Source organism: Sphingopyxis granuli NBRC 100800 (assembly GCF_001591045.1).
In the GTDB taxonomy this organism is placed as follows: domain Bacteria; phylum Pseudomonadota; class Alphaproteobacteria; order Sphingomonadales; family Sphingomonadaceae; genus Sphingopyxis; species Sphingopyxis granuli.
This window is the reverse complement of the sequence record NZ_BCUA01000019.1, coordinates 1-54,709: the sequence shown is the minus strand read 5'-3', so window position 1 is coordinate 54,709 and position 54,709 is coordinate 1. Positions and strand designations below refer to the sequence as shown.

57 protein-coding genes (1 of these 57 cut by a window edge) are annotated in these 54,709 nt (G+C 68.0%); 27 read left to right on the top strand and 30 right to left on the bottom strand.

The annotated features are described in order from the left end of the window. The 4 genes from SGR02S_RS06995 to SGR02S_RS06980 all read right to left on the bottom strand — a co-directional run. A protein-coding gene (locus tag SGR02S_RS06995; protein ID WP_067107215.1) for a FecR family protein crosses the window boundary here: on the bottom strand, positions 1-46 show its beginning. Its footprint begins 1,034 nt before the window's first position; only the first 46 of its 1,080 coding nucleotides appear in the window; the start codon lies at positions 44-46; its stop codon lies beyond the left edge, outside the window. Continuing rightward, positions 46-588 (bottom strand): RNA polymerase sigma factor, encoded by a 543-nt coding sequence (locus tag SGR02S_RS06990; RefSeq protein WP_067107213.1) that lies wholly within the window; start codon positions 586-588, stop codon positions 46-48. Before SGR02S_RS06990 ends, SGR02S_RS06995 begins: the two co-directional genes overlap by 1 nt. Positions 589-663: 75 nt before the next feature. Beyond that, entirely contained in the window at positions 664-1,008 is a 345-nt protein-coding gene (locus SGR02S_RS06985; RefSeq protein WP_067107211.1) for an arsenate reductase, read from the bottom strand. 77 nt (positions 1,009-1,085) lie between these two features. Then, positions 1,086-1,760 (bottom strand): Crp/Fnr family transcriptional regulator, encoded by a 675-nt coding sequence (locus SGR02S_RS06980; protein WP_067107209.1) that lies wholly within the window; start codon positions 1,758-1,760, stop codon positions 1,086-1,088. 251 nt (positions 1,761-2,011) lie between these two features. Here SGR02S_RS06980 and SGR02S_RS06975 point away from each other — a divergent pair, with 251 nt between their 5' ends. After that, positions 2,012-3,385, top strand: a complete 1,374-nt coding sequence (locus SGR02S_RS06975; RefSeq protein ID WP_067107237.1) for a class II 3-deoxy-7-phosphoheptulonate synthase — start codon at positions 2,012-2,014, stop codon at positions 3,383-3,385. Positions 3,386-3,620: 235 nt separating this feature from the next. Here the strand turns inward: SGR02S_RS06975 and SGR02S_RS06970 are convergent, their stop codons facing one another. Then, on the bottom strand, positions 3,621-5,120 hold the full coding sequence (locus SGR02S_RS06970; protein WP_255211411.1) for a M28 family peptidase: 1,500 nt from the start codon (positions 5,118-5,120) through the stop codon (positions 3,621-3,623). A 290-nt stretch (positions 5,121-5,410) separates the two neighbouring features. Then, positions 5,411-6,217, bottom strand: coding sequence for an HpcH/HpaI aldolase/citrate lyase family protein (locus tag SGR02S_RS06965; protein ID WP_067107205.1), 807 nt, complete (start codon positions 6,215-6,217; stop codon positions 5,411-5,413). A 67-nt stretch (positions 6,218-6,284) separates the two neighbouring features. On the opposite strand from SGR02S_RS06965, the gene SGR02S_RS06960 reads away from it, so the two are divergent. Both SGR02S_RS06960 and SGR02S_RS06955 read left to right on the top strand, forming a co-directional pair. Continuing rightward, positions 6,285-7,196: an SPFH domain-containing protein gene (locus SGR02S_RS06960; protein WP_067107203.1), complete on the top strand. Its 912-nt coding sequence runs from the start codon at positions 6,285-6,287 to the stop codon at positions 7,194-7,196. 1 nt (position 7,197) lies between these two features. Beyond that, positions 7,198-7,644 carry an NfeD family protein gene (locus SGR02S_RS06955; RefSeq protein WP_067107200.1) on the top strand — a complete coding sequence of 149 codons (447 nt, stop codon included), beginning with the start codon at positions 7,198-7,200 and terminating at the stop codon, positions 7,642-7,644. 239 nt (positions 7,645-7,883) lie between these two features. Here SGR02S_RS06955 and SGR02S_RS06950 read toward each other — a convergent pair whose 3' ends face one another. Together SGR02S_RS06950 and SGR02S_RS06945 are read right to left on the bottom strand one after the other, a co-directional pair. Next, the gene (locus SGR02S_RS06950) at positions 7,884-8,414 is read right to left on the bottom strand and encodes a GNAT family N-acetyltransferase (RefSeq protein ID WP_067107235.1); all 531 of its coding nucleotides are present in this window, start codon (positions 8,412-8,414) and stop codon (positions 7,884-7,886) included. A 144-nt stretch (positions 8,415-8,558) separates the two neighbouring features. Beyond that, entirely contained in the window at positions 8,559-9,449 is an 891-nt protein-coding gene (locus SGR02S_RS06945) for a metal-dependent hydrolase (protein WP_067107197.1), read from the bottom strand. Between the two features lie 76 nt (positions 9,450-9,525). Here SGR02S_RS06945 and SGR02S_RS06940 point away from each other — a divergent pair, with 76 nt between their 5' ends. The 5 genes from SGR02S_RS06940 to sppA all read left to right on the top strand — a co-directional run bounded on the left by SGR02S_RS06940 (position 9,526) and on the right by sppA (position 15,827). Next, the gene (locus tag SGR02S_RS06940; RefSeq protein ID WP_067107232.1) at positions 9,526-10,134 is read left to right on the top strand and encodes a TetR/AcrR family transcriptional regulator; all 609 of its coding nucleotides are present in this window, start codon (positions 9,526-9,528) and stop codon (positions 10,132-10,134) included. Positions 10,135-10,202: 68 nt separating this feature from the next. Further along, positions 10,203-11,246 (top strand): GTPase ObgE, encoded by a 1,044-nt coding sequence (obgE, locus tag SGR02S_RS06935; RefSeq protein WP_067107194.1) that lies wholly within the window; start codon positions 10,203-10,205, stop codon positions 11,244-11,246. Between the two features lie 429 nt (positions 11,247-11,675). Further along, the gene (gene proB, locus SGR02S_RS06925) at positions 11,676-12,782 is read left to right on the top strand and encodes a glutamate 5-kinase (RefSeq protein ID WP_067107229.1); all 1,107 of its coding nucleotides are present in this window, start codon (positions 11,676-11,678) and stop codon (positions 12,780-12,782) included. Positions 12,783-12,822: 40 nt separating this feature from the next. Beyond that, on the top strand, positions 12,823-13,740 hold the full coding sequence (locus tag SGR02S_RS06920; protein WP_255211410.1) for an NAD-dependent epimerase/dehydratase family protein: 918 nt from the start codon (positions 12,823-12,825) through the stop codon (positions 13,738-13,740). Between the two features lie 107 nt (positions 13,741-13,847). Next, entirely contained in the window at positions 13,848-15,827 is a 1,980-nt protein-coding gene (gene sppA / locus SGR02S_RS06915; protein ID WP_156482996.1) for a signal peptide peptidase SppA, read from the top strand. Positions 15,828-15,834: 7 nt separating this feature from the next. Here sppA and SGR02S_RS06910 read toward each other — a convergent pair whose 3' ends face one another. The 9 genes from SGR02S_RS06910 to mdh all read right to left on the bottom strand — a co-directional run bounded on the left by SGR02S_RS06910 (position 15,835) and on the right by mdh (position 26,911). Further along, the gene (locus SGR02S_RS06910) at positions 15,835-16,737 is read right to left on the bottom strand and encodes an alpha/beta fold hydrolase (protein ID WP_067107188.1); all 903 of its coding nucleotides are present in this window, start codon (positions 16,735-16,737) and stop codon (positions 15,835-15,837) included. A gap of 56 nt (positions 16,738-16,793) precedes the next feature. Beyond that, the gene (locus SGR02S_RS06905) at positions 16,794-17,435 is read right to left on the bottom strand and encodes a trimeric intracellular cation channel family protein (protein WP_067107185.1); all 642 of its coding nucleotides are present in this window, start codon (positions 17,433-17,435) and stop codon (positions 16,794-16,796) included. Positions 17,436-17,448: 13 nt separating this feature from the next. Then, positions 17,449-18,813: an amidohydrolase gene (locus SGR02S_RS06900; RefSeq protein ID WP_241942588.1), complete on the bottom strand. Its 1,365-nt coding sequence runs from the start codon at positions 18,811-18,813 to the stop codon at positions 17,449-17,451. Between the two features lie 42 nt (positions 18,814-18,855). Beyond that, positions 18,856-20,253: a dihydrolipoyl dehydrogenase gene (gene lpdA, locus SGR02S_RS06895; protein ID WP_067107182.1), complete on the bottom strand. Its 1,398-nt coding sequence runs from the start codon at positions 20,251-20,253 to the stop codon at positions 18,856-18,858. 109 nt (positions 20,254-20,362) lie between these two features. Then, the gene (gene odhB / locus SGR02S_RS06890) at positions 20,363-21,592 is read right to left on the bottom strand and encodes a 2-oxoglutarate dehydrogenase complex dihydrolipoyllysine-residue succinyltransferase (RefSeq protein WP_067107179.1); all 1,230 of its coding nucleotides are present in this window, start codon (positions 21,590-21,592) and stop codon (positions 20,363-20,365) included. A gap of 81 nt (positions 21,593-21,673) precedes the next feature. After that, on the bottom strand, positions 21,674-24,493 hold the full coding sequence (locus tag SGR02S_RS06885; RefSeq protein ID WP_067107176.1) for a 2-oxoglutarate dehydrogenase E1 component: 2,820 nt from the start codon (positions 24,491-24,493) through the stop codon (positions 21,674-21,676). Between the two features lie 51 nt (positions 24,494-24,544). Further along, the gene (locus tag SGR02S_RS06880) at positions 24,545-24,835 is read right to left on the bottom strand and encodes a GIY-YIG nuclease family protein (RefSeq protein ID WP_067107173.1); all 291 of its coding nucleotides are present in this window, start codon (positions 24,833-24,835) and stop codon (positions 24,545-24,547) included. 105 nt (positions 24,836-24,940) lie between these two features. Then, the gene (gene sucD, locus SGR02S_RS06875) at positions 24,941-25,831 is read right to left on the bottom strand and encodes a succinate--CoA ligase subunit alpha (protein ID WP_067107169.1); all 891 of its coding nucleotides are present in this window, start codon (positions 25,829-25,831) and stop codon (positions 24,941-24,943) included. A gap of 117 nt (positions 25,832-25,948) precedes the next feature. Then, positions 25,949-26,911 carry a malate dehydrogenase gene (mdh, locus tag SGR02S_RS06870; protein ID WP_067107167.1) on the bottom strand — a complete coding sequence of 321 codons (963 nt, stop codon included), beginning with the start codon at positions 26,909-26,911 and terminating at the stop codon, positions 25,949-25,951. 402 nt (positions 26,912-27,313) lie between these two features. Between mdh and SGR02S_RS06865 the strand changes: the two genes are divergently transcribed. Then, positions 27,314-28,357 carry a polysaccharide deacetylase family protein gene (locus SGR02S_RS06865; protein ID WP_067107164.1) on the top strand — a complete coding sequence of 348 codons (1,044 nt, stop codon included), beginning with the start codon at positions 27,314-27,316 and terminating at the stop codon, positions 28,355-28,357. Here the strand turns inward: SGR02S_RS06865 and zapE are convergent. From zapE to SGR02S_RS06845, 4 genes are all read right to left on the bottom strand, one after another. Continuing rightward, complete coding sequence (gene zapE, locus SGR02S_RS06860; protein WP_067107161.1) at positions 28,307-29,449, bottom strand: cell division protein ZapE; 1,143 nt, start codon at positions 29,447-29,449, stop codon at positions 28,307-28,309. The two genes, SGR02S_RS06865 and zapE, sit on opposite strands and share 51 nt — an antisense overlap. 34 nt (positions 29,450-29,483) lie before the next feature. Further along, entirely contained in the window at positions 29,484-29,975 is a 492-nt protein-coding gene (locus SGR02S_RS06855) for a PaaI family thioesterase (protein ID WP_082737069.1), read from the bottom strand. A 46-nt stretch (positions 29,976-30,021) separates the two neighbouring features. Continuing rightward, positions 30,022-30,804 (bottom strand): succinate dehydrogenase iron-sulfur subunit, encoded by a 783-nt coding sequence (locus SGR02S_RS06850; protein WP_067107158.1) that lies wholly within the window; start codon positions 30,802-30,804, stop codon positions 30,022-30,024. A gap of 167 nt (positions 30,805-30,971) precedes the next feature. Beyond that, positions 30,972-31,742, bottom strand: coding sequence for a hypothetical protein (locus tag SGR02S_RS06845; RefSeq protein WP_067107155.1), 771 nt, complete (start codon positions 31,740-31,742; stop codon positions 30,972-30,974). Between the two features lie 135 nt (positions 31,743-31,877). Here SGR02S_RS06845 and SGR02S_RS06840 point away from each other — a divergent pair, with 135 nt between their 5' ends. The 5 genes from SGR02S_RS06840 to SGR02S_RS06820 all read left to right on the top strand — a co-directional run bounded on the left by SGR02S_RS06840 (position 31,878) and on the right by SGR02S_RS06820 (position 36,790). Continuing rightward, entirely contained in the window at positions 31,878-33,407 is a 1,530-nt protein-coding gene (locus SGR02S_RS06840; RefSeq protein WP_067107152.1) for a lipopolysaccharide biosynthesis protein, read from the top strand. Positions 33,408-33,419: 12 nt separating this feature from the next. Next, positions 33,420-34,112 (top strand): HAD family hydrolase, encoded by a 693-nt coding sequence (locus tag SGR02S_RS06835; RefSeq protein ID WP_067107149.1) that lies wholly within the window; start codon positions 33,420-33,422, stop codon positions 34,110-34,112. Between the two features lie 65 nt (positions 34,113-34,177). Next, on the top strand, positions 34,178-35,290 hold the full coding sequence (locus SGR02S_RS06830) for a glycosyltransferase (protein WP_067107146.1): 1,113 nt from the start codon (positions 34,178-34,180) through the stop codon (positions 35,288-35,290). After that, the gene (locus SGR02S_RS06825) at positions 35,283-36,365 is read left to right on the top strand and encodes a CDP-alcohol phosphatidyltransferase family protein (RefSeq protein WP_082797001.1); all 1,083 of its coding nucleotides are present in this window, start codon (positions 35,283-35,285) and stop codon (positions 36,363-36,365) included. The genes SGR02S_RS06830 and SGR02S_RS06825 overlap by 8 nt, the downstream gene beginning before the upstream one ends. Next, on the top strand, positions 36,362-36,790 hold the full coding sequence (locus tag SGR02S_RS06820; protein WP_067107141.1) for an HIT family protein: 429 nt from the start codon (positions 36,362-36,364) through the stop codon (positions 36,788-36,790). The genes SGR02S_RS06825 and SGR02S_RS06820 overlap by 4 nt, the downstream gene beginning before the upstream one ends. On the opposite strand, the gene SGR02S_RS06815 is transcribed toward SGR02S_RS06820, so the two are convergent. The 3 genes from SGR02S_RS06815 to SGR02S_RS06805 are packed head-to-tail and all read right to left on the bottom strand — an operon-like array spanning position 36,778 to position 39,306. Next, positions 36,778-37,542, bottom strand: a complete 765-nt coding sequence (locus SGR02S_RS06815; protein WP_067107138.1) for a phosphocholine cytidylyltransferase family protein — start codon at positions 37,540-37,542, stop codon at positions 36,778-36,780. The genes SGR02S_RS06820 and SGR02S_RS06815 overlap by 13 nt on opposite strands. Before the next feature lie 55 nt (positions 37,543-37,597). Further along, a complete protein-coding gene (locus SGR02S_RS06810) occupies positions 37,598-38,380 on the bottom strand; it encodes a nucleotidyltransferase family protein (RefSeq protein ID WP_067107135.1) in 783 nt (260 codons plus the stop codon). Further along, positions 38,377-39,306, bottom strand: a complete 930-nt coding sequence (locus tag SGR02S_RS06805; protein ID WP_067107132.1) for an alpha/beta hydrolase — start codon at positions 39,304-39,306, stop codon at positions 38,377-38,379. The genes SGR02S_RS06810 and SGR02S_RS06805 overlap by 4 nt, the downstream gene beginning before the upstream one ends. A gap of 113 nt (positions 39,307-39,419) precedes the next feature. On the opposite strand from SGR02S_RS06805, the gene SGR02S_RS06800 reads away from it, so the two are divergent. Genes SGR02S_RS06800 through SGR02S_RS06785 form a run of 4 tightly spaced genes read left to right on the top strand, consistent with a single transcriptional unit; the run spans position 39,420 to position 43,285 of the window. Further along, positions 39,420-40,250, top strand: a complete 831-nt coding sequence (locus tag SGR02S_RS06800) for a diacylglycerol/lipid kinase family protein (RefSeq protein ID WP_067107129.1) — start codon at positions 39,420-39,422, stop codon at positions 40,248-40,250. Next, on the top strand, positions 40,247-41,095 hold the full coding sequence (locus SGR02S_RS06795; protein ID WP_067107126.1) for a metallophosphoesterase family protein: 849 nt from the start codon (positions 40,247-40,249) through the stop codon (positions 41,093-41,095). The genes SGR02S_RS06800 and SGR02S_RS06795 overlap by 4 nt, the downstream gene beginning before the upstream one ends. A gap of 49 nt (positions 41,096-41,144) precedes the next feature. Then, positions 41,145-42,245 carry an Rv3169 family protein gene (locus SGR02S_RS06790; RefSeq protein WP_067107124.1) on the top strand — a complete coding sequence of 367 codons (1,101 nt, stop codon included), beginning with the start codon at positions 41,145-41,147 and terminating at the stop codon, positions 42,243-42,245. Beyond that, positions 42,242-43,285: a phosphotransferase family protein gene (locus SGR02S_RS06785; RefSeq protein ID WP_067107121.1), complete on the top strand. Its 1,044-nt coding sequence runs from the start codon at positions 42,242-42,244 to the stop codon at positions 43,283-43,285. Before SGR02S_RS06790 ends, SGR02S_RS06785 begins: the two co-directional genes overlap by 4 nt. A gap of 90 nt (positions 43,286-43,375) precedes the next feature. Here SGR02S_RS06785 and rpsI read toward each other — a convergent pair whose 3' ends face one another. The 4 genes from rpsI to SGR02S_RS06765 form a co-directional block, all read right to left on the bottom strand. After that, on the bottom strand, positions 43,376-43,873 hold the full coding sequence (gene rpsI, locus SGR02S_RS06780; protein WP_067107118.1) for a 30S ribosomal protein S9: 498 nt from the start codon (positions 43,871-43,873) through the stop codon (positions 43,376-43,378). Continuing rightward, positions 43,873-44,352: a 50S ribosomal protein L13 gene (rplM, locus tag SGR02S_RS06775; RefSeq protein ID WP_067107115.1), complete on the bottom strand. Its 480-nt coding sequence runs from the start codon at positions 44,350-44,352 to the stop codon at positions 43,873-43,875. The genes rpsI and rplM overlap by 1 nt, the downstream gene beginning before the upstream one ends. A gap of 174 nt (positions 44,353-44,526) precedes the next feature. Continuing rightward, positions 44,527-45,294: a hypothetical protein gene (locus SGR02S_RS06770; protein WP_067107112.1), complete on the bottom strand. Its 768-nt coding sequence runs from the start codon at positions 45,292-45,294 to the stop codon at positions 44,527-44,529. Then, complete coding sequence (locus SGR02S_RS06765; protein ID WP_067107108.1) at positions 45,291-46,319, bottom strand: COX15/CtaA family protein; 1,029 nt, start codon at positions 46,317-46,319, stop codon at positions 45,291-45,293. Before SGR02S_RS06765 ends, SGR02S_RS06770 begins: the two co-directional genes overlap by 4 nt. A gap of 451 nt (positions 46,320-46,770) precedes the next feature. Here SGR02S_RS06765 and SGR02S_RS06760 point away from each other — a divergent pair, with 451 nt between their 5' ends. The 6 genes from SGR02S_RS06760 to galU all read left to right on the top strand — a co-directional run bounded on the left by SGR02S_RS06760 (position 46,771) and on the right by galU (position 51,676). Beyond that, on the top strand, positions 46,771-47,769 hold the full coding sequence (locus SGR02S_RS06760; protein WP_067107105.1) for a M48 family metallopeptidase: 999 nt from the start codon (positions 46,771-46,773) through the stop codon (positions 47,767-47,769). A 56-nt stretch (positions 47,770-47,825) separates the two neighbouring features. Continuing rightward, on the top strand, positions 47,826-48,362 hold the full coding sequence (msrA, locus tag SGR02S_RS06755) for a peptide-methionine (S)-S-oxide reductase MsrA (RefSeq protein ID WP_067107219.1): 537 nt from the start codon (positions 47,826-47,828) through the stop codon (positions 48,360-48,362). Between the two features lie 186 nt (positions 48,363-48,548). Beyond that, on the top strand, positions 48,549-49,046 hold the full coding sequence (gene yfiR, locus SGR02S_RS06750; RefSeq protein WP_255211409.1) for a regulatory sequestration protein YfiR: 498 nt from the start codon (positions 48,549-48,551) through the stop codon (positions 49,044-49,046). Beyond that, positions 49,043-50,242, top strand: coding sequence for a diguanylate cyclase DgcN/YfiN (dgcN, locus tag SGR02S_RS06745; RefSeq protein WP_067107099.1), 1,200 nt, complete (start codon positions 49,043-49,045; stop codon positions 50,240-50,242). Before yfiR ends, dgcN begins: the two co-directional genes overlap by 4 nt. A gap of 16 nt (positions 50,243-50,258) precedes the next feature. Continuing rightward, entirely contained in the window at positions 50,259-50,759 is a 501-nt protein-coding gene (gene yfiB, locus SGR02S_RS06740; protein ID WP_067107096.1) for an outer membrane lipoprotein YfiB, read from the top strand. 53 nt (positions 50,760-50,812) lie between these two features. After that, positions 50,813-51,676 carry a UTP--glucose-1-phosphate uridylyltransferase GalU gene (gene galU / locus SGR02S_RS06735; protein WP_067107093.1) on the top strand — a complete coding sequence of 288 codons (864 nt, stop codon included), beginning with the start codon at positions 50,813-50,815 and terminating at the stop codon, positions 51,674-51,676. A gap of 34 nt (positions 51,677-51,710) precedes the next feature. On the opposite strand, the gene aqpZ is transcribed toward galU, so the two are convergent. After that, complete coding sequence (aqpZ, locus tag SGR02S_RS06730) at positions 51,711-52,436, bottom strand: aquaporin Z (protein ID WP_067107091.1); 726 nt, start codon at positions 52,434-52,436, stop codon at positions 51,711-51,713. A gap of 217 nt (positions 52,437-52,653) precedes the next feature. Between aqpZ and SGR02S_RS06725 the strand changes: the two genes are divergently transcribed. After that, entirely contained in the window at positions 52,654-52,959 is a 306-nt protein-coding gene (locus tag SGR02S_RS06725) for a hypothetical protein (RefSeq protein WP_067107089.1), read from the top strand. 43 nt (positions 52,960-53,002) lie between these two features. Here the strand turns inward: SGR02S_RS06725 and SGR02S_RS06720 are convergent, their stop codons facing one another. Continuing rightward, positions 53,003-53,674, bottom strand: coding sequence for a S24 family peptidase (locus SGR02S_RS06720; protein WP_067107086.1), 672 nt, complete (start codon positions 53,672-53,674; stop codon positions 53,003-53,005). Positions 53,675-53,809: 135 nt separating this feature from the next. On the opposite strand from SGR02S_RS06720, the gene SGR02S_RS06715 reads away from it, so the two are divergent. Together SGR02S_RS06715 and SGR02S_RS06710 are read left to right on the top strand one after the other, a co-directional pair. Beyond that, on the top strand, positions 53,810-54,073 hold the full coding sequence (locus SGR02S_RS06715) for a hypothetical protein (RefSeq protein ID WP_067107082.1): 264 nt from the start codon (positions 53,810-53,812) through the stop codon (positions 54,071-54,073). Then, on the top strand, positions 54,070-54,396 hold the full coding sequence (locus SGR02S_RS06710; RefSeq protein WP_255211408.1) for a hypothetical protein: 327 nt from the start codon (positions 54,070-54,072) through the stop codon (positions 54,394-54,396). Before SGR02S_RS06715 ends, SGR02S_RS06710 begins: the two co-directional genes overlap by 4 nt. The last annotated feature ends 313 nt before the right edge of the window (positions 54,397-54,709 follow it).

The window sequence follows — 54,709 nt, the reverse complement described above, 5'->3', positions numbered from 1 at the left end:
CGTCGGGCGCCAGTCCACGCAGGGTCGAGGTAGAGGGAGTCGTCATCACTCGAAGTCGATCCTTCGCATGATGTGGGTGATGGCGCGCTGCATATGCTTCTCCACCGCGCTCACGGATATTCCGAGCCGCTTCGCTATGTCATTCAGGCGCATGCCTTCGAGCCGTCTCAGCACAAATATCACCCGGGTCCGTTCCGGCAGTTCGAGCAGCACGGCGGTCGCCCGCGCAAGCTGTTGCCGATCCATCAGAACGTGCTCGGGCGAGAAATCCGCACCCCCATGCCGATTTTGATCGAATGGTTCGTGGGCGTCCGAATGGCGCGTCACTTTCTTGCGCAGATGATCGGTCAGGACGCTGCTGGCGGTCTCGAACACATAGGCGCTGAGATTCTGGCGTTCGAGTTCGGAGGCGCCGCCGCGCTTGATAAGGCGCTCGAACACCTCCTGCACCATGTCCTCCAGATCGGCGCGGTCGCGCGTGCGGCGGCCGAACCAGCTGAGCAGCGAGCGGCGGAAATCGCGGTCGAGCCGGTCGAGCGCCGCCCTGTCTTCCTCGCTATATTCGTATCGGCGCTGTCGTCTGACCATGTCCCTCACCCTCGCGCGCGAGGATGATTCACAATTTCCATGACCGCAAGACGGGTTGTGGGTGGACGAGGTCCGCTACAGCGCCCGCTCCCATTCGGCCGCGTCGAAGCCCAGCAATACCCCGCCATCATGGACCACGACCGGGCGCTTGATGGCCGAGGGATTCGCGATCATGATCGCTATCGCCTTCGCGGCGTCCAGATCGGCTTTCACCTCGTCGGGCAATTTCCGGAATGTGGTGCCGGACCGGTTGAGCAGCTTTTCCCAACCGAATCGGCGGGTCCAGTCCTCCAGCTGGTCGGCGTCGACGCCGCTTTTCTTGTAATCGTGAAACGCATAATCGACGCCGCGATCCGCAAGCCAGGCGCGAGCCTTCTTGACGGTGTCGCAGTTGGGAATCCCGAATAGGGTGACGGGCATTTTCACACCTTCAAATTTCAAATTGGAACAGCGCGTTATTCAGCCTGCAGCGTTTGCCATGAGCGCGCGGTTCCGGGTCATAGCGGCGTCCGGTCGGCAAGGCGAGTGTTCGCGCTCGCCAATTTGCCGCGCAGGGCGCGCGCGAAGCCCTCGTGCAACGCCGCCGCGATCCCCGGATTCGCCGCGAGATAGGATCGCAGCGCCTCGGCGGGCACGAACCACAGGCGGGCCCGGGTGGCCAGCGTCACCGTCCCCGTCGCATTCGCCCCATCGAGCACCGTCGCCTCGCCGATCAGCGCACCGTCGGACAGCAGGCCGACATCGGCGCCGTCGCGCTGGATCGCCGCTTCTCCCTCCGCCAGATAGAAGAGGCTGGGGACGGCCTCGTTCTCGCGGATCAGCACCTCGCCGCGGCGCGCCGAAATCCAGTGCCCCTGGTCGATCAGGCGCCGCGCCTCGACGGGACCAAGGCCGCCGAAATGCAACTGGCGCAACTGCTGCTCCTCGGGCGAGAAAGCGATTCGCGTGTCGCGGATCCAGCCGCGAAGGCCGAGACCCAGGTTGATGAGCGCGAGCAGCGCGAGGAGCAGGGCCACGCCGCTGGGGCCTCGCCCGAACAGCGCCATCGGCAGGGCGAGCAGCGCCGCCAGCGCGATTCCGATCCGCACATGATCGATGCGGACGGCAAAGCCTGTCGCGAGCAGCAACAACAGGGCGGCATAGCCGAACCAGGCGGAATCGAAGTGTGCCATAACCTTCGTTTCGCGTTGTGGTCCCGTCGAGACCCTTAGGTATGAAACGGTTACCAATTTCCGAACGGCGCGCGGCGGCGCGCCCCCGATCGCGCCTGCCGAAACCGCAGCAAATTACCAGTTTCCGCGGCGCAAGAAAAGCGCGGGTGCATAAATGGGCCGATGATGCTAATTTCCCGTCCTTGCTTCCCTGGCCCATCCGAGCCAAGGCGGCGCGCGAGATTCGATTTTGGAAGCAGAAGACGCAAAAGATGACGCAACCATGGCAACCGCATAGCTGGCGCTCGCACGAGGCGCGCCAGCTTCCGACCTACGCCGACGAGGCCGCGCTGGACGCGGCCGAGCGCGAGCTCGCGAGCTATCCGCCGCTGGTATTCGCGGGCGAGGCGCGGGCGCTGACGGACGAACTCGCGCGGGCGGTCGAAGGCAAGGCGTTCCTGCTGCAGGGCGGCGATTGCGCCGAAAGCTTCGCCGAATTCCATCCGAACAACATCCGCGACACCTTCCGCGTCCTGCTCCAGATGGCAGTCGTGCTGACCTTCGCATCGAAGGTGCCGGTGGTGAAAGTCGGCCGCATGGCGGGTCAGTTCGCCAAGCCGCGCTCGACCGATATGGAAGAGGTGAACGGCGTCGAGCTGCCGAGCTATCGCGGCGACATCATCAACGACATCGCGTTCGAGGCGGTGGGGCGCGAGCCCGACCCGCGGCGCATGGTCCGCGCCTACAGCCAGGCAGCGGCGACGCTCAACCTGCTGCGCGCCTTCGCGCACGGCGGCTATGCGAACCTGCATCAGGTCAACGCCTGGACGCACGATTTCATGGACCGCAGTCCATGGGCCAAGAAATATCAGGAAACCGCCGCGCGCATTTCCGAGGCGCTCGCTTTCATGGAGGCGTGCGGCGTGACGCCCGAAACGGTCCCGCAGATCAAGGGCACCAGCTTCTACACCAGCCACGAGGCGCTGCTGCTTCCCTATGAGCAGGCGCTCACCCGGCAGGACAGCCTGACCGGCGGCTGGTACGACACGTCGGCGCACATGCTGTGGGTCGGCGACCGCACCCGCTTCGAGGGGTCGGCGCATATCGAATATCTGCGCGGCATCGGCAATCCGGTCGGCATGAAATGCGGCCCGACGCTGGAGCCCGACGCGCTGCTGCGGCTGCTCGACACGCTCAACCCGAACCATGTGCCGGGGCGGATGACGCTGATCACCCGCTATGGTCACGACAAGATCGAAGCGCATCTGCCGAAGCTGGTGCGCGCGGTGAAGGAATCGGGTCACCCCGTCGTCTGGTCGTGCGACCCGATGCACGGCAATGTCATCAAGACTTCGACCGGCTACAAGACGCGCCCGTTCGAACGCATCCTGGCAGAGGTGCGCGGCTTCTTCGCCGTCCACCGCGCCGAGGGAACGCACGGCAGTGGCATCCACATCGAGATGACCGGCCAGAACGTCACCGAATGCACCGGCGGCGCGATGGACGTGACCCAGATGGACCTCGCCGACCGCTATCACACCCACTGCGACCCACGCCTCAACGCCGGGCAGTCGCTGGAACTGGCGTTCCTGCTGGCCGAGATGCTGAACCAGGAAATGGCCGACCGGGCGAAGCAGGCGGCCTGATAGATAAACGTCGCCCCGGCGAAAGCCGGGGCCACGCACGATCTCGCGCCCGTCAGCCAGCGGCCGCGGCTTTCGCAGGGCGATGGTTTTCGATTGTCCGGTGCGTCATTGTGAACGGAGCGAAGCAATCCATGGTAGTTTACGTCTACTCTGGATTGCCGCGCGGCTTTGCCGCTCGCAATGACGAGAGCGGCGTACGTTCAGTCAGCATCATCTCAGATCAAGACTCGATGCACTAATTCGTCCCCGGCCACCGCTTGGTATCGGCAAAGGCCCGCCCCAGCGCGACGTGCAGGTCGGCATCCTCGGCCGCGCCGCCCAGCGGCACCTTGTCCGAAAATTCGTCGCCGGGTCCGTGGTAGTCGCTTTCCAGAAACGCCTCCAGCAGCCCCATGTCCGAAAAGCTGCCCCCCACCATCAGCGACGGCACGCCCTTGGCACCGAGCGCCCAGCCGTCCTGCCGCTGGATGAAGGGGTCGGCCTCTCCATCGTCGTCGATCGTGCGGCCGAGCGCGGACGCGACCTCGCGCACCAGCGCGTCGTGGGCGGGGCGCCCGCGACCGATCGTCGCGACGGGCGTGCCGCGCGGCGAGACGGCGATAGTGTCGATGTTGAGCGCGACGGTGATGTCGGTCAGCGGCAGCACCGGATGATCGGCGAACCAGCGCGCGCCGAGCAGCCCCTTCTCCTCCGCCGTCGTCGCCATGAAATAGATGTCGCGGTCGGCGCGCGGTCCCTTGGCAAGCCGCCGGGCGACCGCGATCAGCACCGCGATGCCGCTCGCATTGTCGACCGCACCGTTGCAGATGCGGTCGGCCGCCCCTTCGGGCGCGCAGATGCCCAGATGATCCCAATGGCCGAGGAACAGCACCGCCTTGCCGTCGGGTTTTGCGCCCGGCAGCTTCGCGATGATATTATGGCTGTCGAAGCTGCGGACGGTCGCCGTCGCCGACAGGTCGGCCGTGACCGGCAGCGCCAGCCCGCGAAAGTCGGCCGCCCCGGCTGCCGCCCGCGCCGCCGCGCCATCCTCCCCCGCCTTGGCGAACAGGGCGTCGCTCGCCTCGAGCGACAGGAAGCCGCCAATCGGCGGGCCGGCCTTCGCGTCAGCGAGGCGCGTCGTCCGACTGCCCAGCGCATCGCGAAGCTGTGCCCAGGGCAGCGCGTCGGTCGCGATCACCAGCACCGCCGAGGCGCCCGCATCGGCGAGCAGCTGACGCCGTTCGCGATAGCGCGGCAGGTCGTCGCCGAACGGCGCATTGCCCATCAGCATCATCGCCAGCTTGCCGCGCACGTCGGCGTTGACCCGGCCTTCGCCGTCGACGCCATAGCCGACGAAGACCGCCGGCAGGTCCGACAGCGACGCCGCGGCATCGCGGCCGGTCAGGATGACGCCATCCTCCTCGATCGCAAAATCGCGCCCGCGCACCTTGAAATGCGCCTGGCTTCCCGTGGCCTGCGTCTCGACCAGCGGAACCGGCTGGAGCCAGGGGGTGGCGCTACCCTGCACCGGATTCAGCCCCGCCTTCGCCCACTCGCCGACGATATAGGCGATGGCGCGCGCTTCGCCTCCGGTCCCCGGCGCGCGCCCCTCGAAGGCGTCGCCCGACAGGGTGCGGATATGATTGGCAAGTTCGATCTCGGTGACCGGCGCATCGTCCCTGGCCTGGGCGGCGGGGACAGCAAGGGCGACAAGCGCCACGGCGGCAAGCGCGGCGCGGAATTTCGGCGTTTTCATGGATGCGCCGCATGGCATGCCCGCCCCGGGCAGGCAAGGCGCGTTCGTCGAACGACGAAAGGCATCGGCAGGTCATCTTGGCCGCAAAAACCTGCCTCCCCTCCCGCAAGCGGGAGGGGAGAACAGGTGGTCGCATGACAGGATTCACGCGGAGACACGGAGGTATGGAGAAATAGCCTTTTCCGCGCCGCAGCTATTTCTCTCAACCGCAGATTTCGAACCGAGGTCGCGGAATGAGGAAGCCTGTCGGCCTGAACCCTCCGCGATCTCTGCGCCTCTGCGCGAATCTCCTATCCGCGCCCCGCCCGCTCTAGCAACGCCCGTGCCGCAGCAACGTGCATGTCCTCGATCATCCGTCCTTCGTGTCGCTGCGCCCCGCCGGTCGCGGCTGCGACGAGCGCCTCGGCGGCGACGATCTCACGCGGCGACGGAGCGAAGGCGGCGTTGCACGGATCGACTTGTGTCGGGTGGATCAGCGTCTTGCCGTCGAAGCCGAGCCGCCGCCCGTCGGCCGCCTCGGCCGCAAAGCCCGCCGCATCGTCGATGGCGTTATAGACGCCGTCGAAGCACCAGCCGCCTTCGGCCCGCGCGGCGAGCACGATCGCCTGGATCGCGTGGCTCATTGCGCCGCGATCGGTCCCGTCGGGAAGCTTCAACTCGTGCGCGAGGTCGTTGAGCCCGGCGATCAGCCCGTGCGTCGCCGGGTCGGCGGCGATGTCGCGCGCGGCATAGATGGCGGCGGGCGTCTCGATCATCGCGAACAGCGGCAGGCCGAGTCCGCGCGCGAGAGCGAGATCGGAGGGTGCATCGACCTTGGGCAGCACCACCGCGTCGAGCGCCAGCCCGGCGAGCGCATCGAGATCGGCCGCCTGATGCGCGCTGCCGGTCCCGTTGATCCGCACCGCGACGCGCTTGCCGGGAAAGCCCGCGGCGACCGCGGCGCGCATCGCCTCGCGCGCTTCCGCCTTGCGGTCCGCCGGCACCGCATCCTCCAGGTCGACGATCAGCATGTCGGCGGCAAGCCCGCGCGCCTTTTCGAGCGCGCGCGCGTTGGAGGCGGGAACGTAGAGCAGCGAGCGGGGAGCAAAGTCGATCATGCGCTTTTCTGTGGCGCACCCGCGCCATTGCCGCAATAAGGGAAAGGATTTGCAGGAGGGACGACCGATGGAATTCGCACTCGCACTGGTGGTTCTGGCGCTGGTGTTCCTCGTCTGGGCGCTGACGCCCGTGCGGCAGGGCTATGCCTATACGATCGAGCGCTTCGGCCGCTACACGCACACCGCCCAGCCCGGGCTCAACTTCATCATGCCGATCTTCGACCGCGTCGGGCGCAAGGTGAACATGATGGAGCAGGTGCTCGACATTCCGGGGCAGGAAATCATCACCAAGGACAATGCGATGGTCGCGGTCGACGGCGTCGTCTTCTTCCAGGTGCTCGACGCCGCCAAGGCCGCCTATGAAGTCAGCGACCTCTACCTGTCGATCATGAACCTGACGACGACCAACCTGCGCACCGTGATGGGGTCGATGGACCTCGACGAGACGCTGTCGAAGCGCGACGAGATCAACACGCGGCTGCTGCATGTCGTCGACGACGCGACGACGCCCTGGGGGGTCAAGATCACCCGCGTCGAGATCAAGGACATCCGCCCGCCCGCAGACATCTCGAACGCGATGGCGCGGCAGATGAAGGCCGAGCGCGAAAAGCGCGCCGCGATCCTCGAGGCCGAGGGCCTGCGCGCGTCGGAGATTCTGCGCGCCGAGGGCGAGAAGCAGGGCCAGATCTTGCAGGCCGAAGGGCGCCGCGAAGCCGCCTTCCGCGACGCCGAGGCGCGCGAGCGCGAGGCGGAGGCAGAGGCGAAGGCGACGCAGATGGTGTCGGACGCGATCGCCAGCGGCAACGCGCAGGCGATCAACTATTTCGTCGCGCAGAAATATGTCGAGGCGGTCAGCCAGTTCGCGACCAGCCCGAACAGCAAGACGATCCTCTTCCCGGTCGAGGCGACGCAGCTGATCGGCACGCTCGGCGGCATTGGCGAACTGGCGCGCGACGCCATCGAACGCAAGGGCGCCTGACATGCCGGGCTGGCTGTCGCACATGGACCCGCATTGGGTGTGGCTGTCGCTCGGCGTGCTGCTTGCCGCGGCGGAGATCGTCGCGCCGGGCTTTTTCCTCATCTGGCTGGGTGCCGCGGCGATCGTCACCGGGGTCGTCGCCTGGATCGTGCCGATCTCGGTGCCGCTGCAGCTCGGCATCTTCGCGGTACTGTCGTTCATCGTGCTCTACACAGCGCGGCGCTGGCTGAAGGCCAACCCGATCGCGTCCGCCGATCCCCACCTCAACCAGCGCGCCGGGCGGCTGGTCGGCGAGGTACTGACCGTGACGCGGGCGATCGAGGACGGCCGCGGCCGCGCGAAGGTCGGCGACGGCGAATGGCCGGTCCATGGCCCCGACGCCGCCGAGGGCGCCAAGGTCCGCGTCGTCAGCGCCGATGGCGGCGTGCTGGTGGTGGAACCGGCCTGAAACCGCGTCGACGGCCTGCGATCTGCAGGAATTCCGGTTTCCGCATTATCCTTTTTCCGTCGTGCTGAATTTGTGTCAGCATTCGTGACCCCTGTTCCCCGGCGCAAGCCGGGGTCCTGATAGCTTGGCGCTGCCTCGCGTGGGCGCCGGCTTGCGCCGGGGAACGGCCCCTTGCCAGCATGAAGCAGGCGAAACCCGCTCTGGCTCGCTTCGCTACGCTCGCAATGACGAAAGCGGGGCTACCCCCCGCGCGGGCGGCTGTAGATCGCGACGACATGGCCCAGCGCGTCGCTGTCGCCGATCAGGCGGAAGCCGAGCTTCTCCGCCACCCGCTCCGACGCCTCGTTGCCGGGATCGATGATGCAGCGCACTTCGGCCGCGTCGAGCGTCGCGTCGGCCCAGCCGAGGACCGCGCGCATCGCCTCCGTCCCCAGGCCCATGCCCCAGTGGTCGGCGTCGAACGCCCAGCCCGCCTCCGGCTGCCCTTCCAGTTCGGCGATGCCGCGGCAGAAATAGGAGAGGCCGCCCTGCCCGACCAGCCGGTCGGTCGCCTTGTCGGCGAACACCCAATAGCCATAGCCGAGCACCGGCCACATCCCGGCAGAGCTCAGGAACTTGCCCCATGCGACATCGGGCGCACGCGGCTCGCCGCCGATGAAGCGCGTCACGCGCGGATCGGCCCACATCGCGATATGGACATCCTTGTCCGACAGGCGATGCTCGCGCAGGCGCAGGCGGTCGGTCTCGATGACGGGAGGAGCGCTGATCATGGGTGCGCCATGCCGCATCGCGCCGCGGACGGCAATCGCCGTCATGCAAGCCCGCGATTTCCGCGAAGGCAGCCGGACGACCGGGAGAGAGAAGACCGGTCCGGCCGCCTTCGCGAAACGCTCTGCTTGCGAAAGCCCGACGCTTCAGGCGGCCGCAGCCGCCGCAGGCGCCGCCGACGAATGTGCGGGCATCAGCGCGTCAGCATAAGCACCCTCATAGCGACCGATCAGCGCGCGATCGTCATGGTTCCAGGGGTGGAAGCCCGGCATGAAATAGGCGAGCCAGGGCCGAAAGCTCTTGCGCAGCACCCCCGGCTTGCCGAGCAGATACCACCAGATGCGCGCGGTCACCCGCCAGCCGGTCAGCCCGTCCTGCCGCAGCAATATCTTCATGCCGCGGACGCGCTTCGGCCAGAAGCGCGCCGTGACGACGAGCATCATCAGCGACTTCGCCTTCCAGCGCCGCCAGCGGCTCCAGTCCTTCGTCGCGTGAAGCCAGGTGTCGTAGGCGACGCCCTTGTGCTCGATCTCCTCGATCGCATGCCATTTCCACAGCGCGCCCCACTCGGGCTCGGCCCCCTGATACATGGCGGGATCCTTGAGCATGATCGCCGCGAGCATCGCGGTATAATGTTCGAGCGCGATCGTCGCCATCAGGTTGACGATCGGCGGTCGCTGCTTGATCAGTTCCATCACCGCGTCGACATCGGCCTCGAGTTCGGAGAGGTCGTAGCCCGCCTCCTCCGCCTTGCGGTTGAAGACGACATGCTCGCGGCTGTGGATCACTTCCTGCTGGGTGAAGGCGCGAATCTCGCGCGCCAGCTTGTCGGGCACGCCATCGCGGTGGGCTTTCACCGCCTCGATGAACATCGCCTCGCCCTTTGGAAAGGTCACCGACAGCGCGGTGTGGAAGGTCGAGGCGATCGGATCGCCGTTCAGCCACCAGCGCCCCTGCCGGTCGTCGCGACCGAAGCGCATGTCGCGCGGGGTGATCGCCAGATCATGCGGCGTGGGGGAGAGCGAAAGGCTGGACATATCTTCCTCACCGGCGAATAGGGGGTGAAGGCGCGGGGGCGCCTCAGGGGCAAGTATCTAGGAATTACTTACAGTGGTGTCAATAGCAAAGAAGCGACTGAGCCCGGAGGAGAGCCGGTCGGTCGCATTGGAAGCAGCCCGTCAGATATTGATCGAACTGGGGCCGCAGGCGGTGACGCTGAAGGCGGTGGCGGGACGCATCGACCGCACCCACGCCAATCTGCTCCACCATTTCGGCAGCGCGGCGGGCCTGCAAAAGGCCTTGGCCGCCTATCTGGCCGAAACGGTGTGTGACACGATCGCCGCCAAGATGACCGCCTCGCCGCCGGGTGAGCGCAACGTGCGCGAGATCGTCGACCTCGCCTTCGACGCCTTCGACAGCGGCGGCGCGGGGGCGCTGGCGACGTGGATGGCGGCAACCGGCAACGACGATTCGCTCGACCCGATCATCGCCGCGATCCATCGGCTGATCGACGGCATGGCCCCCGACGCGCACGAAAAGCGCCTGATGCACGAGGACACGCTGGCGCTGGTGCTGATGGCGATGGGCGACGCGCACCTTGGCGGCCCGATGGCCGAGGCGCTGGGCCTGCCGCGCGACACCGCGCGCGCGCTGGCGACCGAACTGATCGCTGGGCGGATCGGAACCTTCTGGGCCGAACAGGGCGGGAAGCCGGGCTGCTGACTATCGCCCGGCGCAAGCCGGGGCGACGATCCCTAGCCAAGTCCCCGCCTTCCCCGTAAAGGGCGGCGATGCATTTCCTCGATCAGGCCAAGATCTTCATCAAGTCGGGCGACGGCGGCCCCGGCGCCGTCAGCTTTCGGCGTGAGAAATATATCGAATATGGCGGCCCCGACGGCGGCAACGGCGGCAAGGGCGGCGACGTCGTGTTCGAGGCGGTCGCCGGGCTGAATACGCTGATCGACTTCCGCTATACCCAGCATTTCAAGGCGAGGCGCGGAACCCCCGGCGCGGGCCGCGACCGCACCGGCGCGGGCGGCGACGATCTGGTGATCGAGGTGCCGGTGGGCACGCAGATCCTCGCCGACGATGACGAACGGACGCTGCTCGCCGATCTGACCCGGGCGGGCGAGCGCGTCGTCTTCCTGCGCGGCGGCGACGGCGGGCGCGGCAATGCGAGCTACAAGAGTTCGACCAACCGCGCGCCGCGCCAGCATGGCCCCGGCTGGCCGGGCGAGGAGATGTGGGTGTGGCTGCGGCTGAAACTGCTCGCCGACGCGGGGCTTGTCGGCCTGCCCAACGCCGGCAAGTCGACCTTCATCAACGCGGTCACCAACGCGCAGGCCAAGGTCGGTGCCTATGCCTTCACCACGACGCGGCCGCAGCTCGGCGTGGTCAGCCACAAGGGCCGCGAATTCGTGATCGCCGATATTCCCGGCCTGATCGAGGGCGCCGCCGACGGCGCTGGGATCGGCGACCGCTTCCTCGGCCATATCGAACGCTGCCGCGTGCTGCTACACCTCGTCGACGCCAATGACGAGAATGTCGCGACCAGCTATCGCATCGTGCGCGACGAACTAGAGGCCTATGGCGCCGGGCTGACCGACAAGCCGGTGATCGTCGCACTCAACAAGGTCGACACGCTAGACGACGAACTGATCGCGGCGCTGTCGGCGGAACTCGCCGAAGAAAGCGGCAAGCCCGTGATGGCGCTCTCGGGCGCGAGCGGCGCGGGAGTCGAGGCAGTGCTCGACAAATTGCTCGAAGCGATCGACCATCCCGAACCGGGCAGCGACGAAAGAGAAGACGCCGGCGGCGATTGGTCGCCGATCTGAACGACCTGGCGGGCGAAACCGCAGGCCAGCCGGTTTCGCCCGAAAGGCGCCATTCCCATTTTCCCTTCGTCATTCCCGCGAAAGCGGGAATCCAGAGCATGCGTCGGCCGACCTATCCCTGGATCCCCGCTTTCGCGGGAATGACGAAGACAGGGTATGTCTGGAATCCACGCCGAACGGCTATTTCTTCACCCCGCCATGCCGGCGATTTTCCGCTGTCCTACATTGCACCGCCGCGATAGCCTCCGCATTCATGTCTCTCCGACTGTCCGCTTCCCTCCTCCCGCGCACCGCCTTTCGCCTCGCGGAGAAGGCAGAAAGAGGGAGGGGACGTACCGTGTACTTAATATACTTTGAAAGAAGATTGCGCGGTGCGACTCGGGGATATTCGCATTGGCGCGCCGCGCCGCGCGCGCTATCGGCGGCGGCATGATGCTGTTCCCTCCCGCCTCCTGTCCGCGGCTGATCGTCAAGATCGGATCGGCGCTGCTCGTCGATCCCGATGGCGCGGTGCGGCGCGACTGGGTCGCGGGGATCGCCGCCGATATTGCCGCGCGCGCGCGGTCCGGGCAGCAGGTCGCGGTCGTGTCGTCGGGCGCGATCGCGCTGGGCGCGCGGCGGCTGGGGCTCGCCAAGGGCGGGCGCGCGAGCCTGGAGGATGCGCAGGCCGCCGCCGCGACGGGGCAGATCGCGCTGTCGCAAGTTTGGGCCGAGTTGCTCGGTGCCGAGGGGCTGACCGCGGCACAGATGCTCGTCACCCTCGACGACCTCGAACATCGTCGCCGCTACCTCAACGCCGCGGCCACGCTCGACCGGCTGCTCTCGCTGCGCGTCGTGCCGATCATCAACGAGAATGACAGCGTCGCGACCGCCGAAATCCGCTTCGGCGACAACGACCGGCTCGCGGCGCGCGTCGCGCAGGCGGCCGGGGCGGACGGCGTCGTGCTGCTGTCCGACGTCGACGGGCTCTACGACCGCAATCCTGCGATCCCCGGCGCACGTCATATCGCAAGGGTCGAGCGCATCGACGCGCAGATCGAGGCGATGGCCGACGCCGGGTCGGCTTCGGGCATGGGATCGGGCGGCATGGTGTCGAAGATCGCGGCAGCGCGCATCGCCAACGCCGCGGGCGCGCATCTCGCGATCGCATCGGGCCGCATCGACCGGCCGCTGTCGGCCGAGGCGCGGCATACGCTGTTCCTCCCCAAACGGGGGGCCAGCGCGCGCAAGGCGTGGCTCGCGGGACGGCTGACCGTCAAGGGCCGGCTCGCCATCGACGCTGGCGCGGTCCGCGCGCTACAGGGCGGCGCCAGCCTGCTCGCGGCGGGCGTCACCGCCGCCAGCGGTGATTTCGCGCGCGGCGACATCGTCGATATCGCGGGGCCCGACGGGCGCATCGTCGCGCGCGGCCTGTCCGAATATCCGGTCGCCGACGCCGCGGCGATCCTCGGCCTCGGGCGTGACGCGCAGGAGGCGGCGCTCGGCCATACGCCGCGCAGTGCAGTCGTCCATCGCGATCATATGGTGCTGCTGTGATGACGCGCGACCAAATCTTTCCCGTGCCGGGGCGGCTCTGATGCAACCCACGCTGGCGATGACCGGCGCAACCGGCTTCGTCGGGCGCGCGACGCTGCGCCAGGCGGTCGAAGCCGGCTGGCACGTCCGCGCGCTCACCCGCCGGGCGCAGGAGGCGCGCGACGGCGTCACATGGATCGCCGGCGCGCTCGACCGGGCCGACAGCCTTACAGAGATGGTGGCCGGGGCCGACGCGCTGCTCCACATCGCGGGCGTGGTCAACGTCCCGACCCGCGCAGCGTTCGAGGCGGGCAACGCGGTCGCCACGGCGAATGTCGTCGAGGCCGCGCGCGGCGCCGGGGTGCGGCGCTTCGTCCACGTTTCCTCGCTCGCCGCGCGCGAACCCGGCCTGTCGCACTATGGCTGGTCGAAGGCGCGCGCCGAGACGATCGTCGAGGCGAGCGGACTCGACTGGACGATCGTACGCCCGCCCGCCGTCTTCGGCCCCGGGGATACCGAGATGCTCGACCTGTTCCGCATGGCGCGGCGCGGCCTGATGCTGATCCCACCGCGCGGCCGGATATCGGCGATCTACGTCGACGAACTGGCGCGGCTGCTGGTCGCGCTCGCGGCAGAGCGCCATGCCGGCGTCGGGCAGACCTACGAACCCGACGACGGCCAGCCCGGCGGCTGGTCGCATCGCGGCTTCGCGCGCGCCATCGGCCGCGCCGTCAGGCGCGATCGCGTCGCGACGCTCGCTGTCCCGGCGCCGCTGCTGCACGCCGGAGGCCGACTCGACATGCTGGTGCGCCGCCACCGCGCCAAGCTGACCGCCGACCGCGCCCGCTATATCGCGCATCCGGACTGGGTGGCGGCAGAGGGCGCCTGTCCGCCGCCCGACCTGTGGCGCCCCGCCGTCGACACCGCCGATGCCCTCGCCGAGACGGTGCGCTGGTACCGGCAGGAAGGATGGCTGTGACGCCGTCTCCCCTCCCGCAAGCGCGAGGAGAGATGGGATCGCTTCGCCGTCTTCGGCTCTTCGCAATGACGGTTCCATCTCGGATCATCACGCACTAGATTTGCACAATGACCGACGCCCCAACCTCCGCCCCGAATCCCGCCGGCCCCTGGGCCATCCCCGTACGCCGTCGGCTGCCCGGCGACGATGCGCCGCGCGGCACGATCAGCTTTCCGCGCCGGGTCTGGCGGCTGCTCGTGGCGATCAAGGATGGGCTGGCGCTCGTCTTCCTGCTGCTGTTCTTCGCGGCGCTGTTCGGCCTGCTCGCGGGCCGTCCCAACGCCTCGCTGCCGGTCAGCAACGGGGCGCTCCTGCTCCAACTCGACGGAATCGTCACCGAGCAGCCGGCGGAAATCGACCCGTTCGCGGCGCTTTCGGGCGGCGCGCAGCTTCGCGAATATCGCGTCCGCGACATCGTCCAGGCGCTCGAAACCGCCGCCGACGACAAGCGCGTGACCTCGGTCGTCCTCGATCTCGACCGCTTCCTGGGCGGCGGGCAGGTCTCGCTCGCAGAGATCGGCGCCGCGATCGACAAGGTGCGCGCGAAGAAAAAGCCGGTGCTCGCCTTCGCCACCGCCTACACGACCGACAGCTATCAGGTCGCGGCGCACGCCAGCGAGATATGGGCCGACGACATGGGCGGCGTCGCCATCGCCGGGCCCGGCGGGTCGCGCCTCTATTACAAGGGGCTGATGGACCGGCTCGGCATCACCGCCCACATCTATCGCGTCGGCACCTTCAAGAGCGCGGTCGAGCCCTATCTGCGCGGCGACCAGTCGCCCGAGGCGAAGCAGGCCGACCTCGCCTATGCCGGCGTGCTGTGGGACAAGTGGCTCGCCGACGTGAAGGCGGCAAGGCCGAAGGCAAAGCTCGACGCTTTCATCGCCGACACGCCGGGCGCGGTCCGGGCGGCAAGCGGCGACTTGGGCCAGGCATCGCTGTCCGCCGGGCTGGTCGACAAGCTTGGCGGACGCATGGCATTCGGCGCGCGCGTGGCCGAAATCAGCGGCGCCGCGGACGACAGCCGGCCGTGGGATTATAACGCCATCCCGCTCGACAATTGGGTCGCCGCCAATCCGCCCGCGCAGAAGGGCCGCGCGATCGCGGTGATCCCGGTGGCGGGCGAGATCGTCGACGGCGAAGCCTCGAACGGAACCGCCGGCGGGGAAACGATCGCCGGTCACATCCTCGACGCCGCGAGCGACGGCGGGGTGAAGGCGATCGTGCTGCGCGTCGATTCGCCGGGCGGATCGGTGCTGGCGTCCGAACAGATTCGCCAGGCGCTGCTCGCCGCCAAGGCGAAGAAGCTGCCGATCGTCGTCTCGATGGCCAATGTCGCGGCGTCGGGCGGCTACTGGATCTCGACCCCCGCCGACCGCATCTTCGCAGAGCCCGACACGATCACCGGCTCGATCGGTGTCTTCGGCATCCTGCCGAGTTTCGATCAGACACTGGCAAAGATCGGCGTGACCACCGACGGCATCGCGACGACGCCGCTGTCGGGCCAGCCCGACATATTGGGCGGCGTCAACGAACCGTTCAACCAGCTCGCGCAGGCGAGCGTCGAGCAAATCTATGCCCGCTTCACCGGCCTCGTCGCCAAGAGCCGCAAGCAGCCGCTCGACAAGGTGCTGCCGATCGCCGAAGGCCGGGTATGGGCGGGCGGAACCGCGCGCCAGATCGGGCTGGTCGACCAGTTCGGCGGCCTGCCCGACGCGCTGGCCGCGGCGGCGAAGCTGGCAAAGGTCGACGGCGCCTTCCACGCCAAATATTTCGAGGACGAACCGAGCGAGTGGTCGAAGCTGCTCGCCAGCCTGACGCGCGACGACAGCGCCGATACCGCCGCGCCGCGCGGCTGGTTCGGCATCGCGGCGATGAACCGGCAGCTGGCCGAACGCCGGCTGGTGCAGGACCTGTCGATGCTGTCGGAGTCGGGGTCGGTGCAGGCGGCGTGCCTCGACTGCCGCGCCTATCTGCCGGTGGTGCCGCGGCCGGGCGCGACCAGCCCGAAAGGCGTGTTCGCCGCGCTGGCGTTGCTGTTGAGGTGACGGCCGATCAGGCCGCCACGGCCGCGCCCCTAGCATGCTCCGCGATCGCATCGGCGAGCGTGTCGACCAGCGCCAGCGGCAGGTCGTGCCCCATGCCGGGGATCGTCATCAGCCGCGCCCCCGCGATATGCGCCGCCGTGTCCCGGCCGCCCGCGATCGGGACCAGCGGGTCGGCCTCGCCATGGATGACGAGGGTCGGCGCCCGCACCGCCTTCAGCATCGGGCGCCGGTCGCCGTCGGCAACGATCGCCGCCATCTGGCGCGCGACGCCCTGCGGATACCAGCCGCGCTCAAAATCGCCGCGCACCCGGCGCTGCAAACGCTCCTCCTCCGCCGGATAGCCGGGGCTGCCGATGACCCGCGCGGCGCGCACCGAATAGGCGATCATGTCTTCCGGATCGCCGCTCATCGGCCGGTTCGCCAGCACCTGCATCGCTTCCTTCTTCGCGCGCGGCAGGCGACGGTTGCCGGTTGTCGACATGATCGAGGTGAGCGACAAGGTGCGGCCCGGATGGCTGGCGGCGATATGCTGCGCGATCATCCCGCCCATCGACGCGCCGACGACATGCGCCCGGTCGATCTCCAGACGGTCAAGCAGCGCGACGCCGTCGTCGGCCATGTCGGCGAGCCGGTAGGCGCTGCGCACCGGCAAGCCCAGCGCGGCCTTGACGAACATCCATTTCAGGTTAGGCACCCCCGCCGCATCGAAGCGGGTGGACAGGCCGACGTCGCGATTGTCGTAGCGGATGGTACGGAACCCGCGCGCGACCAGCGCATCGACGAACTCGTCGGGCCACAGCGTCAGCTGCCCGCCCAATCCCATGACGAGCAGGATCGCGGGCGCATCGCGCGGCCCCTTGTCCTCGAAGGCGATGCTGATGCCGTTGGCGGTCGTCCGGTCGGTCGTCATGCGTGTCCCCTGCCAAAGGATGCCAACCTTGCCGCGCCGCGCGCCCCGGTCAAGCGTCAGCTTGCCCCGTCGCCGCCGGCACGGCCATAGGTTGGCAGGCCCAGCGACCAGCGGATCGCCACGCCGCGCAGGATGAAACCCGCGGTCGCGCCCGTCACCGCCGCCACCGCCGTCCCCGCGCCGAGCCAGAGCAGCGCCAGGAACAGGCCCGATGCCAGCGCCCCCGCGGTCACATAGATTTCGGGGCGCATGATGATCGACGGCACGCCCGCCAGCACGTCGCGGATCGTGCCCCCAACGCAGCCTGTGATGACGCCCATCATCAGCGCCGGCACAGGCGGCACACCCCACGCCATCGCCTTGGCGGTGCCGAAGACGCTGTAGGCAGCGAGGCCGACCGCATCGGCCCATTCGAGCAACTGCCCGCGCCGCCACCAGCGTTCGGGGGTGAGCCAGACGGTCAGCGCGATCGCGATGCACACCGCGGCGATCGCGCCGTCCTGGACCCAGAACACCGGCGCGCCGATCAGCAGGTCGCGCACGCTGCCGCCACCGACACCCGTGACCAGAGCAAAGAAGCAGGCCGTAACCAAAGTCTGCCGCAACCGCACCGCCATCAGCGCGCCCGACAGCGCAAACACGCCGATCCCGACAAGGTCGAGCAGGCGGACGAGCAGCGCGTTGTCGATGGCATCCATCGGCGCGGGCCGATCAGCGCTCCGCCGGCCGAACGCCGCCGACGATCGACAGCACGATCGCCGTCACCGCGTTACGGATCGCGGGCTCGGCCTGCGGGGCGAAGAAGGGCGAGTGGTTGGTCGGCGCCGGTTCGCCCTTCGCCTTGAGCGCGGCGAGAACAGCGGGATCGTAGCCACCGATCGCGAAGAAGATCGACGGGACACCGGCATCGACGAATTCGGAGAAATCCTCGCTGCCCGACATCGGCGGCGCGCTCGCCGGAGCGAAGGCGAGGCGGTCGCCGAACACGGGTTTCAGCATCGCGGCTGCCGCGGCCGCCATGCCCTCGTCGTTCATCAGCACGCCGGTGCCGCCCAGATAGCTGATCGTCGGCGCGGGCGCGTTACCCATCTGCGCCGCCGCCTTTGCCGCGCGCGCAGTGCCGCTGCGCAGCAGTTCGCGCACGTCGGGCGCCTGCGAACGAAGGTTGACCTTCACCTCGGCGCTGTCGGGGATGATGTTGGGTGCGCTGCCGGCCTGGATCGCACCAATTGTCAGCACGCCGAACGCCGCCGGGTCCTTTTCGCGGCTGATCACCGTCTGTACGTCGGTGACGAAGCGCGCCGCGATCGGAATCGGATCGATCGTCGCAGCGGGCATCGAGCCGTGGCCGCCGCGACCGTGAAAGACGACCGAATAGCTGTCGGACGCCGAAGAAGACGGCCCGGCCTTGATCGCCACCACACCCGAAGGCAGGTTGCTGACATGCGCGGCAAAGCCGAAATCGGGCTTGGGAAAGCGCTTGAACAACCCGTCGTCGAGCATCGCCCGGGCGCCCTTCAGCGGCTCTTCGGCGGGCTGACCGATCAGCACCACCGTCCCCGACCAGCTGTCACGCATCGCGGAGAGCGCCTGCGCGACGCCGACCAAATAGGCGACATGCGTATCGTGACCGCAGGCGTGCATCACCGGCACATCCTTGCCCTCATAGGTCGCGCGCGCCTTGCTCGCCCACGGCAGGCCGGTCTTTTCCTCGAGCGGCAGCGCATCCATGTCGGCGCGGACGAGGATCGTCGGCCCCGCGCCATTGCGGAGCACGCCGACGACGCCGGTGCCGCCGACCTTCTCGGTCACGGTGAAACCGGCCTCGCGCAGACGCGTCGCGAGAATACCGGCGGTGCGCACCTCCTGCATCCCCAGTTCGGGGTGCGCGTGCAGATCCTTGTAAAGCGCTTCGAGCGCCGGATAATCGCGGTCGAGCAACGCGTCGAGGCGCTGGCTGACGACCGAAAGATCAGGCGCGGCAGCAGCCGGAACGGCGTCATCGGCCGCCTGTACGGCGAGCGGCCACGCCGCCGCCATCGATGCCGCCATCCATAATCCCAGTCGTGCCGCCATCGTCACTCTCCCCCGTTCGTGCCCCGACCGCCGACGGCGGCGTCAGATATGGATCGGCTTGCCCGTCACCGCCATCGCGGCTTCCTTCACCGCCTCGCTGTGCGTCGGATGCGCGTGGCAGGTGTAGGCGATGTCCTCGCTCGTCGCACCGAATTCCATCGCCTGCGCGGCCTGCGCGATCATCGTGCCGGCGACGCTGGCGATGCACCAGACGCCCAGCACGCGGTCGCTCTTCGCGTCGGCGATCACCTTGACGAAGCCGTCGGGCTCGTGGTTCGTCTTGGCGCGGCTGTTCGCGAGCATCGGGAATTTGCCGACCTTGACCTCTCCCCGCTCCTTTGCGGCTTCCTCGGTCAGGCCGACCCCGGCGATCTCGGGCATGGTGTAGACGACCGACGGGATGACATCATGGTTCACGATGCCGGTCAGTCCCGCGATATTCTCCGCGCAGGCGATGCCTTCGTCCTCGGCCTTGTGCGCGAGCATCGGCCCCGGCACAACGTCGCCGATCGCCCAGATGCCGTCGACCGCGGTGCGGAAATCATGATCGACCTCGATCTGCCCCCGCTTGTTGACCGAGAGTCCAGCCTTGTCGAGCGCGAGCCCGTCGGTGTTCGGGCGGCGCCCGATCGACACCAGCACGACGTCGGCTTCCAGCGTCTCCGCATCGCCGCCCGCAGCGGGTTCGAGCGTCAGCACCGCCTTCTTGCCCTTCACCTCGGCCTTCGTGACCTTGGTCTTGAGCTTGAACTCGATGCCCTGCTTCTTGAAAATCTTGTTCGCTTCCTTGCGGACATCGCCGTCCATGCCAGGCAGGATCTGATCGAGGAACTCGACGCATGTCACCTTGGCGCCAACGCGGCGCCACACGCTGCCGAGTTCGAGCCCGATCACGCCGCCGCCGATCACCACCATGTGGCCGGGCACCTTCGCGAGTTCGAGCGCGCCGGTCGAATCGACGATCACGCCCTTGGCGTTATCGACCTCGACACCGGGAAGCGGTGTCACCGACGAACCGGTCGCCACGATGATGTTCTTTGCGCGCACCGCCTTGCCCGCGACCTCGACCGTGTCGGCCGCGGTGAATTTCGCATAACCCTTCAGCCAGTCGACCTTGTTCTTCTTGAACAGGAACTCGATGCCGCCGGTTAGGCCCTTGACCGCGTCCTTGCGCTGGCCGTGCATGGTATCGAGGTCGAGTTCGGGTTTCACCTTGATGCCCATCTTCGCCATCGCGCCGCCGGCGGCGGCTTCGAAATATTCGGACGCGTGGAGCATCGCCTTCGACGGGATGCAGCCGACGTTGAGGCAGGTGCCGCCGAGTGTTTCGCGTCCTTCGGCGCACGCGGTCTTCAGGCCCAGCTGCGCCGCGCGGATCGCGGCGACATAGCCGCCGGGCCCGGCACCGATGACAAGGACGTCGTAGTCAAAGTCCGACATTTCAATCTCCGTTCGCCCTGAGCTTGTCGAAGGGCCGTACTTTTCAATCCGTCGCTCTCAAGAAAAGAACGGGGCTTCGACAAGCTCAGCCCGAACGGATGTGGGATATTTAAAGATCGATCAGCAGCCGCGTCGGGTCCTCGATCGCTTCCTTGATCGTCTTGAGGAAGGTCACCGCCTCGCGGCCGTCGACCAGCCGGTGATCGTAGCTGAGCGCGAGATACATCATCGGGCGGATCACGATCTCGCCGTTCCGCACGACCGGGCGGTCCTCGATGCGGTGGAGGCCGAGCACCGCCGACTGCGGCGGGTTGATGATCGGGGTTGACATCAGGCCGCCGAACACGCCGCCGTTCGAGATGGTGAAGGTGCCGCCCGTCATGTCGGCCATCGTCAGCGTGCCGTCCTTGGCGCGCTTGCCGAGGTCGGCGATCGCCTTCTCGATCTCGGCGAAGCTCAGGCTCTCGGCATTGCGCACGACCGGCACGACCAGCCCGTTGGGCGCGCTGACCGCAACCGAAACGTCCAGATAGTCGTGATAGACGATCTCGTCGCCCTCGATCCGGCCGTTGACCGCCGGAATATCGTGCGCGGCGAGCGCGACCGCCTTGGTGAAGAAGCTCATGAAGCCAAGGCGCACGCCATGCTTCTTCTCGAAACTGTCGCGATAGCGCTCGCGCGCCGCCATCACCGCCGACATGTCGCAGTCGTTGAAGGTCGTCAGCATCGCCGCGGTTTCCTGCGCCGATTTCAGGCGCTTCGCGATCGTCTGGCGCATCCGCGTCATCTTGACGCGCTCCTCGCGGCGCCCCGGGGCGCCGCCGGCGGCCGGCGCGGATGCGGCAGGCGCAGCGGGAGCGGGAGCGGCCTCGGGCGCAGCATTGGCGGCGGCGAGCACATCCTCCTTGGTCAGGCGGCCGTCCTTGCCGGTCCCCTTGATCTTCGTGGGATCGACGCCGTGTTCGAGCACGAGGCGGCGCACCGCGGGCGACATCGTCGTCACCGTGTCGACCGCATTGTCGCTGGCCGTCGCGGCGGGCGCGGGGGCTGCGGCTTCGGCCTTGGCAGCCGGAGCGGGCGCCGCGGCCGGCGCCTTGCCCGAACCCGCCTCGATCGTCGCGATCACCGCGCCGACCGCGACGGTGTCGCCGACGGCGGCGACCTGCTGCCCCATCACGCCCGCGACCGGCGACGGCACCTCGACCGCGACCTTGTCGGTTTCGAGACTCGCGATCGGTTCATCGACCGCGACGGCATCGCCCGGCTGCTTCAGCCATTCGCCGACCGTGGCTTCGGTCACGCTTTCACCCAGGGTGGGGACTTTGACTTCGGTGCTCATCGCTTCTTCCTTGGGGACCATGGACAGGGACTACCCCTGACCATCGGGATTGTCTTTGCATCGGGTTGGGCGCGCCAGCCCTTATCTCTTCTTCGTCCGGCGAATCTCGGCGCGTACCGACAGGCCGAGCGCATCGGCGACGAGCGCCCCTTGCTCGGTCTGGTGGCGGCTCATCAGGCCCGTCGCCGGCGAGGCGGCGGCGGCGCGGCCGGCATAGCGGGCGCGCTTGCCCTTGTGCCCGGCCTCGTCCAGCGCTTCCTCTATCAGCGGCTCGACGAAGAACCACGCGCCGTTGTTGCGCGGCTCTTCCTGCGCCCAGACGACCTCTTCGAGGTTCGTCATCCGCTTCAGCCGCGCCGCGAGCGCTTCGCCCGGGAAGGGATAGATCTGCTCGATACGGATGATCGTCGTGTCGGTCAGGCCCGCGGCATCGCGCGCCTCCATCAGATCATAGCCGACCTTGCCCGAGCAGAAGACGGCGCGCCGGATCGCGCCATCCTCGGGCGGGTTGCGATCGGACATGATGCGCCGGAAATGCGCATCGCCGATGAAGTCGCTACGCTGCGAAACCGCCAGCTTGTGGCGGAGCAGTGACTTGGGCGTCATGATGATCAGCGGCTTGCGGAACGACCGCAGCATCTGGCGGCGCAGGACGTGGAAATAGTTCGACGGGGTCGAAATATTGCACACCTGGATATTGTCGCCCGCGCACAGTTGCAGGAAGCGTTCGAGGCGCGCCGAGCTATGCTCGGGCCCCTGCCCCTCGTAGCCGTGCGGCAGCAGCATCACGAGGCCGTTGGCACGCAGCCACTTGGCCTCGCCCGCCGCGATGAACTGGTCGATCATGATCTGCGCGCCGTTGGCGAAGTCGCCGAACTGCGCTTCCCACAGCACGAGGCTCTTCGGATCGGCCATCGCATAGCCATATTCGAAACCGAGCACGCCATATTCCGACAGCGGGCTGTCGAGCACCTCGAAGCGGCCGTGCGGCACGGTCTTCAGCGGAATATATTTATGCTCGTCGGTCTGGTCGACCCAGACGGCGTGGCGCTGGCTGAAAGTGCCGCGCCCCGAATCCTGGCCCGACAAGCGCACCTGATAGCCTTCGCTGAGCAGGGTGCCGAAGGCGAGCGATTCGGCGGTCGCCCAATCGAACACGTCGCCATTCTTCTTGTCGGCGAACATCGCGGCGCGCGCGTCGATGACGCGGCGCAACGTCTTGTGCACCTGCAGGTCGTCGGGAATGGTCGTCATGATGCGGCCGATGCTGTCGAACAGCTTTTCCGAAACGCCGGTCGCGATATTGCGCCGCGCATGTTCGGAATCGCCCGGCATGTGCAGCCCCGACCAGCGGCCGGCGAACCAGTCGGCCTTGTTCGGCTTGTAGCTCTTCGCCGCTTCGAACTCTTCCTCGAGCCGCGCGGTGAATTCGCGGCGGTGCGCGTCGGCATCGCCGGCCGCGATCACCCCTTCTTCCTCCAGCCGCTGCGCATAAAGGTCCGACACCGCCGGATGCTTGCGAATGCGGGCATACATCAGCGGCTGGGTGAACGACGGCTCGTCGCCCTCGTTATGGCCGAAGCGGCGATAGCACCACATGTCGATGACGATGTCGCGCTTGAACTGCTGGCGGAAGTCGATCGCCAGCTTGCAGGCGAAGGTCACCGCCTCCGGATCGTCGCCGTTGACGTGCAGGATCGGCGCCTGGACACCCTTCGCGACGTCCGACGGATAGGGCGACGAGCGCGCGAACTGCGGGCTGGTCGTGAAACCGATCTGGTTGTTGACGATGAAGTGGATGCAGCCGCCCGTGTTGTAGCCGCGGATGCCCGAGAAGCCGAGGCATTCCCAGACGATCCCCTGCCCCGCGAAGGCCGCGTCGCCGTGGATCAGCACCGGCAGCACCTGTTCATGCTCGATCAGGTCGTCGCGCACCACCTGCTGCGCGCGCACCTTGCCGAGCACCACCGGATCGACCGCTTCGAGGTGCGACGGGTTGGGCACCAGCGACATGTGCACCGAGATGCCGTCGAACTCGCGGTCGGTCGAGGTGCCGAGGTGATATTTGACGTCGCCCGAACCACCGACGGCCTCGGGATTCGCGCTGCCGCCCTGGAATTCGTGGAAGATGACGCGATAGGGCTTCGCCATCACGTTCGCGAGCATGTTGAGCCGGCCGCGATGCGCCATGCCATAGACGATCTCGCGCACGCCGTACTGGCCGCCATATTTGATGATCGCTTCCATCGCGGGGATCATCGCCTCGCCGCCGTCGAGGCCGAAGCGCTTGGTGCCGACATATTTGCGGGCGAGGAATTTCTCCCACTCCTCGGCGTCGATCACCTTGTTGAGGATCGCCTGCTTGCCCTCGGGGGTGAACTCGACATGCTTGTCGGCGCCCTCCATCCGGTCCTGCAGGAAGCGCCGTTCCTCGACGTCGGCGATGTGCATGTATTCGAGGCCGACATTCCCGCAATAATTGGCCTGCAGGATCGCCACGATCTCGCGCACCGTCGCCTTTTCGAGCCCAAGCGTTCCGCCGAGGAAGACCGGCCGATCCTGGTCGGCGCCGACGAAACCGTGATATTCGGGGGTGAGGTCGGCGGGCAGTTCATGCTTCGACAGGCCGAGCGGGTCGAGCGACGCTGCCAGATGGCCGCGCACGCGATAGGTGCGGATCAGCATCATCGCGCGGATCGCCTCGTCGGCCGCGCGCTCGACCTCGGCGTTCGAAAGCGGCGCGCCGGCCTTCGCCGCGGCGGCCTTCACCGCGACCTGCATCTGCTGCGGATCGAGCGCGGCAGTCAGGTCGTCGCTGTCGACCAGGGGCCAGTTTCTGGGCGCCCAGCTCGGTCCGGGCTGCGGTTCGTCGATGTCGAAGCTTTGTCGTTCGAGGTTCATTTTCCCAACCTATTCGTGCCCCTGCGAAGGCAGGGACCGATCTCCAGAGGCCTAATTCAGCGTTTCGGATAAATCATTCCACTCGGGATTATGCTCCTCGATGCGATTGATCTTCCACGCCCGGTTCCATTTCTTCATCCGCACTTCAAGCTGCCGGGCGTCGTGGATGCTTTCAAAGCTATCGAACCACACCAGCAGTTTGCAACCATAACGCTTCGTAAAACCTTCGATCATGCCTTCGCGATGTTGCCAAACCCTTTTCGGCAAATCGCTGGTCACACCGATATAGATCGTCCCGTTTTTCCGGCTCGCCATGATATAGACATAGCCGGGCGGGACCATCCTAAATCGTCCCGACGTGTTCCCCCGCGAAGGCGGGGGTCCAGGAGACGCAGCAATGGGTCCCCGCCTTCGCGGGGACACACGAAAAAGGGGAGCAATTGGGGGTCACACCCGCTCTTTCAGCACCTCCGCCAGCGTCGTGCCCAGCTCCGACGGCGAGGCCGACACGGTGATGCCCGCGGCTTCCATCGCAGCGATCTTGCTTTCGGCATCGCCCTTGCCGCCCGACACGATCGCGCCGGCATGGCCCATGCGGCGCCCCGGAGGCGCGGTGCGGCCCGCGATGAAGCCGACCATCGGCTTCTTGCGGCCGCGCTTCGCCTCGTCGATCAGGAACTGCGCCGCCTGCTCCTCGGCATCGCCGCCGATCTCGCCGATCATGATGATCGACTTGGTCGCCTCGTCGGCGAGGAAGAGTTCGAGCACGTCGATGAAGTTGGTGCCGTTGACCGGGTCGCCGCCGATGCCGACCGCGGTCGTCTGGCCCAGCCCGACGTTCGTGGTCTGGAACACCGCTTCATAGGTCAGCGTGCCCGAGCGCGAGACGACGCCGACGCTGCCCTTCTTGAAGATCGAACCCGGCATGATGCCGATCTTGCATTCGTCGGGGGTCAGCACGCCGGGGCAGTTGGGGCCGATCAGCCGCGACTTGGAGCCCGACAGCGCGCGCTTCACCTTGACCATGTCGAGCACCGGAATACCCTCGGTGATCGCGACGATCAGCTCGACCTCGGCATCGATCGCCTCGAGGATCGAATCGGCGGCGAACGGCGGCGGCACATAGATGACCGACGCGGTCGCGCCGGTGGCCTGCTTCGCCTCGGCGACGGTGTCGAACATCGGCAGGCCGATATGCGTCGTGCCGCCCTTGCCCGGCGTCACGCCGCCGACCATCTGCGTGCCGTAGGCGAGCGCCTGTTCGGTGTGGAAAGTGCCGGTCGCGCCGGTCATTCCCTGGGTGATGACCTTGGTATTCTTGTCGATCAGGATGCTCATAGATTTTCGTTCCGTTTTCCGTGCGCCCCGGGCGGGACCACCTCCAGATACCAGTTCACCCGCACCCTCGTTTCGAGGGGGCGGGCGACGGGCCCCGCCTTCGCGGGGCGTCGGGACTCAGGCCAGGCTCGGCTCCAGACCCTTGCACGCGACCAGCAGCTCCTGGACCGCGTGGACCGATTTGTCGAAGTTCGCCTTCGCGCCTTCGTTCAGCGCGATCTCGACGACGCGCTCGACTCCGTTCGCCCCGATCACCACCGGCACACCGACATAGAGGTCGTCGACGCCGTACTGGCCGGTCAGATGCGCGGCGCAGGGCAGCAGGCGCTTCTTGTCCTTGAGATAGCTTTCGGCCATCGCGATCGCGCTCGTCGCGGGGGCGTAATAGGCCGAGCCGTTGCCGAGGAGCTGGACGATCTCGCCGCCGCCCGAACGGGTGCGCGCGACGATCGCGTCGATCCGCTCCTGCGTCGACCAGCCCATCTTGATCAGATCGGGAACCGGGATGCCGGCGACGGTCGAATATTCGATGACCGGAACCATCGTGTCACCGTGCCCGCCGAGCACGAATGCCGTGACGTCCTCGACCGAGACGTTGAATTCCTCGGCGAGGAAGTGGCGGAAGCGGGCCGAATCGAGCACGCCGGCCATGCCGACGACCTTGTTGTGCGGCAGCCCCGAGAATTCGCGCAGCGCCCACACCATCGCGTCGAGCGGATTGGTGATGCAGATGACGAAGGCGTCGGGAGCGTTGGCCTTGATGCCCTCGCCGACCGCCTTCATGACCTTGAGGTTGATGCCGAGCAGGTCGTCGCGGCTCATCCCCGGCTTGCGCGGCACGCCCGCGGTGACGATGACGACGTCGGCGCCGGCGATGTCGGCATAATCGCTCGTGCCCTTGAGCCCCGCATCATAGCCCTCGACCGGTCCCGCCTGTGCAAGGTCGAGCGCCTTGCCCTTGGGCATGCCTTCGGCAATGTCGAAGAGGACGATGTCGCCCATTTCCTTCATGGCGGCGAGGTGGGCGAGCGTGCCCCCGATCATCCCGGCTCCGACCAAAGCGATCTTCTTGCGTCCCATGGCGCGCGGCACTCCCTTCTGGCAAGCCCGGCAATGCGGTTCACGGACCGGCGGGGCACGGGCCATTGCCGCATGCCGGTCCCAAGACTCGCGCCGCCCCTACGCTGATTCCCCAGGCGAAACAACCGCGAAAAGCACGAATAACCGGGTTTTTCTGCAAACAGTTCGCAATATCATTATGGGGAACGAGGCGGTTTGGACGTCCGCGATGGCGCGGCCGGAAAGCATCGCTTCCGGGGCACGTTCGTCGGGGAAAGCGACGCCCTCCTGGATCGCGCGAAACCGATGGAGCGGGCGAAGGGGAAAGCCGGCAGAGGCACGCCGACGATCCCGCATTTCCAGCGGGAATCCCGGAACGGCGATTAACCCTCCTTTACCCCCTGTGCGCTAGGGTCCCCGCCGATGACGCGGGCAATCATCAGTTTCGACACCGAACTTTCCGCCGGACTCCACCAGCGGGGGGTCGACGCGCGCGCCAATTTCGAAAGCTCGATCCTCGGTCGCTGCCGCGAAGGCGACTTCGGCATCCTGTTCCAGATGGACATGCTCGAACGCCACGGCCTGAAGGGCGTCTTCTTCGTCGACCCGATGCCCGCGCTGGTTCATGGCCCGCGGATCGTCGAGGCGATCGTCGAGCCGATCCTCCGGCGCGGTCACGAGGTGCAGTTGCACATCCATACCGAATGGCTGCAGTTCGCGCCGTTCAATCCGGCGGGGCGGCTGACGGGACGCAACATCGCCGATTTCCCCCTGCCGGCGCAGAAGAAGCTGATCGCCCTCGCCCGCGACATATTGATGCGCGCCGGGGTGCCGCGGCCGGTTGCCTTCCGCGCCGGCAACTTCGGCGCCAACGACGACACGCTGCGCGCGGTCGCCGCGCTCGGCTTTCGCTACGACAGCAGTTTCAACGGCGCCTATCGGGATCACGGCTGCGCGATCACGCTCGACCCGGCGAACATGGGCATGCGCTTTCACCACGGTGTCTGCGAGGTTCCGGTCAGCGGGCTGATGGAAGGCAGCGGCCGCTTTCGCCCCGCTCAGCTCTGCGCGATGTCCGAAGAGGAAATGCGCGACGCGCTCGACCATGCGGCGGAGAGCGGCGCGATCCAGTTCTCGGCTTTCAGCCACAGTTTCGAATTGCTGAGCCGCGACCGCGCGGTGCCCAATTGGCTGGCGGTCGCGCGGATGGAAGCACTGTGCCGGGCCGTCGCCGACGATCCGCGGATCACGAATGGCGGCTTTGCGACGCTGCCGCTGCCGCCACCACGCCCCGGACGGATCGAGGTCGCCGCGCCACGCCCGCTGCGGACCGCGCGCCGCGTCGTCGAGCAGGCGTTCGGCCATCTGGCGCACGAGGTCCGCTACGTCCGCAACGTCGCCTATGTCGCCATCAACTCATCGCGTTGGGGCAAGATCGTCGGCGGCATCATCCTGGCCATGGCCTAGAGCCAGATAATCGTCCGACTGCATTTCGGCGAGACGGCTTGCCGTGCGTTCGAACTCGAAGGCGCCGTCGCCGGCGACATAGAGCTGGTCGGGCTCGGCCGCGGCGCTCGCCAGCAGCTTGACCTTATATTCGTAGAGCGCGTCGACCAGCGTCACGAAGCGCGCCGCCTCGTTGCGGTTTTCCGGCCCCATGCGCGGAATGCCGACGATGATCACCGTGTGGAAATGGCGCGCGACAGCCAGATAGTCGGACGCGCCCCGCGCCTCTGCGCACAGCCGCTTGAAGGAGAAGACGGCGACGCCCTTCAGCGCCTTTGGCACGTGCAGCAACCGCCCGCCGCCGACATCGAGGTCGAGCGAGGGGACGTGCGCGCGATCCTCCGGCGGATAGTCGGTGAGGCGGAAGAAGGCGGCCGACAGCGCCTCGGTCGCCGCCGCGTCTGCGGGCACGAACCAGCGCTTGCCGTCGCCCAGCCGATGCCGGCGATAATCGGTCGGGCCGTTCAGACTCATCACGTCGAGTTTCGCCTCGATCAACGCAACGAATGGCAGAAAATGCTCGCGGTTAAGCCCGTTCTTATAGAGATCGGACGGCGGCCGATTCGATGTCGCGACTACGGTCACGCCATGCCCGATCAGCGCCGTGAACAGCCGCGAGAGGATCATCGCGTCGGCGCTGTTGTTCACCACCATCTCGTCGAAGGCGAGACAGCGGACATCCTCGACCAGCGCCGCCGCCACCTGCGGGATGGGGTCGCCGCTCTCGCTCTTGCGCACCTCGCGCATCCGCGCGTGCACCTCCAGCATGAAGGCGTGGAAATGGACCCGCCGCTTTCGCCGGATCGCCAGCCGGTCATAGAAGAGGTCCATCAGCATCGACTTGCCGCGCCCGACCGCGCCCCACAGATAGACGCCGCGCGGCGCCTCCGGCCTGCGGCCGGCGATCCGCCAGAGCAGGCTGCCGCGCGGCGGCGCGGCCTCCAGTTCCTGTTGCAGCCGGGCCAGCCGCTCCGCGGCGGCGCGCTGTTCGGGATCGGGCTTCAGTTCGCCATCGGCGACGAGCCTATCATAGGCAGCGAGCAGGTCGGTCATGCGGAACGGCAGCCCCCGCTCGCGGCCGCGCCCGTCATTTGCGGCTCGCCTTGCGGATCGTCCCGGCAAAGCTGAGCACGATATGCGCATCGTCTTCGCCCTGGACGACGAGCCCACGCAGGAAGACCAGCCGCCCCGTCTCGCGCACCAGTTCGACCAGCGCGTCCATCGGTTCGCCGACCCGGCCGGCGCCGACGAACTGCGTCGACAGGTCGAGCGTCACCGAATGCCCCGCGTCGAGCGCGCCGAACTGATGCGAGGCCGCGAACAGCGCGATGTCGACGAGCGCCAGGCTGACCGCGCCATGGACATTGTCGCCGAGATTGCTGTGCTTGCGCGTCGGATGCATTCGCACGCGAGCGCGCGGCCGTCCGTCGGGCGTCAGCCCTTCCGTCCGGACCGCAAGCGGTTCGATGAAGGCGTTGAAGCGGCTCGGGTCCTTGATATTCCAGCTTATCCAGCCGTCCGCGAGTTCCTCGGCGGTGAAATTCTCGCGGCGCTTCGGTTCCTCGATGCCGTCGTTCACGTCCGCACTTTCGAGAAATGGGGGAGCAGGCCGACGCCAGCCAACGTCAAACCTGCCGCTCGATTTCCAGCTTCTTGATCTCGGCGATCGCGCGCGCCGGGCTGAGCCCCTTGGGGCAGGCGTTGGCGCAATTCATGATCGTGTGGCAACGATAGAGACGGAAGGGATCCTCGAGTTCGTCGAGCCGTTCGCCGGTATATTCGTCGCGGCTGTCGGCGAGCCAGCGATAGGCCTGGAGCAGGATCGCGGGGCCGAGGAACTTGTCGCTGTTCCACCAATAGCTGGGGCAGCTCGTCGAGCAGCAGGCGCACAGGATGCACTCGTACAACCCGTCGAGCTTCTCGCGCTCCTCGGGCGACTGGAGCCGTTCCTTGCCGCTGGGCGTCGTCGACTTGGTCTTCAGCCACGGCTCGATCGAGGCATATTGAGCATAGAAATGGGTGAAGTCGGGGACAAGATCCTTGATCACGTCCATCGCCGGCAGCGGGGTGATCGTGATGTCGCCCTTCAGATCCTCGATCGCGGTGGTGCAGGCGAGGCCGTTCTTGCCGTTGAGGTTCATCGAGCAGCTTCCGCAGATGCCCTCGCGGCACGAGCGGCGGAAGGTCAGCGTCGAATCCTGCTCGCTCTTCATCTTGATCAGGGCGTCGAGCACCATCGGACCACAGGTGTCGAGGTCGATCTCGAAAGTGTCGAAATGCGGATTCTCCCCCTTGTCGGGGTCGTAGCGATAAACCTTGAATTTCTTGACGTTGGTCGCGCCCTCGGCCTTGTGGACCGTGCCGCCCTTGTGGATGCGGCTGTTCTTGGGCAGGCGAAATTCGGCCATGGCGCGGGCTCCCTGATGCAGTCGGGGTCCGACTAGACCCGATTGGCAGAGTCGGCAAGAGGGTGAGGCGGCAATTAAGCCCGCAGCCTCGGAGGAGGGCAGGCGCGATGGGTGGCTTTACCGCCAGCGCGCACGCCCGTGCTCCATAATTCCGGTTTCACCCGGCTTCAGCGACGGACAAAGGCGAGCGGTGCGCAGAGGCCGCTGAGCGCGATGAAACGCTCCTGCCCCTCCCGATCAACAGGTTCGGGCTTGACCTCCAGCTGGGCCGAGATTTCGATGGCAGAGGGCAGGTTGAGGGTCATCGAACGGTCGATCGAACGTGCCATCAGGATCAACCCCCGCAGCTTGTTGACCTCCGGCGGCGACAGCCGCGAAGCGCCATCATACGCGAAAAGCTCCAACCAGACATCCAGTTCGCGGTAGCGCAGCGAATCATATAGTTCGAAGGAATCATAGGCATCGGTATAGTTCAGCCGCTGCTCCAGCGGCATTTTGCCCGCGATGCCGGCGCCGCCGCTGCGCCACCCGCCAAGGTGCAGTCCCGGCGCCAGCGGGCGACCGATCATCCCGCTCATGGCCGGGCCATCGCCGTCCTGCCACTCCCGTTGCCACTGTTCGAGCTGATCCAGCCGGCGCACCACGCAATCGCTCTGCGCTGCCCGCGTCTGATATGCGGCCAGATTGAAGGCCAGTTCGGCGTTCAGCGCCCGGCGGAAGGCCGCTACATCCCTGCGGTCTTTCCACCCGTCCGCCGCCTGCTGCGTGCCGAGCGCGATCAGGATGCCGAGGACAACGATGACCAGTTCGGTGATGAAGCCGGACCAGCCGTTCGCGGGCGAAAACCTGCGGAACCTACTCCCCGGGGCTGAAGCGGGGCCTGTCGCGTCAACCGCCTCCCTACCCTGGTCGTCCCCCGTCCGGCGAGACTGGGCCATATGCTGACTCCCCCCGATGCCGTGGCGGCCTCGACTAGACTCGTCGCGCGGCAGGGACAAGGGGGCGGCAATAAAACCCCTTCCCCGAAGAGGAAGGGTGTAATGGGCGAAATTTGCCGCTAGGGCGCGCGGACCATGACCGACACGCCAGCCCAGCCCGCCGTGACCAGCCGCCATGTCGCGCGCGGGCTGGGAACGACGGTGCTCGCACGACTGGGCGGGGTGATCGAGATCGTCGCGCAGCCGCTCTATGTCCTGATGTTCGGCCTCGCCGGCTATGGGCTCTATGCGGTGCTGTGGGCGGCGGTCAATCTGCTCGAGAATATCTGCGACGCCGGCATGACGAACGCGCTGCAGCGCACCGTGCCGCAGTCGGCGAGCGAAGCCGAGGCCGCGGCGGCGCTGCGCACCGCGATGCTGTTCGGCGTCGTGCCATGCCTGGTCGTCGCGGCGCTGATCGCGACCTTCGCCGCCGACCTGGCGCCGCTGCTCAACGTCGCCGAGCGCGACCGGCCGCTCGTCGTACCCGCGATCCAACTGTTCGTCTGGGCACTGCCGCTGTGGGCCTTTGTCGAGATCGCGACCAGCGCGATGCGCGCGCGCATGGTATTCGGCGCCGAAATCCGCCTCCGCATCGTCTGGGAGCAGATTCTGCGGCTGGTGTTCGCGGGACTGTTCTTCGCGGGCGGACTCGGGCTCAAGGGCCTGTTCATCGCGCACCTCTGTTCGCTCGCCGTGACCGCCTTGCTGTGCGTTCGCCTGCTGGCGCGCTATTATGATTTCGCCGAACTGCGGCGCGGGGGACGCGGCAGCACGGCCGAGCGCGACACCTTGCGGGCGGGGCTGTCGATCCTGCCGTCGAACATCATCGGGCGGTTGTTCGGCGATGCGCCCGCGCTGATCCTCAACCTGCTGCTTCCCGGTGCGGCGGGCGCCGCGGCGGCGGGGCTGTTCACCATCGCACGCAAGCTGTCGAGCGTCGTCCAACTCGTTCGCATCGCCTTCTCCTATGTGCTCGCGCCGCTTGCCGCGAGTGCCGAGCGCGCCGACCGCGCACAGGTCGCCGACATCTATGCCTATGCGACGCGGCTGATCTTTGCGATCGCGCTACCGCTCGCCGCGGTGCTCGCCGCGGGCAGTTCGTCGCTGCTCAGTCTGTTCGGGGCGCAAGCGCATGTCGCGCAGGCCGCCGTCGTGATCCTGCTGTTCGCGCGCGCTTTCGAGGCGGTGCTCGGCATCTCGCTGCCCGTGCTTCAGGTCGTCGCCGCCTTTCGCCACCAGCTTGTCGCGGGCCTGTTCGGGCTGGCGATCGCGGTCGGCGCGGGCTGGGTCATCGTCGGGCATCTGGACCCGCTCACCGGCGTCACCCTGGCCATGTCGATCGGCCTCGTCGCGATGGCGGCAATTCCCATGACCCAACTCGCGATCAGCGAGAAGCTGCACCCGTTCGATGCCCGGTTTCCCACCGTCGCCCTGCACGGGATCGCGATCACGGTCGCGGCGGGCGGCGCGGCGCTGCTCGCCGCGCAGTTGCCGGATCCGGTCGCCCTGCCCCTGATCGCCCTGATTGCGGCCGCATCGATCTGGGCCGCCCTGCGCTTCGCGCTGCCGCTCGCCGACCGGGCGTCGCTGGGCAAGACCGGGCGCCGACTGCGGCTGTTTTGAAAGCCCCAAGCCATGACCTCGCCCACCCCCGTCCGTATCGCAATCTACGACCTCGACCGCACCGTGCTGCGCAAGCCGACCTTCACGCTGTTCCTGCTGTGGGCGGCCGCGCGCGTCGCGCCGTGGCGGCTGCTGGCGCTGCCAGTGCTGCTGCTTCTATTGGCGGGGGCCGGATTGAAACTGTTCGGGCGCGACCGATTCAAGCCCGCTGCGATCCGGCTGATGCTGGGAAAACGGATTTCCACCGCGCGCGCGGCCGATCTGGCACAGCGCTTCGCCGCTTGGCGCGTGCCGGCCGATGTTCCGCCCGGAGCCGCGGCGGCGATAGCGCGCGACCGGGCGGAGGGATATCGCCTGCTGCTCGCCACCGCTGCGCCCGAATTCTATGCGGAGGCCATCGGCGCGGCGCTCGGATTCGACGGCGTGGTCGCGACGCGGCACTTGCGTGAAGCCGACGGCGCGTGGCTGCCGACGATCGACGGAACCAACTGCTATGGGGCCGAAAAGGCCCGGCGGATCGAAAAATGGCTCGCCGAACATGCGGGTCCGGGCCGGCGCCGGCTGCGCTTCTACTCGGACCACGCCAGCGACGCGCCCAGCTTCGCGCTGGCCGAGGAACGCTATGCCGTCGGACGAAGCCGCAAGCTGGCACGGCAGGCGCGCGAACATGGATGGACGCTGGTCGACTTCTCACGCCCGGCTTGAACGCGTCCAATGGCTCTAGTAGGACCCCCCGACGGCATCGGCCGGTTTGCGCAAAGGACCCCGGCTTGGCCTTCATAACACTCGTAGCCTATGCTGCGGATCAGGGCGGAACGACGCGCGTGCTGAACCATCTCGCCAACGGCTTCGCGGAAGCCGGGCACCGGGTGGCCATCCTCTATTGCACCTCGACAGGTCTGGCTCCCGATCTGGAAGACATGCCGCGCCCGGGCGTCGAAAGCCATGCGCTCGCCGACCGCCGCCAGCGCAGCCGGGCGCTGGGACAGATCGTCACCTTCCTTTCCTATCGCCGCTGGTTGCGCAAGCATCGTCCCGACATCGTGCTGGCGACCGGAAACAATATCAACTGGTTCGCGGCGCTGGGCGTGATCTCAGCCAAAACGCACGCGCGCTATTACATCAAGACGACGAACCCGATCGTCCGCCAGTCGGACGGCGCCGTCGCCGGCCGGCTGCGGCGTGCGGTCTATGGCCTGATCTTTCGCCGCGCCGCCGGGGTATTGACGCTGAGCGATGCGGAAACGACGCTGCTCCGGAAGCAGTTTCCGGCCGCAGGCGACCGGTTCCATATGGTGCACAATGCCTATCTGACCGATGCCTTTGCCGCGCCCGAGCGCGAAGGGCGCGCAGATGGCCCGATCCTGTTGCTCGGCGCCGGCCGACTGACCGCGCAAAAGCGTTTCGACCGGCTGCTGCGGGCTTTTGCCGCCGCCAACCCGCGCGACGCGCGGCTGCGCATCGCGGGCGACGGTCCGCAGCGCGCGGCCCTCGCCGCGCTTGCCGCCGATCTCGGCGTGGCGGATCGGGTGGAGATGATCGGCTATACACCGGACATGCCGGCGCAGATGGCCGCAGCCGACCTGTTTGTCCTGTCCTCGGATTACGAAGGACTGCCCGCGGTGGTGATCGAGGCCCTGGCATCCAACCTTCCGGTCGTCAGCACCGATTGCTTCGCCAGCGCACGCGAATTGCTGGCCGACCTGCCCGGGTGCGCGACGGTCGAGCGGTCGACGGAAGCGCTGAGCGATGCGCTGCGGAAATGGCTCGAGGCACCGCCTCCGCGCACCGATCTCAGACGTTTCGCGCTTCCCTATACAACAGCCAATGCCGTCGCGAGCCACCTGGCCGCGATGGGTGAGGGACAGGACAATCATGGGTGACATATCCGCGCTGCGCCTGATCGGCGACAATGCCACGCCGATCTGGGGAATGAGCAACGCCGAGCGCGTGCGGCGGCTCGCCGTCAAGCGCGCCATCGCCGAACGGATCGCACCGGGCGAGGCACTGTACGTCAATCTTGCCTTCGCCTTCGATCCGACGCTGATCGACGAGGCGATCAAGCGCCCGGGCGTCGCGCTGACGATCGGCGGCGAACTGGTGCTGGGCGTCTTGCCGGACGACACCGATCCCCTGCGGCTCGACGGGATCGAACGGTTGCCGCTGGAGAACCGCAGCTTTTACAACGAGCAGCTTCGCAAGCTGGAAACGCCGTTTGCCGAGCGGCTGACACCGGAAAGAAGCCGAGCCATCGAACGGCAAAGCTATTTCGGCGCCTATAAGGGCGTGACCGACCTGCTTACCAAATATCTGTGGCCCGAACTCGCGCTGTGGCTGACGCGGATCGCGGCCCGACTGGGCATGACGCCCAACATGGTGACCGCGATCGGTGCGGCGCTGTGCGTCTATGCCACCGTCCTGTTCGCGCAGGGGCAGTATTGGACGGGGATGCTGGCGGGATTCATCTTCATGGTGCTCGACACGGTCGACGGAAAGCTTGCGCGCTGCACCATCACCTCGTCCAAATGGGGCAATGTCGCCGATCATGGCGTCGACCTGATCCACCCGCCTTTCTGGTGGTATTTCTGGGGCGTCGGCCTTTCCGCCTGGGGGCTTGCCCTGTCGGGCCAGGCGTTCCTGCTGGTCATGGTCGCGGTGATCGCGGGCTATATCCTCCAGCGCGTGATCGAGGGGCTGTTCATCAAGGATTTCGGCATGGACATCCATGTCTGGCAGAAATTCGACAGCCGCTTTCGCCTGATCACCGCGCGCCGCAACCCGAACATGGCGATCCTTTTCGTCGCGACGCTCGCCGGCCGGCCCGACATCGGCCTGATCGCGCTTGCCTGGTGGACGGTCATCTCGTTGATTGTCCATGCAGTGCGGCTCGCCCAGGCCTATCGAATGCGCCGATCCGGGCGCCCGATCGTCAGTTGGATGGAGGAGGCCGCGCCATGAACGCAACCATCGAGAAATTCGGCTATCCGGCGACGCTGATCGCCGAGTTCGAGCATTGGCTCGTCCTGTTGCGCCCCGCCCAGCCGACGCTCGGCTCGCTGGTGCTGGCGGCAAAGTCCGACGCGACCGCCTTCGGCGATCTGCCCGCTGCCGCCCATGCCGAGCTCAAGACGGTGACGGTCGCCATCGAATCGGCGCTGACCGCCGCCGTGAGCTATGCCAGAATCAACTATCTGATGCTGATGATGGTCGACCCGCACGTCCACTTCCACGTCCTGCCCCGCTACGAGGGCGAACGATCCGCGGCGGGCGTGGCCGCCGTCGACGCTGGTTGGCCCGGCCAGCCCGATCTCGGCCAGGCGGTGAAGCTGGACGACGGGCAAGTCGCGGCGCTCGCCGCCTGGCTCAAGCCCTATTTCGCGTAGCGTCCCTCGGTCGCCCAGCGGGCGGTCAGCGCATCGGCCGCCTCGACGTCCTGCGGGAAATCGACCTCCTGCCAGTCGAGACCCGCGATCGACACGGTACCGACGCGATTGCCCTTGGCGATGATGTCGATCGCCCGCAGATACCAACGCTCGACGCCGTCGGGGGTGCGCATCATCTGGTCGACCTGGTTGCGAAAGATCGCGGGGCCGTCGTCGACGAACGCCAGCATGCCGATCGATTCGGCATTGGTATCGGGAGGCAACAGACGCTTGCCGACGGCGTGAAGCCGCCCCTCGGCATCGCGCGTCACCTTCATGTCGTCGTCGTCATAGGCATCCTTGACGTCGACGGTGACCGTAATCGGGTCGCTCGCACCGGCAATCAGCCGGGCCACGATCTCGTCGGACACGATGGTATCGCCGTTGAGGATGATGAAATCCCGGTCCATCTCCCCGCGCGCGATCCAGCAGGTGCCCAGATTGTCGGCAACCTGAAAGAAGGGGTTGAACAGCGTGCGAACGCGCGCGCCGGTATCGCGATAGAGTTCCAGTGCGTGATCCTCGACCCGCTCGGTCCGGAATCCCGTCACGACGACGATATCCTCGACGCCATTGGCGGCGAGCGCCGCGACCTGCCAGCCAAGCAGGCTGCGCCCGTTGAACTCGATCAGGCATTTGGGCAGGTCGCGGGTCAGCGGCAGCAGCCGCGACCCCTGCCCGGCGGACAGGATGATGGCTTTCTTGATGCTCATGGCCGCCGCCCTAGAACCGCTTGGCGCCGGTTGCCACAAAAAGCGACCGCGGCGTTCAGCGGCGCGCGGCGAAAATCCGCTCGATCAGCTCGATATCCGCGGGCTTGTCGGCGTCTATGCACGCCTCGCCTTCCGCCATCGGCACGACCTTCGCCTTCAGCCCGAAGCGCCGCCCGGCGCGCGCGATGCCCTGATGGATCGTGAAGAGCCGCAGCAGCGCCCCGATCAGCAGCCACGGGCCGAAGGCGGCGACGATCTTCAATCCTTTCTTGCGGTCGCGCTCGATGCGGCCCCAGAAATCGAGCAGCGGCAGCACGCGCCGACCGCGCAGGCGGAACAGGTTCGCCCCCGACCACCAGCCGCCGCGAAACTTGAGCCACGTCCGCTTCGATTCGGGATAGCGTGCCAACAGCACCCCGCGCTCGACCATCGCGACCGCGACATCGCTGTCCTCCGCGCCGGTCAGGAAGGCGGCGATCATCGCGGGGGTCAGCAGCACATTGTCGGCGGTCGTCACCAGCACCGGCGCGTCGCCCTCCGGCAGCGCGGCGGCGAGCGAGGCGCTGATCCCCTGTCCCGAGTCCGCGAAATGCAGGTCGGCGAACCCCGCCAGCCCCGGCTCCGCCGCCAGTTCGGCGCTGGCCTGCGCGAGGATGGTGATCGGCCCGACCAGCGGCGAGGCGCGCAGCGCCGCGACGACATGGACGAGCATCGGCTGGCCCGCGACCGGCAGCAGCGCCTTGGTCGACACGCCGCTTCCGGTCAGCAGCGGATCGGGGCCGGGGCGGCTGCCCGCGAGAAGGATGGCGGGGACGCAGACCGGATGCGCGGCGGTCATCGGGCGGCATCCTCTGCCGGCGCGATGCGGCGTCCGGTGACGCCACGCAGGAAATCGCTCGCGTCTGCCAGCACCGGCGCCTTGCCCCGGAAGGGCGCCGCCAGTGCCGTGACGATCCCGATATGTCCGATGCCGGGATAAAGCCGCAAAGTGACGGAGCCGCCCGCCTTCTCGATTGCGGCGGCCAGATTGCGACTGTTGCGCGGACGCACCGTGCGATCCTGGTCGCCGCTCGCCAGCCACAGCGGCGGCGCATCGCCGCGCACCTGCGCGATCGGCTGCGTCCGTTCGGGCGGGCGAACCTTGCCCATCGCCTTGTCGGCCATGCCGCCCTTTTCGAAGGGCAGGAAATCATAGGGACCGGCGAGGCCCACCACCCCGCGGATCACCGATGCGTCGCTTCCAGCGCCGCGCATCCATTGCGGGTCGAGCGCAAGCATCACCGCATTATAGGCGCCCGCCGAATGCCCCATCAGCGCAATACGGTCAGGGTCTCCGCCGAGATCGCCGATATAATCGCGCGTCCAGGCGACCGCGGCGGCAGCATCCTCCAGGAAATCGGGCCAATGCGCCTTGGGCGTCAGCCGATAGTCGGGGATCACCGCGACGAACCCCTCGCCGGCAAGCGCGCGGGCGACGAAACCATGGCTCTCGCGCTCGCCGCTGCTCCAGCCGCCGCCATAGAAGAAGACGACGACCGGCAGCCGATCGCCGCGCTCCGTCCCCTCCGGCACCCAGATGTCGAGCAGTTGGCGCGGTCCGCGGCCATAGGGCTGGCCGGCCAGCAACCGTCGCGCGGCGCGCGCGCCGCTGCCGAGCAGCTTGTCGGCAAGGTCGAGCGCCTTCGTCCCGTGGGAGACGGCCGCCTTTGCGCCGCCACCGAACAGCAGGACGAGCAGCCCGATGAGGAGGAGGACCTTGATCAATCGTCGCCTTTCCACCGCGGCGCCCGCGCAGGATTTCGCCCCTACAGGGCCGCGCGCCGCCGAACAAGCGCCGAGCGCCGCCACCATTTGCGCGCTCGTGCGTAGAATGCGGCATGACCCGCGCCTTCCACCGCCCCGCCCTGATCTGCAACAGCCAGAGCGGCAGCTATGACGAAGCCGTGCACCGGCAACTGGTCGACGCCTGCCGCGCGGCCGGTGTCCCGCTCGCTGCCACCGTCGTGCTGCCCGACGACGACCTGCCCGATGCGGAGGCATTGCGCGCGCAGGACATCGATCTGCTGGCCGTGTGGACCGGTGACGGTACGATCAACGCGGCCGCGACGCGATGCGCGGGCTGGCCGGGCGCGGTCCTGCCGCTGCCCGGCGGAACGCTGAACCTGCTGTCCAAGCAATTGCACGGCGACCGGCCCGCGGCCGACATCCTGACCGATGCGCTGGGCGGAAAGGGGCGGCGCGCGCCCATTCCGACCGTCCGGTCGGCAACGCGCGAGGCGTTCATCACCGTCGTCGCCGGACCCGCGACACGCTGGGCCGAGGTGCGCGAGACGATGCGCCAGCAAGGGCTGATCGAGGCAAGCCGCGACGCGCCCGAGGCGATCGACGCGATGCTGAACGCCCCCGGCGTGCGGATCGGCGGCGATGGAAAGAGCTATCCGGCGATCGTCCTGACTCCGACGCGTCGCGGCCTTCGCGCCGACGGCGTGGTGGTCGACGGTTCGGCCGACGTGCTGCGGCACGGTCTCGCGTGGCTCGGCGGCGATTTCCGCGACGGACCGAGCGAGGACCTCGCGCAGGGCGAAACGATCGTCCTCGAAAGCGAAAGCCCGATCAGTCTCGAATATGACGGCGAGCTCGACGAGATCGCCGCCCCCGCGCGCTTCGCGATCGGACAGAGCGCGGTCGACTTCATCGCGACGGCATGACGCGCCTCTTCCATATCAGCGACCTGCATTTCGGGCTGGAGGACCCCGATGCGCTGGCCTGGTTCCGCGACTGCGTGCGGCGCGAACGCCCCGATGCGGTGCTGATCACCGGCGACCTGACGATGCGTGCGCGAAGACGCGAGTTCGCCGCCGCGTGCGACTGGATCGCGGCGCTCGACCTGCCGGTGACGGTCGAGGTGGGCAACCACGATCTGCCCTATTTCAATCCTCTCGCGCGCGCCTTTCGCCCCTATGCGCGCATCGGGCGGATTCGTGCGCTGGTCGAACGCGAACTCGATCTCGCCGGCGTCTCGGTCGTGCCGCTCAAGACCACGGCGCGCGCGCAGTGGCGGCTCGACTGGTCGAAGGGCTGCGTGACCCCGCGCGCGCTCGACAGGACGCTCGCCGCGATCGACGCGCTGCCGAAGGGCGCGGCTGTCCTCGTCACCGCACACCACCCACTTGTCGAGGCGGGAACGAAGGGACGCGCGCTGACGCGGGGCGGCGAGGCGGCGCTGACCGCGCTCGCCGCGCGCGGGGTGGCGGCGGTTCTGACCGGCCATGTCCACGACCCCTTCGACCTGATGCGGGAAACCCCCGCGGGTCCGATCCGCATGATCGGCGCGGGCACGTTGTCGCAGCGCATCCGATCGACCCCGCCGAGCTTCAACGCCATCACCCTCGACGGCACGCGGGTCGAGGTGCGCGTCTGCAACCTCGCCCACGTCCCGACCCGCGACATGCAGATAGACGCCGTGCCGCCCGACGCGCTGCCGCCGCGCGACGCGGACGAGCCGGTCGCCCCGATCGGCGCGGTGCCGCCGGTCGATCCGCCGGTGCATTGACGCGCGGCCCCATCCCGTTAGGTTGCAAGGAAAAACGGGATGAGGAACCATGCTGACCAAGGGCGACGATTTTCCGCTTCACCAGACCAGCGAGCCGATTGCGTTCGCGGGCACCGACCGCAATTTCTATGATCGCTATTTCTTCAACGGCGCCAGCCCGGACGGGTCGGTCTTCTTCGCCGCGGCGATGGGCTTCTATCCGCAGCTCGGCATCGTCGACGCCAGCTTTTGCGCGATCGTCGACGGCATTCAGTATAATCTGCGCGCAAGCCGGCGCTCGGGCGGCGAGCGGCTCGACCTGGCGGTCGGCCCGATCGCGATCCGCATCGACGCGCCGCTCGTACGGCTGACGCTGCGCATCGCCCCGAACGACGGTCCCCTGGCCGCCGAACTCAGCTTCACCGGCCGCCATTTTCCGATCGAAGAGCCGCGCTTCATCCGCCGCAACGGGACGCGCCTGTTCATGGACTATACGCGGCTGACGCAGAACGGCCGCTGGACGGGCTGGCTGTCGGTGGACGGCGTCCGCATCGACGCCGGCGCCGACTGGACGGGAACGCGCGACCGGAGCTGGGGCGTGCGCCCGGTCGGCGCCAGCGAGCCGCAGCCGCCGCCCGAGGGCAATTTCAACCAGTTCTTCTGGCTGTGGACGCCGTGCAACTTCGACCGGAGCTCGCTGTTCTTCCACAGCAACGACGATGGCGCGGGGGCGCCGTGGAATCGCCGCGCCGTGATCGTCGGCGATACCTCGAGCACGGGGGGCAGCGAACGGCATTTCGATGCCGCGACCTTCGAAATCGCCTGGCAAGGCGGCACGCGGCGCATCGCGAAGCTGACCGCCGCCCTCGGCGCCGGCCGGTCGCTGACGCTTACCCCGTCGGGGCCGGTGTTCGCGATGAGCGGACTGGGCTATGGCCACCCGGTCTGGGGCCACGGCCTCGACCATGGCGGCGACGCCGTCGCGCACGACAGGCTGAGCGAAGCCGAGCGCGACTGGGGCAATCCGCTCGCCATGCATATCCAGGCCTTCGTCGCGGCCGAACTCGCCGATGGCGGCGGCGTGCAGCGCGGCGTCGGAGTGCTCGAACAGCTTTTCGTCGGCCCGCATGCGCCGAGCGGCCTTTCCGGCTTGATGGACCCTGCGACATGAGCTTTCCGACGACGCCGGATGACATGACGGCGGACTGGCTCGCGGGCGCGCTCGGCCGACCGCCGGGCGCGCTCCGCGGGTTCACCGCGACGCCGATCGGCACCGGGCAGATGTGCGACAGCTTCCGCCTGACGCTCGACTGGATCGATGGCGCCGAAACCCCAGCGACGGTCGTCGCCAAATGCCCGAGCCGCGACGAAGCGAGCCGTCACATCGCGGCGGTCGTCGGCACCTATGTCAAGGAGGTGAGTTGGTATCGCGAACTTGCGGCGGGAAGCGGGGTCGCCGCACCGCATTGCCACCATGCCGAGATCGCCGACAATGCCGTCGACTTCATCCTGATCCTGTCCGACCTCGCGCCGGCACGGCAAGGCGACCAGCTGGCCGGGCTGGGTCTCGCCGGGCTCGGCCCGTGCATCGACGCGGCGGCGGGGCTGCATGCGTTGCTGTGGAACGACGCACGGCTCGATGCGCTGCCGTGGCTCGCGCGCGACAGCGCCGATGTCGTCCGCGCGCTCTTCCCCCAGCTCTATGCGGGCTTTCGCGAGCGCTACGCGGCGCGGCTCGACCGCGAGGCGCTTGATCTCGGCGCCGGGATCGTCGACCGGCTCGACGCCTGGCTGACACGCGTGCCCGCCGCCCGGACGATCGTCCACGGCGACCTCCGGATCGACAATATCCTCTTCTCTCCCGACGCGGCGCGTTGCTGGCTCGTCGACTGGCAGACGCTGGGACGCGGCAGCGGCGCGACCGATCTCGCCTATCTGGTCGGCACCAGCATCGCCGATCCGGCCGAGCGCGCCGCGGCCGACCGGCCCGCTTTCGACCGCTGGATCGCCGCGTTGCGCGCGCGCGGCATCGATGCTGATGCCCCGGCGCTGTGGACCGACTATCGCGTCGGCGCCCTCAGCGGCTATTTCATGGCGGTCTTCGCTTCGATGAATGTCGAACGCACCGATCGCGGCGACGAGATGTTCGCGGTGATGGCCGAACGCCCGGCACGCCAGGCGCTGGCGCTCGGCAGCCTCGACCTGCTGTAGCGCACCGGGGCGGCACCCGTCCCGATGCGAAAAGGGCGGCCCGTTGCCGGACCGCCCTCCTCTTTTCCACCCGTCGGCGGAAAAAGCTGATTAGCGCTTCGAGAACTGGAAGCTGCGGCGGGCCTTCGCCTTGCCGTACTTCTTGCGCTCGACCGCGCGGCTGTCGCGGGTCAGGAAGCCGGCCGCCTTGACGGTGCCGCGCAGCGCGGGCTCGAAGCGGGTCAACGCCTGCGCGATGCCGTGCTTAACGGCGCCCGCCTGGCCCGACAGGCCGCCGCCCTTGACGGTCGCGACGACGTCATACTGGCCGACGCGATCGGCGACGCCGAACGGCTGGTTGATGACGAGGCGCAGCGTCGGGCGCGCGAAATAGGTTTCCTGGTCGCGGCCGTTGATGGTGATCTTGCCCGAACCGGGCTTCACCCACACGCGGGCGACGGCGTCCTTGCGGCGACCGGTCGCATAGGCGCGGCCCTGCTTGTCGACCTGCTTTTCGCGCAGCGGCGCGGCCGGGGCCGCGGGGGCGACGGTGCCTTCGACGGCGCCGGCGAGATCCTTGAGATCGGTCATGGTCTGTTCGTCAGCCATTATGCACCCACCTTGTTCTTGCGGTTCATCGACGCGACGTCGATCACTTCGGGGTTCTGCCCGGCGTGCGGATGCTCGCTGCCGGCGAAGACGCGCAGGTTGCGCATCTGCTGGCGCCCGAGGGGGCCGCGCGGGATCATGCGCTCGACGGCCTTTTCGAGCACGCGCTCGGGAAAGCGGCCCTCGAGCACCTTCTGCGCCGAGATTTCCTTGATGCCGCCGGCATAGCCGGTGTGCTTGTAATAATTCTTGTCGGTCAGCTTCTTGCCGGTGAACTTCACCTTTTCGGCGTTGATGACGATGACATTGTCACCGCAATCGACGTGCGGGGTGAAGCTCGGCTTGTGCTTGCCGCGCAGGATGTTGGCGATGATCGTCGCGACGCGGCCCACGACCAGGCCGTCGGCATCGATCAGCACCCATTTCTTTTCGACCGTCGCGGCGTTCGCCGACTGGGTCGTCTTGGTCAGCGCCTTCATGGCACGCTCCTTGACAGAGATGGAACTGGGCGACGGAACCGGCCGCCGCCCCGAAACAAGCCGCGCCGCCTGCCCGCAAGGGGCGAAGCGGCGCTTCGGAGCGGGCCAATGGCGGGAACGGTGCGGAAAGTCAAGTATCGCGCGGCTTTGCCGACAGGTATCATGATACCTTGATCAGGAGACGTCGGGTTCGATCGCGCGAATCCGCTCCTCGACGAGCGTGCGGGCGCCGCCACCGTCCCCAACGATCCAGCTCTGCCGCTGCTCGCGCAGGACCAGTCCCGTCGTCCGGTCGATGGTCCACAGGCTCTCGACGGTGAGCGGCTGCGCCGCGGCGGTCGCAGCCTCGACCTTTGCCGCCGTTTCGCGCTTGCCGTCGCCGTCCGGAGACACGGTGCCGCCGATCCGGCTGGCGGCGTTGGCGGGCGCGAGCAGCGCGCGGATGTCGGCGCTCGCGAGCGCCGCGCGCTCATCGGGCGAGAGCGCCGCGACCAGCGCCGCCAGTTGCTTCGCCTCGGGCTGGTCCGCGGCGGCGGCAAGCGCTTCGGTGCGCGCCATCGCGCGATCCCACAGCCGTTCGGCGTCGATCAGGTCGATCCGGCCGCCATCGGGCGCGACGAGATAGGTCATCGCCTCGCCGACCAGCGGCTGGAGCACCGCGGTCAGCGCGCGCACGGCGCGGGGCGGCGCGTCCGAATCGATCCGGCGCAGCGTCGCGACCAGCCGGTAGCCGCGCCCCGCGCGCTGCCATTGCAGGTCGTAGAGCAACGAGAAGCCGAGCAGCCCGCCGTCGCGCCCCAGGCGGCGGGTCGTCACGCGATAGCGCATCGGCCGGTCGAGCGGCGGCGCAAAGACGACCGATGCCGCAGGCGCCGGGACGACGACGGGCGGCGGCGCGGATGCCGGGCCGGCGAGCCACAGCAACGCGGCGGCGAACATCATGCGGTGCGGCGGCCGAGCCGATGCAGCGCCGCCGCCGTCACCGCGACCAGCAGCGCGCCCGTCAACTGGTGCAGCACCGCGATCCACATCGAAATGCCGCTGACGACGGTGAGGATGCCGAGCGTCATCTGCGCCGCGACGACGAGCAGCAGCAGCGCCGGCTCGACCCGCGCGCCGCGCCGCGCCAGCACACGCGCCAGCAGCAACAGCGCAAGCGCGGCAACCCAGGACCACCAGCGATGCAGGAAATGCAGCAGAAAGGGGTCGTTGGTGATGGCGAACCAGACACCGTTCGACCAATCGATGCCGCGCGGCACGAAATGATCGTTCATCATCGGCCAGTCGCTCGCCACATAGCCGGCGTTGAGCCCCGCGACCCAGGCGCCAAGCAGAAGTTGGACGGTCAGGATCAGCGCGATGGCGATCCCTGGCCCGGTCAACGGCGCGGGCCGGGCAGCGGGATCGCGCGCGAGGGTGCCGAGATCGCGCGCGGTCCAGACCAGCGCGGCGAGCAGGAAGAGCGCGGTCAGCAGATGGGTCGCCAGACGGTAATGGCTGACGTCGGTGCGATCGACGAGTCCCGAGGCGACCATCCACCAGCCGATCGCGCCCTGCAATCCGACGAGCGCGGCCAGCGCCAGCAACCGCCAGCCATAGCCCGCGGGAACCGCGCGGCGCCACGCATACCAGGCGAGCGGGACGATCAGCGCCAGCCCGACGAGCCGGCCGAGAATGCGGTGCAGCCATTCCCAGAAGAAGATCGCCTTGAACGCGGCGAGCGACATGCCGAAGTTGATCTCCCGATATTCGGGTATCTGCTTGTATTTCTCGAACTCGGCCAGCCAGGCGGCGTCGGTCAGCGGCGGCAACACGCCCGACACCGGCTTCCATTCGGTGATCGAGAGTCCCGATTCGGTGAGGCGGGTGATGCCGCCGACGGCGACCACGGCGATCACCAGCAGCGCAACGGCCCACAGCCAGCGCGCGAGCGCCGCCGGGCGGGGATGAACGGGAGCCTGCGTCATCGCCCGCCCTATCGCCGCTTGCGATGCGATAGGCAAGGGCCCGAAGGGAGGAGGGTGGCGCCATCTGGCCTTGAGAGGCGCACTTGTCTTCCTCGGCCGGGTCTCCCTCTCGCTAGAGCATCGTGCGTTAAATCTGAACCATTTGTCCTGAGCCTGTCGAAGCCTGTCCTGAGCGCCTGCAAGGCAGTCGAAGGGGGCCGTCCTTTCTCTTGGCGCCGCAAGAAGAACGACGGTGCTTCGACAAGCTCAGCACGAACGGCAGAAAGGATGATGCAGGTTTAACGCACGATGCTCTAGCGAGAGAGATCGGGCGGGCCAGCGGCATGGCCAAGGCCCACCCCGCTGCGCGTAGCGAGCAAGCTCGCAACGCTCGCTGCCCCCTCCCGCGAGCAGGAGGGGAGCGATACTGAAATTCATGGCTGCGACAGGCGAGGATTGATAGGGCGGACCGATGCCGCGCGTCCGTCTCCTCCTGCCCATCCTGACCGCCTTCGCCGCCAGCACCGCCACGCCCGCGGTCGCGGCGACACCCGGGCCAGCCGGTCTTTACGACCAGCTCGCGGGCCTCGAGGCGCGGGTCGCGGCGATCGGCTTTCGTCTGACCACCGCCAATGCGGCGTGGTGCACCGCGCAGCAACCGCAGTTCGGCTGGATCTGGGGCGATCCGCGCCTCTATGACGAGAACCGGCGCCCCGCCGCACTCGCCGCCTATGCCGCACCCGACGCCGACACGCCCTATCTGGCCGCCGTCGCGCCCGACTCGCCCGCCGCGCGCGCCGGACTGCATCGCGGAACGCCGGTGTTCGCGATCGACGGCATCCCCGTGCCGCCCGCCGATGACGCGGACCCTTTTGCCCGTATCGCCGTTTTGGAGACGCAAGCCGCCGCGCTGCCTGTCGAGGCGCCCGCGGCGCTCACGATCGCCGATGGACGGGATGCGGAGGTCATCCCCATCGTCGGCTGTGCGAGCGATTTCCGCGTCGAGGCGGCCGACCGGCCTGCCGGCGGCGCCGACGGCCGGCTGGTGCGGATCAGTGCCGGGCTGGCGAGCTTCGCGACCGACGATGCCGAACTGGCGGCGGCGGTCGCGCACGAACTGGCGCACAATATCCTGCGCCACCCCGCGCGGCTCGACGCGGCGGGGGTCGATCGCGGCCTTTTCAAGGAACTCGGCCGCAGCGCCCGCCTGTTCCGCCAGACCGAGGCCGAGGCCGACCGGCTGTCGGTCTGGCTGCTCGCCGGTGCGGGTTACGATCCCGAAGCCGCGGCGCGCTTCTGGCGCAAGTTCGGCGGACGCAAGGGGCGCCCGCTCTTTCCGGCGCTGACCCATCCGGGGTGGCGCGACAGGGTCGCTTCGGTCGAGCGCGAAGCGGCGGCGATCGCGGCCGCACGCGCCGCCGGCGAACCGCTGCATCCGCCGCTGATCGACGACATGTCGCCCTTGGAATAGCGGGCGCGGCCTCCTATCTGAAGGGCCTCCTCCCACTCTTCGCAAGGATGCCCGCCATGCCCCACGACACCGCCGTCTTCGCCGGAGGCTGCTTCTGGTGCACCGAAGCGGTCTTTCAATCGCTCGCGGGGGTCGAGCGCGTCGAGAGCGGCTATACCGGGGGCAGCGTCGCCAACCCGACCTACAAGCAGGTCTGCAACGGCGACACCGGTCATGCCGAGGCGATCCGCATCACCTATGATCCCGCCGTCATCGCCTACGACGATCTGCTCGACGTGCTTTTCGCGACGCACGACCCGACGCAGCTCAACCGTCAGGGCAACGACATCGGCACGCAGTATCGCAGCGCCGTCTTTCCGCTGAACGACCAGCAGGCCGCCGCAGCGCGCGCCGCGATCGACCGTGCACAGCCCAACTGGCCGCAACCGATCGTCACCGCGATCGAGCCGGTGTCTCCATGGTATCCGGCGGAGGATTATCACCAGGCCTATTGGAACGGCGAGGGACAGAGCAGCCCCTATTGCCTTGCCTCCATCCCGCCGAAGCTCGCCAAGCTGCGCAAGGGCTTCGCCGACCGCCTGCGCGAAGACTGAGGCCGCGCGCGACCGGCCCAGTGTTGCATTCGAGTCGCATAAGGTTAATTTTCATTGACTTTACGGCCGTCCGGACTAGCGGACCCGGTTCTGCGCGGGCAGGATGACCCCGAAGCGCAGTTATAGGGTCGCGACAGGGTGCTGGCATCATTGTTCCTGATAGGAGCGGCGGTCACGACGCCGCAGATGTCGGTCCAGGCCGCCAGCCAGACCATCGTGGAGGATGGCGCCGCGGGCGTGGCGCGCGCGGTCGACCGCATGATCGGCGGCATCATCAGCTATACGCGCTGGCCGGGGGACGCGCCGGGCACGCCGCCGACGATGTGCGTCGTCGGCGCGCCGCGGCTCACCAGCCGGCCTGCCCCGGTCCTGCCCGGCGGCGGGCACGTCGTGGTGCGAAGGACCACCGCGGCGGTCGCGACCGGCGGCGACGACTGCGACATTCTTTATCTGGGCCGCATGCCTGTCGACGATCGGCGACGCCTGATCGCCTGGGTGCGCGACCGTCCGGTGCTGACGATCAGCGACGACGACCCCGACTGCCTTTACGGCGCGATGTTCTGTCTTGCCGAAAAGCCGGGGGGCATCGGCTTTTCGGTCAATCTCGACGCCATCGGCCGGGGACCGCTGCGCATCGACCCGCGCGTGCTCAAGATCGGCCGATCCGACGGAGGCGCCCCATGACCGCTCCGACCCGGACGACCTTGCAGAAGCTGCTGTCGCGCTTCCACTTCGGCGTCACCCTGTTCGCGGTGGCGCTGTCGGGCCTGACCATCCTGCTCGCCGGCGTCGCCGCGCTGCGCGGCTATGCCGACCGCAACCTCGAACTGGCGGCGCAGCTCGGCGCCTATGGCGTCGAACCGGCGCTGGTCTTCAACGATCCCGAGGCGGCGCGCGAGGGTCTCGATCCGCTCACCCATATTCCGGGGATCGCCCGGCTGCTCGTGCTCGACGACCGAGGCCGGCCGCTGACCGAATGGACGTCGCCCCACGCCGACCCGGCGCCGCTGCTGACCGATCTCTTCTTCGGCAAACCGTCCACGATGACGGTCCGCCGCAACGGGTCGGCGATCGGGACGATCGAGGTGTGGGGCGATTCGTCGACACTGACCGCCTATGTCCGGATCGGGCTGCTCGCGGGACTCGGCTGCCTGCTGGTCACCGCGCTCGGCACGATCATCCTCGCCCGCCGCTTCGAATATGAGCTGGTCAAGCCGCTCGGCGAGATCGCGACCGTCGCGCACGACGTGCGGCTGCACCGCCGCTTCGACAAGCGCGTCCAGCCGCTCGGCATCGCCGAGCTCGACCGGCTGGGCGGCGACATCAACGCGCTGCTCGACGAATTGCAGGGGTGGCAGGGGCATATGGAAAGCGAGCATCGCATGCTGGCGCACCGCGCGTCGCACGATCCGCTGACCGCGATGCCGAACCGCGCCGCCTTCGACGAACAGCTCGCGCAACGCATCGGCAAGGCGGGGGCCGACGGCACGCGCTTTGCCCTGCTGTTCGTCGATGCCGACAATTTCAAGCTCGCCAACGACAGCTTCGGGCACGCCGCCGGCGATGCGCTGCTCGTCGCGCTGTCCGAACGGATCAAGGCGACGCTGCGGCCCGGCGATTTCGCGGCGCGGATCGGCGGCGACGAATTCATCGTGCTCGTCGATCCGCTCGACATCGCTACCGATCCGGAAACGCTCGCCGGCCCGATCCGCACGGGCATGGCCGATCCGGTCGTTCTGCCGGGCGGCGACACCTATCGCCTCGCGGTCAGTATCGGCGTCGCCGCCTTCCCGACCGACGGTGCCGATCCCGCCGCGCTGCTGACCGCGGCCGACGCCGCCATGTATGCCGAAAAACTCGCCAAACGTTCGCAGACATGATCATGGAGGTCCGATCATGACCCTTTCTCTCCCCATCGTCCGCCGCGCCATCCTGGCCGCCGCCATCGCCGGCCTGCTCGCCGCTTGCCAAAGCGTTCCGGTGAAGTCCGGCTTCACCCCCGAACAGATCGCCGTCCTGCAATCCGAAGGCTTCGTCGACACCGGGCCCGACTGGGAGCTGACGCTCAACGAACGACTGCTCTTCGGGGTCAACGAAAGCGCGCTCCGTCCCGAGCAGATCGAGCGGATTTCGACGATGGCGCATCGCCTGCAGTCGGTCGGCATCGCCACCGCGCGGGTCGAAGGCCACACCGATTCCACCGGTAGCGACGCCTATAACCTGACCCTGTCGCAGGCGCGGGCGGAAGCGGTCGCCGCGCCGATGCAGGCGAACGGCATGCGCTTCACCCCCGACCAGATCGTCGGGCGTGGCGAAAGCCTGCCGATCTCGCCCAACGACACGCCCGAGGGGCGGCAGGACAATCGGCGCGTGGTGGTGATCGTCGAACCCCAATAAGGCCTTTCGCGCGGCCTTTTCCCGGCGGGCTTTCGCCGCTAAGGCTGCCGCGCATGAAACCGATCCGCAAAGCCGTTTTCCCCGTCGCCGGCCTCGGCACCCGCTTCCTGCCCGCGACCAAGGCGATTCCCAAGGAGATGCTGCCGGTGGTCGACCGGCCGCTGATCCAATATGCCGTCGACGAGGCGCGCGAGGCGGAAATCGAGCAGATGATCTTCGTCACCGGGCGCGGCAAGAGCGCGATCGAGGATCATTTCGACATCGCCTTCGAACTGGAGAAGACGATGGCCGAGCGCGGCAAGGACCTGTCGGTGCTCGAACCGACGCGCCTCGGACCCGGCAATTGCGCCTATGTCCGGCAGCAGGAACCGATGGGGCTGGGCCACGCGATCTGGTGCGCGCGCGACATCGTCGGCGACGAACCCTTCGCCATCTTCCTGCCCGACGAATTCATGCACGGCTCGCCCGGCTGCATGAAGCAGATGGTCGATGCGTATCGCAAGGTCGGCGGCAACCTGATCTCGGTGCTCGAAGTGCCGCGCGAGCAGGTTTCGAGCTATGGCGTGATCGCCCCCGGCTCCCGCGACGACGCGCTGACCGAGGTTCGGGGGCTGGTCGAGAAGCCGGCGGTCGAGGCCGCGCCGTCGAACCTGATCATCTCGGGCCGCTACATCCTCCAGCCGGAGGTGATGCGCGTGCTCGAACGGCAGGAAAAGGGCGCCGGGGGCGAAATCCAGCTTACCGACGCAATGGCGGCGATGATCGGCACGCAGCCCTTCCACGCCGTGACTTTCGACGGCGCGCGCTACGACTGCGGGTCGAAGGCCGGCTATATCCAGGCCAATCTCGCGCTCGCGCTCGAACGCCCCGATATCGCCGCCGACGTTCGGGCCTTCGCTGTCGATCTTCTGACCTGACGCGCGCCGGCGGCCGGAGCCGCCGGCACCGCCGTCATTCGCCCTCGATATTGGGCTTGGGGAAGCTGTCGGCCCCCACCGTTCGGTAAAGCCAGCCGCCGACGAGCCCGCCGAGCAGCGGCGCGACCCAGAACAGCCAGAGCTGCTGGAGCGCGAGGCCGCCGACGACCAGCGCCGGGCCGGTGCTGCGCGCCGGGTTGACCGAGGTGTTCGTCACCGGGATCGCGATCAGGTGGATCAGCGTCAGCGCGAGGCCGATCGCGAGCGGCGCGAAGCCCGCGGGCGCGCGGCCGTCGGTCGACCCCATGACGATCCACAGGAAGAAGGCGGTGAGCACGATCTCGATCGTGAAGCCCGATATCAGGTCGTAGCCGCCCGGCGACCCCTCTCCGAAACCATTGGCGGCGAGGCCGTTGGTCGCCAGATCATAGCCCGGATTGCCGCTCGCGATATAATAGAGCAGGAAGGCCGCGGCGATCGCGCCGACGACCTGCGAGACGACATAGAGCGGGATGTCGCGCGCGTCGAAGCGCCCGCCCGCCCACAGCCCGACGGTGATCGCGGGATTGAGATGACAGCCCGAGATATGGCCGATCGCATAGGCCATCGTCACCACCGTCAGACCGAAGGCCAGCGCCACGCCGGCGAAGCCGATCCCGAGATCGGGAAAGGCCGCCGCGAGCACCGCGCTGCCGCAGCCGCCGAACACCAGCCAGAAGGTGCCGATGCCCTCGGCCAGACCCTTTTGCATATTCGTCATATGACCCTCCTCCCCGCCGGCGGTCATCGCGCTGCCGGCGCGCGGATCAGCCTAACACAGGGAAAGGGCGCGGCAAGACCTTGTAAACCATGTGTCCCGCGGCGGGATTCGGGGCGAAGGGCGGCCGGGCAATGGCGCGGCTCGTCGCAATCCTGTGGCCGCGGCGGCGCGACCGTGCGATGACACTGGCCGATCCGCCCTCCCCGGAGACCCGTCGATGCGTGCAATGCTTCTCGCCCTTTCGGCCGCCCCGCTGCTTGCCGGCTGCGTGAGCGCGGTGAAGACGGTGGTGACCGCCCCCGTCAAGGCGGTCGGCCAGGTTGCCGACTGGTCGACGACCAGCCAGGAGGAAGCCGACCGCAACCGCGGCCGCGCCCTGCGCCAGCGCGAGGAACGCGTCGGCAAGCTGACGCGCCAGCGCGACAAGGCGGCGCAGAAATGCCGCGACGGCCGACAGGACCAGTGCCAGCGCGCCGAGGTGCTGAGCCACGAAATCGAAGCGGTGATGGCCGAGCCGATGTAGTCGGACCGGCCGGCCCGAGGGGGATGTCTTCGCGGATAGGACGCTAGCGCACCCGGCGCCCGGTCCATACCACACGGCCGACGAGTTGCACCGCGGTCATCGGCAGATCGTCCCAGCTGCGATAGTGGGGATTGTCGCTGATCACCGAAATCCGCCCCTCCCCCGGCGCGCGCGCGACGCGCTTCACCATCAGCGCATCGTCCATCCGCAGGACGTAGATGCCGTCGCGCAGCAGCGTCGCCGCGTCGCTGCCGTCGACCAATATGTCGTCGCCGTCGCCCAGCGTCGGCGCCATCGAATCGCCCGCGACGCGGATGATGCTGAGCGCGCGCGGGTCGGCGCCCAGGTCGCGCAGCCAGCGCGGATCGAACGCCACCGCGCCTTCGACCGGCTCGCCGTCGATGCTCGCGCCCGCGCCGGCCGAAGCGCCGATCGCCAGCTTCGGCACCAGCACCATGTCGCCCGCGCCGCGTTGCAACGCCGGCGCGGCGACACGGCGCGCCGGGCCGCCCAGCAGCGCTTCGGCCACGCCCAGATAGGCGGCGATCCGCGCCCGGTCCTCCTCCGCCAGCCGGCGCGGCGAACCGCGTTTGATATATTGCTGGATATAGGCGGGGTTGCGCCCGATGCGCGCCGAAAGCTGCGCATAGTCGATCCCCCTTTCCTGCAGCAGGCGATCGAGCGCGGCACGCGGATCGTCGTCGAAATCGGTCATCGGCCAGCGGGCTCCTTCCTATTTCGCATGTAGCAACAGGAATTTTCCTAGACAAGTAGGAAATCCTATCTCAAATAGGAAAAATCCTATTAAAGGCGACTCGCCCGCTACCGGATGTCGATAGGGAGGAACGGAATGGAAAAGACGCTGCTGCAACGGATCGAGGCCTTTCTGACCGAATCGCGGATGCCGCCGAGCGTTCTCGGTCGGGACGCCGTCCACGACCCGCGGTTGGTCAGCGACCTGCGCGGCGGGCGCACGGTGGGGCGCAGCGTCGAATGCCGCGTGGAACATTTCATGAACAAATGGCGGGCCGAGCGGCATGCCGGGCGCATCGGCCCGAGCGGCGACCGCCGCACCCGCGCAATGCGCGCCGCCACGATGGAGGCCCGGCCATGATCCACACGTCCCTCGCCACACCGCGACCCCATGCGTGCCCGCACGGCCGGCTGGGCCGTCTGATCGCGCGCGAACTGCCGCCCGGCCTCACGCTCGGCGCATCGACGTCGCGGCCGTGGGCAAGCGCCAGCTTCGTCGGCGCGCGCCATGCGTTCCCCTGTCAGGCGGCGGTCGGCGACCTCGAAGCGATCCGCCGCTCGCTACGCGCGCGGCTGAGCGCCGTCGAATGGCGACTGCCGGGGCATATCGTCGCCGACATCGCGGTCGAATCCGACGCTAGCGGGCGCGGCCTTCGCATCGAGGTGCTGACGGTGGAGGATTGATCGGCCTTGAACGAAACAACGCCGTGTCCCCGCGGAGGCGGGAACCCAGAGCGTCCTGACGCCAACGCAGGCTTTGTGCCGCTCTGGGCTCCCGCCTCCGCGGGAGCACGCGGCTGTTCAATCAAAGACGATGATCGATCAGCCGACGGCGCGGCCGGTCATGCGCTGGAGGGTGCTGAGCGCCGCTTCGAGCGCGAAATCGACGGGCGGCTCGGCATCCTCGTTCGCCGGTGGCGTCTCGACCGGAATCGCGGCGGTCGATGCCGGTGCGCCGCGCGCCTGGCGCCGCCGCGCCAGCCCCGCCTCGAAGCGG

Coding starts and splice junctions, on each gene's coding strand:
- SGR02S_RS06790 (WP_067107124.1), top strand. CDS start 41,145: ATGCTGACCAAGGGCGACGATTTTCCGCTTCACCAGACCAGCGAGCCG.
- SGR02S_RS06815 (WP_067107138.1), bottom strand. CDS start 37,542: ATGAGCATCAAGAAAGCCATCATCCTGTCCGCCGGGCAGGGGTCGCGG.
- SGR02S_RS06990 (WP_067107213.1), bottom strand. CDS start 588: ATGGTCAGACGACAGCGCCGATACGAATATAGCGAGGAAGACAGGGCG.
- SGR02S_RS06960 (WP_067107203.1), top strand. CDS start 6,285: ATGGAATTCGCACTCGCACTGGTGGTTCTGGCGCTGGTGTTCCTCGTC.
- obgE (WP_067107194.1), top strand. CDS start 10,203: ATGCATTTCCTCGATCAGGCCAAGATCTTCATCAAGTCGGGCGACGGC.
- SGR02S_RS06910 (WP_067107188.1), bottom strand. CDS start 16,737: ATGACGACCGACCGGACGACCGCCAACGGCATCAGCATCGCCTTCGAG.
- SGR02S_RS06920 (WP_255211410.1), top strand. CDS start 12,823: ATGCAACCCACGCTGGCGATGACCGGCGCAACCGGCTTCGTCGGGCGC.
- SGR02S_RS06835 (WP_067107149.1), top strand. CDS start 33,420: ATGACCTCGCCCACCCCCGTCCGTATCGCAATCTACGACCTCGACCGC.
- SGR02S_RS06765 (WP_067107108.1), bottom strand. CDS start 46,319: ATGACGCAGGCTCCCGTTCATCCCCGCCCGGCGGCGCTCGCGCGCTGG.
- SGR02S_RS06905 (WP_067107185.1), bottom strand. CDS start 17,435: ATGGATGCCATCGACAACGCGCTGCTCGTCCGCCTGCTCGACCTTGTC.
- galU (WP_067107093.1), top strand. CDS start 50,813: ATGAAACCGATCCGCAAAGCCGTTTTCCCCGTCGCCGGCCTCGGCACC.
- SGR02S_RS06800 (WP_067107129.1), top strand. CDS start 39,420: ATGACCCGCGCCTTCCACCGCCCCGCCCTGATCTGCAACAGCCAGAGC.
- rpsI (WP_067107118.1), bottom strand. CDS start 43,873: ATGGCTGACGAACAGACCATGACCGATCTCAAGGATCTCGCCGGCGCC.
- SGR02S_RS06785 (WP_067107121.1), top strand. CDS start 42,242: ATGAGCTTTCCGACGACGCCGGATGACATGACGGCGGACTGGCTCGCG.
- aqpZ (WP_067107091.1), bottom strand. CDS start 52,436: ATGACGAATATGCAAAAGGGTCTGGCCGAGGGCATCGGCACCTTCTGG.
- yfiB (WP_067107096.1), top strand. CDS start 50,259: ATGACCCTTTCTCTCCCCATCGTCCGCCGCGCCATCCTGGCCGCCGCC.
- SGR02S_RS06900 (WP_241942588.1), bottom strand. CDS start 18,813: ATGGCGGCACGACTGGGATTATGGATGGCGGCATCGATGGCGGCGGCG.
- SGR02S_RS06880 (WP_067107173.1), bottom strand. CDS start 24,835: ATGGTCCCGCCCGGCTATGTCTATATCATGGCGAGCCGGAAAAACGGG.
- odhB (WP_067107179.1), bottom strand. CDS start 21,592: ATGAGCACCGAAGTCAAAGTCCCCACCCTGGGTGAAAGCGTGACCGAA.
- SGR02S_RS06820 (WP_067107141.1), top strand. CDS start 36,362: ATGAACGCAACCATCGAGAAATTCGGCTATCCGGCGACGCTGATCGCC.
- SGR02S_RS06850 (WP_067107158.1), bottom strand. CDS start 30,804: ATGGCCGAATTTCGCCTGCCCAAGAACAGCCGCATCCACAAGGGCGGC.
- SGR02S_RS06715 (WP_067107082.1), top strand. CDS start 53,810: ATGGAAAAGACGCTGCTGCAACGGATCGAGGCCTTTCTGACCGAATCG.
- rplM (WP_067107115.1), bottom strand. CDS start 44,352: ATGAAGGCGCTGACCAAGACGACCCAGTCGGCGAACGCCGCGACGGTC.
- SGR02S_RS06980 (WP_067107209.1), bottom strand. CDS start 1,760: ATGGCACACTTCGATTCCGCCTGGTTCGGCTATGCCGCCCTGTTGTTG.
- SGR02S_RS06760 (WP_067107105.1), top strand. CDS start 46,771: ATGCCGCGCGTCCGTCTCCTCCTGCCCATCCTGACCGCCTTCGCCGCC.
- SGR02S_RS06720 (WP_067107086.1), bottom strand. CDS start 53,674: ATGACCGATTTCGACGACGATCCGCGTGCCGCGCTCGATCGCCTGCTG.
- SGR02S_RS06840 (WP_067107152.1), top strand. CDS start 31,878: ATGACCGACACGCCAGCCCAGCCCGCCGTGACCAGCCGCCATGTCGCG.
- proB (WP_067107229.1), top strand. CDS start 11,676: ATGATGCTGTTCCCTCCCGCCTCCTGTCCGCGGCTGATCGTCAAGATC.
- SGR02S_RS06795 (WP_067107126.1), top strand. CDS start 40,247: ATGACGCGCCTCTTCCATATCAGCGACCTGCATTTCGGGCTGGAGGAC.
- SGR02S_RS06970 (WP_255211411.1), bottom strand. CDS start 5,120: ATGAAAACGCCGAAATTCCGCGCCGCGCTTGCCGCCGTGGCGCTTGTC.
- SGR02S_RS06710 (WP_255211408.1), top strand. CDS start 54,070: ATGATCCACACGTCCCTCGCCACACCGCGACCCCATGCGTGCCCGCAC.
- yfiR (WP_255211409.1), top strand. CDS start 48,549: ATGTCGGTCCAGGCCGCCAGCCAGACCATCGTGGAGGATGGCGCCGCG.
- msrA (WP_067107219.1), top strand. CDS start 47,826: ATGCCCCACGACACCGCCGTCTTCGCCGGAGGCTGCTTCTGGTGCACC.
- SGR02S_RS06865 (WP_067107164.1), top strand. CDS start 27,314: ATGACGCGGGCAATCATCAGTTTCGACACCGAACTTTCCGCCGGACTC.
- SGR02S_RS06885 (WP_067107176.1), bottom strand. CDS start 24,493: ATGAACCTCGAACGACAAAGCTTCGACATCGACGAACCGCAGCCCGGA.
- sucD (WP_067107169.1), bottom strand. CDS start 25,831: ATGAGCATCCTGATCGACAAGAATACCAAGGTCATCACCCAGGGAATG.
- SGR02S_RS06985 (WP_067107211.1), bottom strand. CDS start 1,008: ATGCCCGTCACCCTATTCGGGATTCCCAACTGCGACACCGTCAAGAAG.
- SGR02S_RS06725 (WP_067107089.1), top strand. CDS start 52,654: ATGCGTGCAATGCTTCTCGCCCTTTCGGCCGCCCCGCTGCTTGCCGGC.
- mdh (WP_067107167.1), bottom strand. CDS start 26,911: ATGGGACGCAAGAAGATCGCTTTGGTCGGAGCCGGGATGATCGGGGGC.
- zapE (WP_067107161.1), bottom strand. CDS start 29,449: ATGACCGACCTGCTCGCTGCCTATGATAGGCTCGTCGCCGATGGCGAA.
- SGR02S_RS06825 (WP_082797001.1), top strand. CDS start 35,283: ATGGGTGACATATCCGCGCTGCGCCTGATCGGCGACAATGCCACGCCG.
- SGR02S_RS06770 (WP_067107112.1), bottom strand. CDS start 45,294: ATGATGTTCGCCGCCGCGTTGCTGTGGCTCGCCGGCCCGGCATCCGCG.
- SGR02S_RS06975 (WP_067107237.1), top strand. CDS start 2,012: ATGACGCAACCATGGCAACCGCATAGCTGGCGCTCGCACGAGGCGCGC.
- SGR02S_RS06845 (WP_067107155.1), bottom strand. CDS start 31,742: ATGGCCCAGTCTCGCCGGACGGGGGACGACCAGGGTAGGGAGGCGGTT.
- SGR02S_RS06955 (WP_067107200.1), top strand. CDS start 7,198: ATGCCGGGCTGGCTGTCGCACATGGACCCGCATTGGGTGTGGCTGTCG.
- lpdA (WP_067107182.1), bottom strand. CDS start 20,253: ATGTCGGACTTTGACTACGACGTCCTTGTCATCGGTGCCGGGCCCGGC.
- SGR02S_RS06810 (WP_067107135.1), bottom strand. CDS start 38,380: ATGACCGCCGCGCATCCGGTCTGCGTCCCCGCCATCCTTCTCGCGGGC.
- SGR02S_RS06965 (WP_067107205.1), bottom strand. CDS start 6,217: ATGATCGACTTTGCTCCCCGCTCGCTGCTCTACGTTCCCGCCTCCAAC.
- sppA (WP_156482996.1), top strand. CDS start 13,848: ATGACCGACGCCCCAACCTCCGCCCCGAATCCCGCCGGCCCCTGGGCC.
- SGR02S_RS06945 (WP_067107197.1), bottom strand. CDS start 9,449: ATGTCCAGCCTTTCGCTCTCCCCCACGCCGCATGATCTGGCGATCACC.
- SGR02S_RS06950 (WP_067107235.1), bottom strand. CDS start 8,414: ATGATCAGCGCTCCTCCCGTCATCGAGACCGACCGCCTGCGCCTGCGC.
- dgcN (WP_067107099.1), top strand. CDS start 49,043: ATGACCGCTCCGACCCGGACGACCTTGCAGAAGCTGCTGTCGCGCTTC.